Source organism: Sphingobium sp. BS19 (assembly GCF_027925545.1).
Lineage (GTDB): Bacteria > Pseudomonadota > Alphaproteobacteria > Sphingomonadales > Sphingomonadaceae > Sphingobium.
In genome coordinates this window covers 1-57,671 of record NZ_BSEF01000019.1, presented here as the reverse complement: position 1 = coordinate 57,671, position 57,671 = coordinate 1, and the positions used below count along the sequence as shown (strand labels likewise).

Sequence of the window (57,671 nt, the reverse complement as noted above, 5' to 3'; positions counted from 1 at the left end):
CGATAGCTGGACAGAATGAGCCAGCCTTTGTGATGGCTGCATCGGATGCGAACCTCTATCAAATAAAAGCAGCGCAGTTCGCCGTGACCAAGGCTCAGCGTGACGATGTGAAGGCTTTTGCCAAACGTGTTCAGACCGAAGCGCAAATCGCGCAGAAAGCACTCATGGCCGCGCTGCGCAACGATCAGCGGACAATAAAAGCGCCATCGTCATCGCTTTCCTCCGACAGAGCCGCACTCGTGAAGCTGCTCCAGAAGACGCCGCGCGGCAGCTTCGATAATCTTTATCTATCCCAGTCCGCCCAAGTACTACAGGCGGCATGGGCCATCAACAAAGGCTATGCGCAAGACGGCACCGACCCAGCCTTGAAGCAAGTCGCGGGAACCGCCGTTCCCACACTTGAGCAGGAACTCACCAATGGGAAGGCACTTCTTCCTTCAGCATTGACCGGCGGTCAATGATCATAGTGGCGCCCGTTCTTCACGGGCGCCACTCAATATGATCGTCATGCCCTGGCGGGCAGCCGCTGTTATTTCAAGCGCGGTAACAGCGAACGCCACAGCGGTCGTGTTTATGCTTTCAACCTTGTCGTCAGGATATTGGGCGGATGATGATACTTGTTTTTGCCATGGCGGCTCTTGCACAAACCCCCGAGCAACCCGCCAGAAAAGATGAGACAGTTGACCGCGGTCGGGAAATCGTCACGCAGCCGGCGAAAGATATTGGCGCGGCCAAAACCGAAATTCCAGCTATTCTGGAAAGAGCGCAAGAAAATCCATATGGTCTCGTCGGCTTGAAATCCTGTGCGCAGATCAAGGCCGCAACTACGGAGCTCGATAGCGTCCTCGGACCTGATTTTGCGGTCGGCAACAACAAAAAAGAGAACAGGGCTGGTCGGCTGGCCGAGGCTGGAGGGAAAACTATTGTTAACACAATCATACCGTTTCGGGGCTTAGTTCGGGAGATTTCGGGCGCAGCTCCGGCCGAAAGACGCCTGGCGGCAGCGATTGACGCCGGCTTCGCACGCCGCGGCTTTCTTCGTGGAACAGCGCTCGCGCGGCGCTGTCCGGGGAGCAAAAATTAGCGACGAAAGCTGACGCTATTGAATTCGACGCCTCTGTGTGAGGCTGCGCATTATCTCTTGAACTATGGCATTGCAGGGTAATGGGCCGGGGCGAGAATAACGAAAAGCTACTCGGGCCAGAAACAACCTATATTATTGCTTCCATGCAAGGTGACGGCGGCGCAACCGATCAAAGTGCCGGGTCACCTTTCGTGTGACCCTGGCTGATATCACCATAGGCCACAATTGTGGGGATTGAAACGGGACACCAATTCGAGGCTCACTTCTTAACGACCGCCCGATCGGCAAAGTAATTTTTCGCGTCGGAGTGCTCGGCATCACGCGCCATCAGTTTCTGTGTTGTGCACCAGCCTAGCAAACCGCTCCTCGGTATCTTTTGATTCTTGCTTGAAGTTTGGGGGAGCTACAGCCTGATATGCGGCTTAGGTGTAGGACCGGTCCAGCGGCGGCGGGCAAGGAGCGGGTTATCTCTGCGTAATGCTGAGGTTCCATATAATATGCAATTGCCGATCACTCCTTAATGCTGCAAGACAGAACCACACCGCGCAACATTGGGATTGTAATTTATATGGCGGACAAGTCGGCCACTGTTTCGTCGGATTCTGAGAGCCTCGGCGAATCTGCGGTGTCGCCGCTTAAATCGCCGCGCGTTCGCCTCGCGATGCTCATTGGCGCGATCCTGCTGCTCATCGGTGGCTTTGTCTGGTACTTGGATCATCAGAACCGGGGCCGATACATGCAGGTGACCGACAACGCCTATGTTGCGGCAGATTCCGTCATCACAGCGCCCAAGATCGCCGGATATGTTGAACGGGTGTTCGTTATCGAGAATCAGACGGTTCGGCAGGGGCAGTCTCTGGCTGAACTCGATCCCCGCGAATATCGGGCGCAGACCGAACAGATTGCCAGCCAGATCGAAACGGCAACGGCTGCGGGGGATACGACGCGCTCTCAGATTTCCGAACAGCAGGCAACCATAGCGCAAGCGCAAGCCCAGCTCAACGCGGCGCGCGCCGAGGCTGCTTTCGCCGCACAGCAGGTTACGCGATATCAGCCGCTTGCCGCATCAGGCGCTGAGCCAGGGGAGCGTTTCGCGCAGCTTCAGACGCAGGCACGACAAGCTCGCGAGCGAACCAATGCTGCGCAGGCGGCGCTGATCGCCGCGCAACGGCGTGTCGGTACACTGGGCGCGCAGGTGCGTCAGGCCCAGTCGCAAGCAGAGGCCGCGCGTGCCCAACTCAAGGTAGCGCGCGTCAACGTCGAATCGACAGTGCTCAAGGCTGCAATCAATGGCCGTGTGGGCGATCTGGCTGTCCGTGTCGGGCAATTCGTGCAGCCCGGCACACGCATGATGACACTGGTTCCTGTCGATCGATTGTTCATTGAGGCGAACTTCAAGGAAACTCAACTGGGGCTTATGCGCGTCGGCCAGCCTGTTGGCATCGAAATCGATGCGCTCCCTGGCGTCGAACTGACCGGGCGTATTGCCAGTGTCGCTCCTGGCACGGGCGCCCAATTCTCGGTGCTCCCCCCCCAGAATGCGACCGGAAACTTCACAAAGATCGTACAGCGCGTGCCTGTACGCATTGCAATCGATGCTCCTCTCGAAGTGCGCACGCTCCTTGTGCCGGGAATGTCGGTTGGAGTAACGGTCGATACGCGTTCAGCCAGAGGAGAGATGGATCGACTCCGTCAGGCCGTAAGCCGGAAGCGTTGACAGTGGTCACGGTCACAGCATCTCCAGACGCAGCTCGTTCCGCGCGTGCGGACTTGACCGCTTGGATCGCTGTTGCTGCCGGCTCGCTCGGCGCACTGCTGGCGACCCTCGACATCTCGATCGTCAACTCGGCACTGCCAACGATCCAAGGCGAAATCGGAGCAACCGGCACTGAGGGAACGTGGATCGCCACCGCCTTTCTCGTTGCCGAGATCGTCGTCATTCCGCTGAGCGCCTGGCTGGAACGGCTTTTGGGACTGAGAACCCTCCTTCTCATTTCCGTGACTGCCTTTACCGGGTTCTCCATCCTATGCGGCATCGCCACCGACCTTATGACGATGATCATCGGACGAACCGGGCAGGGCCTTATGGGAGGGCTGCTGATACCCACCGCCATGACGATTGTCGCAAAGCGACTCCCGCCATCCCAGCAGCCCATCGGGATGGCCCTTTTCGGAATGACCGTAATCTTGGGACCCGTTCTTGGCCCCTTGCTCGGTGGCTGGCTGACGGAAAATTTGAGCTGGCACTATGCCTTCTTCGTCAATGTTCCGGTCTGCGGGATACTCCTCTTGCTCCTGTTGCTCGGACTGCCGCACGAACGTACGAATTGGGTCTATCTTCGCGAGGCCGACTGGTTGGGTATTATAGGCCTGATCCTTGGCCTTGGAGGACTGACGATCGTGCTCGAGGAGGGGCACCGTGAAGACTGGTTCGAATCGACGCTTATCATCCGGCTGACGTTTATAACCGTAGCAGGGTTTGTGATGTTGGCGATCGGACAGATCTGGGCAGCAAAGCCCGTCCTTAAGCTGCGAATCGTCATGAGCAGACAGTTCGGCAGCGTCGTTATCATGGCGCTAGCGCTGGGCATGGTGATGTACGGATCGACCTTCGTCATCCCGCAGTTCCTGTCGCTTATCGCCGACTATAATGCCCTCGAGACCGGACAGGTCATCTTTCTCATGGGCGTTCCTGCCTTCTTTGTGATGCCGTTCGTGCCGTTTCTGATGCGGGTTGTCGACATCAGGCTGGCCGTTGGCGCTGGCCTCGCGCTTATGGCTGCTAGCTGCTTTGTGAACACCAGTCTCACGGTGGAATCCGCAGGCGAAGCCTTTACTACCGGTCAGCTGCTGCGCGGGGTGGGGATGATCTTTGTCATGCTGTTTCTGAACCAGGCCGCCATTACCTCAGTCAGCAAGGAGGATGCTGGAGATGCCTCAGGCATCTTCAATGCTGCGCGAAACCTCGGTGGCTCATTCGCTCTGGCGGCCCTGACGTCGTTCCAGGACCAGCGTATGTCACTCCACAGCCAACGGATGGAGGAAACCCTGTGGGCAAACAATCCAAGCGTGCAGGAGTATATCGCGGGGATGTCTCATACTCTGGGAAATATGGACGCGGGCCTTCAGTCGCTCGCTGGCACAATTCAGCAGCAGGCGTTCGTCATGACCTATAACGACATATTCTTGACGATGGCGGTAGCGACTTTTGTGACGCTTCCGTTCGTGTTTTTCCTTCGCCCGCTCCCCAAGGGGATGTCGCTGACGATGCATTGAGGTGGTAATGGCAAAGTTAAGTGGTCTCATCCTTCCGCTGCTCCTTGGTGGATGTGTGGTCGGCCCGGACTATTCCGGACCACCAGAGCTCGGCCAAGCCGCGCCGCGGCCGACATTCGTTCGTCAACCAGCGGATGCGTCGACCAGCGAGCCCGAACTCGCCGAATGGTGGACGACGCTGCAAGATCCGGTTCTCGATGAGCTCGAGCGGCGCACTCTTGTCGCGAATCCCTCGATTGATGTTGTGCAGGCCCGACTTCGCCAAGCCCGTGGGTCTGTACGCCAGGAGCGAGCAAACCGCCTGCCGACGGCTGGTGCTCAGGGCGCGGCCATATTTGCTGATCTTCCCGGGATCGATCTCCAGGCCAGTCAAGGAAGTACTCTACCCACACCTGTTCCGGCACCTTCATCCGCCCAGGATGCGGACACGTCTCTGCGTTTCTACAACCTTGGTCTGAACGCAAACTGGGAAATAGATCTCGCGGGCGGGCAGGTGCGAAAAATCGAAGCGGCAAACGCGCTGGCGGCCGCAGCGGCGTATAATGTTGCAGACGCAAAGGTTCAGCTCAGCGCTGAAGTCGCGCAGACCTATACCAATCTTCGTGACCGGCAGCAGCGCGCCGCTGCTTTTCGGGGAGGTCTCGACCTTCAGCGCCAGCAACTCGCCCTAGCCCGGCAGCGTTTCGGGCAAGGCACAATCCCGGCCTTCACTGTCGGCCAAGCGAACCGCGCGGTTCAGGCCACGATCAGCGATCTCGCCGCGGCCGATGCTGAGATCGAAATATATATGAATGCGCTAGCGGTTCTCGCCGGTGAAGCGCCGGGATCTCTCGATCCGCTATTGACGCCACGGCGCGATATCCCGATCCCCCCTGCGCGGGTGTCGATCGGAGACCCTTCGGCGCTCATGCGCCGTCGTCCCGACATCCGCGCTGCGGAGCGCAATCTCGCCGCCACAACCTCCCGGATAGGGGTCGCGGAAGCAGCTCGTTTTCCGAAAATCAGCTTCATGGGGATTCTCGGGATTGGCGGCACGTCCATCGGAGACCTGGTAGATCTGGGCAATATTTCCAACATCGCCGTCCCTCAGCTGCAATGGGGCTTGCTCGATTTTGGACGAACGTCAGCGGCGATAGCGCAGGCACGCTCTGGTCGCGATGAAGCCGAGGCACAATATAGGCAGGTAGTGCTCGGCGCGCTTGAGGACGCGGAGACGTCGCTTGCGCGCTTTGCACAGCAAAGGCGAAACGTCGCCGCATTTGCCGAAATCAAGCGGTCCGCAGATGAAGCGGCAACGCTGATGCGGCAGCGCTATGCGCGGCAGGTCATTTCGAGAGGCGACACTCTTGAGGCTGACCGCCAGCAGCGGCTTGCAGAGGCAAACCTGCACAGTGCGGTTGCGGCCCTCACCGCCAGCTATGTTGCCATACAGAAGTCGCTTGGACTGGGATGGACAGAAGCTGGGAGTCAAGCTTCAGCCCTTATGAGCAAATAATGATGGTATCTGTCCGGACTTGCCAATACAAGAATCGGCGGCCCTGCCCACCGCCAATGATGACTTTTGGCACAGGGCAACCCGCCTGTTCGGCATCCATCCTGCTGCCCTTGCGATTATACAGAGTTTCGCGGGGTAACGCGCCCCGGGGCGATTGCGATGTCTTTGACGGGGGTTGCCCCCGATAGGATGAAATACGGATTCACGACCGCATAGCCGGACGCAACATCGGACCGGAGACAACCACAGAGCAGTTTATCGGCCTCGACGTGTGATTGAATAGAATTTCTGTCCGACGAAGATCTATCCCGCGGGGAGTTGTCCTGACCGCGTATACGACCTTGTACCCGACAGACGGCATCACCCGCAGGCAGAAGATGGGGCCGCTTGTAAAACCAGCCAAGCTTACGACCTCACAACCATAGATCGACGAAGATCGAAATTGCCTTGACCGTGATGCGATTAAACAACCCACAAGTGCATCATTGGCGAGCATCGTGCCGAATTGGATATCCATGAGGCGAGACCAACCCCACCACATGATCAGGCTGCCGGGTGCCGAACACGCGCTTCGGCGATATCATTCGACGGGTTGGAGAACGGCGCCCGTCAAATCAGTTGATCGAGCAGCGGATCGTTCAATTCCCGCCACCATGGCGTCAGTTGCGGCGTGGAGGGGCACCGGGACCTGATCCGTCAGCACAAAGGATACCTATCGAGGCGGGGCTGCTCCTCTGTAATTCGGCCCCATCAAACATCCGCGGAGCGTACGCCTCGCGAAGGCTCGGTCATCATGGCCCCGCCATCCCTCCTTCCCAGCCGCCGCCGAGCGCAAGGAACAGCCGAACGCGATCCGAGGCGATGGACGCATCCGAGGCCGCCAGCGCCGCTTCGGTTGTGGCAAGGCTTCGCTGCGCGTCGAGCAGTTCAAGGCCTGTTCCAAGACCGCCCCCGGTTATCCGGGCCTGGAGCCCGGAAGCCCTCCGGCTCTCTTCGCGCGCGCGCCTGAGCTTTGCATTCTGGTCCAGATCACGGGCATAGGTGCTGAGGACCGTCTCGGTTTCGCGGAGAGCTGCGAGGACGCTGCCGTCAAATGCCGCCAGCGTCGCGCGCGCCGCTGCATCGCTTTCCGCGATCCGCGCCCTGGCGACGCGTCGGTTCGGGAAGGACCACGAGATGAGCGGGCCGAAGCTGAACCGCAACGCCGAATCGTCGACCAGCCCGCCCACGCTCCGCGAGGTCGTGCCGAGCGATGCGCCGAGGCTGACGCTCGGATAGAGGTCCGCCGTCGCCACTCCGATGCGCGCCGTCGCAGCCGCGAGCCGGCGTTCAGCTTCGCGGATGTCAGGCCGGCGCCGGATCAGCGCCATACCGTCGCCAATCGGCAGGGGGCGGTCGACGGAAGGGATGATCCGGCAGGTCGCGAGATTGGGCGGATAATCTTCGGGCGTCCGGCCGAGCAGCACGGCAAGACTGAATAGTGCAGCTTTGCGGCCTGCCTCGATCGGCGGCAGCGCTGCCTCGAGCTGAGCCAGGAGCGCGCGCGAGCGGGTGGCGTCGAGGTGCGTGTAGAGGCCGGCGCGCACGCCTCTTTCGGTGAGGGCGAGGCTTTGCCGCTGCAGTTCGACCGAATGGCGCGCAACGGTCATCCGCGCGCCGGCCGCGCAGGCATCTCCATAGGCGCCGACCACTCCGGCCACGACCGTCGTGCGCGCAAGGTCATAGGCGGCGGCCTGCGCTTCCGCATCGGCCTGCGCGGCTTCGATCGTGCGCCGAATCCGGCCCACGACGTCGAGTTCATAGGATATGCCGACGCCGGCGTCGAATGTCGCATGGGTCCCGTTGGGCGAGCCGAGACCGAGATTGGACGGCTCGCCCACCGATACGCCGCCCGCCGTGGAAGTCTGGACGCCCGCGCCGGCCTCGACCTCCTGGACAATCGCGCGCGCGCGTTCGAGATTGGCCGCCGCGACCCTGAGGTCGGTGTTTGCCTCGATCGCTTCCTGGACCAGCGCATCGAACTGGGGAATAGCGTAGAGGCGCCACCAGCGCTGGGGCAAGGGTTCAGCCGAATAGGCGGGCGATTTTCCTTCGGCAAAGCTTGCGGGCCGATCCGAGATGCCTGCGGGCAAGGGCGGCGCCCGATAGCTGGGGCCGACCGTGCCACAGCCAGCGAGCATCAGCGCGCCCATCAGTCCGAGCGGCCTTTTCGTTCCGACGCGCCCCATCGTCATTCGCTCCGGCCGGGGCCGAGCGCATTTTCCGCGCCATTGAGCGTCACGGTGACCGTCCGGCCCGCGATCAGATCGATGCCGGGCGGCACCTTGTCGATGGCGATCCGCACGGGGATGCGCTGGGCAAGACGGACCCAGCTGAAGGTGGGATTGACATTCGCGAGTAGCGTTCCGGACGCGGTCGTCCGTTCGCGATCGTCAATGCCCGCCGATCGGCCTTCAACATGGCCAGAAAGCGGCCTATCCTCGCCCATTACCCGGATCGTGACGCGGACGCCGGGGCGGATGTGCGAAAGCTTCGTCTCCTCGAAATAGCCGGCAACGTAGTAGCTGTCGGAATCGACCAGCGTCATCACGGGCTGCCCGGCGGTGGCATAGGCGCCGGGGCGGAGCGAGAAATTGGTGACGATGCCGTTGACCGGCGCACGCACCTCGGCGCGCGCCAGATTGATGCGGGCGAGATCGCGATCAGCGATCGCCTGGGCATAGCGTGCGCGGGCCTCCTCGGCGGTGGAGCGGCGGTCGTCACGTTGCTGCCCCGAGACGATATCAGAGAGGGCCTGATAGCGGCGGTTCTCCCGTTCGGCGGCGTTCAACGTTGCCCGTGCCGTGGCGACAGCGGCCTCGGCCTGCTCAACGGCATTGCGCAGCCGAACATGGTCGATGGTAAACAGGATGTCGCCGCGCCTGACCACCTGGTTGTCGCGAACGTGGACCTGCTCGACCCGGCCCGACACGTCTGCCGCGAGAGGGACCACATCCGCCCTGATCTTCCCGTCGCGCGTCTGTGGCGCGTAGGTGTAGTAATTATAGAGGTGCCAGAAGACGAACACGCCCGCACCCACCACCAGCAGGGTGAGCAAGGGCTTGAGCAGGCGGAGGAGGGTATCGCGATCTAGGGTCATGGCGGGCACTTCAGGATGCGGTGACAAGGCGTAGAGCCAGAAAGGCGGTGCCGGTCAGGATGAGGAGCAGGGCGGTGTCGAACAGCGGGCGCTGCCAGACGAGGCGGTAGAAGCTGATGGACTCGAGCACCCGCGACAGCAGCAGGCGCATCGCGAAGCCGAGGATCGCGCAGAGGAGCAGCGGCGAAACGAACACGCCCGCGATGTCGATTTCGCCGATCATGTCGCCGGTACCCAGGCCGGCGCGCGCTCGAACAGGGCGATGCGCAGACCCGCTAAGGCATGAATGGCGCGGTCGGGGCGAGCGCCGGGCGAACCATCTCCCGGCCAGAGCGCATCAAGTGCTTCGTCGATGAGCGCGAGCAGACGGGACGACGGCTGCGGTTTGTCGAACTCGCTGCGGAGTTGATCGAGAACCCGATCCGTCGCCTGCCGCCCATCGGCGGGAAGCGCGTTGCCCATCGAGCGCAGGTCGGCGACGTTCGCGCCGACCCGCAGCCGGATGAGCAGGCCGGCGCTCCGCTCGATCTGCCCGGCTGCGGCAAGGCGCGCCGTCACCACCGAAATGCGGTCGAGCGCCCGCTGGACATAGCTGTCCCGCAACCGTCGGCTGGGCGACCGGCTCAGCCGCGCGATCTCGCGCGCTTCGATGCGGAGGACGCGCTGAAGCTGATGCTGCACGCCCCAGGTACGGAACAGGCCGGCGCCGAGAATGGCGGTGAATATGCCCAGCATGCTGGCGACGCTCGCCTCGACGAAGGTTCCGAAATCGGGCGGCGAATAATGGCCCTGGAGATTGATGTTGCTGAGCCCGAAAGCGAGGAGCAGCGTCGCCATCGGACTGACGGCCGCCCAGACGCCCAGCGGCAGCATGAACAGGCCCATCATCATCGCAAAGGTCGCGAAATCGGCAGCGAGCGGGAGCAGGCCATAGCACAGGATCCCCGCCAGCAGGGTCGCTAGCAGGGCGAAACGCGCGAACATTCCGATCGCTCGGCCAGGCTCGTCGCCGCCGCCGAAGAAGGCCAGCGCTATAGTGCTGAACAGGACGGCGTTCGCGCCCTGATGCCAGCCCGTCGCATACCAGAGCCCGCAGAGGAGGGCGTAGGTTACGAGGATTCCCGCCGCGATCCGGGCAGCGTGATCAATGTCGGGGTTGAGCGGAAACGCCCGCGTCTCGCTGACTGTTCGCGCGAGCGCGGGCGCAAGCTTCGCCTTTCCGCTCAACGCCGCCTCGATCCGCGAGACTTCGCTCCAGAGCGTCAGCATTTCGGTCAGCATGTCGGCCAGCGCATCATGAATGAGCTGCTGCCACGCGCGCGCATCACTGGCATCGAGCGGAAGCGAGCGCACGGCATCGGCCAGATCGGGTGGCGGTTCCGTACCGGCATCGAGATGGGCCCTGGCCGTGGCGAGAGAGGGTCGGAGGGCCAAGCGCTCCGCTTCGCCAAGGCCCGCGATGCGGCTGCCGATCGCGGAAAGGAGCGGGACCATGCGCAGCAGGCGTTGCTGGATCGCGAGCGCGTGCCGCAGGTCATCGCGATGGATCACCACGCACCGTTTCGATGCGGGTCCGGCCGAGTTTCGCACGGAGCTTGTGGATGTGTACCTCCACCGCGTTGCTTTCGATTTCCTCCTGCCAGCCGTAGATGCGATCTTCCAGCTGACTGCGCGACAGGACGTGCCCTGGGCGCTCGGCCAAAGCATGCAGGATCGCAAACTCCCGGCGAGAGACGGCGATTTCCTTGCCATCCAAGGCCACTGATCTACGCGCTTCGCTGATTATCAGCGCACCCAGTTCCAGATCGCCGCTTGCCCGCCCACTGGCTCGAGGTGGGACTGAAATCCGGCGAAGTCCTGTCGGAGTGCACTCCGGGCGCCAAGGCCGATTTGGTGCGGACTTTGCCATGGCCGGTGCTGTTCATCGGCGACGGAGTCAACGATGCGCCGGCGCTTGCTGCGGCAGATTGCGGGATCGTTGTCGCGCGCGCCCATCCTGCGGCGGCTTCCAGTGCAGCCGTTTCCTTCCTTTCGGGAGGGGTGGAACAACTTGCGATCACCCTGTCGATCGCCCGGCGTTATCAGCGGATCTCAAGACAAAACATCTTGACTGCAATCGGCTACAATATGATTGCCGTACCAACCGCGCTCCTTGGAGGTTTGTCTCCTGTTACGGCGGCCGTTGCAATGTCCGCAAGCTCGATACTGGCTCTCGCAAACGCTGCCCGATGGGCGGTTTCGATTTGAAGCGCGACATCCATGGGATGCGTAGCATTTCATCCAGGGTGGGGCGAGCCCCACCCTGGATGGCAAAATCTATCGGGCCTTGAGGAGCTTGATTTGCTCTCCCAGAACGTCATGCGGGGTGCGATAGTTCAGGCATTTGCGAGGGGTGCTGTTGATGCGATCAGCAACGGCCTCGATTTCCTTATCCGATAGCAATGCCAGGTCCGTGTCAGACGGCAGGAAGCGCCGTATGCGACCGTTGCTGTTTTCCACGCTGCCCTTTTGCCAGGGTGCCGATGGCAGGCAGAAATAGCTCGTCATCGCGAGTTTCTTCTGGAGTGTCGCAAAGGCAGCAAATTCCGTTCCCCGGTCAAAGGTGATGCTCTGACGCAGGGAAGGGGGCAGCATGTGCAAGTGGTGCTGGATTCCCGACATGACGCCGGCGGAATGCCGACTGGGATTGCGGGCGAGGATAGTAAACCGGCTGCGGCGCTCGACTAACGAGGTGAGGTTGGCTTTGCCATATTCCAACCTGAAGATCATCAGGTCGCCTTCCCAATGACCAAAGCTGCTGCGATTACCGATTTCGGAAGGGCGTTTGCCAATGGTGTTGACCAAGGGAATATGCAGACCGCGGGGCTTACGCGCATAGCGTTGACGTCGAGATCGACGGGCAACAGGCAAAAGGCGCCACAGGCCTTGGCTTCGTCCGTCCGGCCCATAGACGAACTGGTAGATGGTCTCATGACAGACGGCTTCACGAATACCGCGATGGCGCCGAAGATATCCCGCAATCTGCTCGGGCGACCAAGCTGCTGACAAGCGGTCGGCGATATAGGCGGCAAGCTCGGGCTTTCGGGCAATCTTGCCACCACGCACCCGGCGCCTGTCCGCCATCGTTTGTGCGGCGGTCGGAAAATAGCCACGAAACATTGGCTCGTCATCGAGATGCCGGTTGCGTTTGAGCTCACGATAGATGGTCGAACGATGTCGCTGCAGCGCCGCTGCTATCTGCTGCACGGACCGCCCGGTTGCAGCCAATTGATAAATCTGTCGCCGCTCGTCCAAACCCAGATGCTGATAGCCGTTCATCATGTGCCTTCCTGGAAAAGGGATCAAACCCCTATAAATCCTAGGATTTCGCACTTCGATCTAGAATCCACCATGAGAAAAATTCCGGCGCGATAATAATAGGTATGTTAAATTGTTTAGGAGCGTGCCCTGTATGGTGTTGTTGCCCCCTAAAGGCCGGACAGTTCCTCACGGGTTGAACGTTCGATAAACTCTCTTGGCGATCTGTAGCCTAGAGCGCGATGCGGATGCACGCCATTATAGTGGTCGAGCCATTTTGGCAGCTGGTCGATGACGGCCTGTGCGTTGGGTAGCGGGCTGACGCGGGCGTAGTCTCGTTTGAGGGTCCGGACGAAAGCCTCGGCCATTCCGTTGCTCTGCGGACTTTCGACCGGCGTGGTGCGTGGTGCCAGGCCGATGTCGCGCGCGAAGCGCCTTGTATCTTGGGCAGTGTAGCAGCTGCCGTTATCAGTCAGCCATTCGATGGTGTGGGGCAGCTTGTTCACCTGGCCGAAGCGATGCTCGACGGTGGCAACCATGAGGTCGCGCACGTCCTCGGCGGTGATGCCGCCGGTAGTGGCCACATATCCCATCGCCTCCCGGTCGCAGCAGTCGAGGGCCAAGGCGACGCGGACCTTCTCGCCATTGTCGCAGCCGATCTCGAGGCCGTCCGAACACCAGCGTGTATTGCGAGTGACGACGGCGATCTTGCCGTCATGCCGGCGTTCCTCGCGGCGTCCGGCGTGGCGCTGGAGCAGTAAGCCATGCAGCTTCATGACTCGGTAGACGCGCTTTGGATTGGGCGCTGCGCGCCCGTTTTTTTCCGCCTCGCGGCGCAGCAGGGCATGCACGCGCCGATAGCCATAGGTTGGCAGGTCGGCGATCAGCCTGCGGATATCGGCGGCGAGTTCGGCGTCGGGCAAGGGCGGCCGCCCGCGACGCCGTCGTTCTGCTGGTCGTTGCATTGCGGAGAGATGCGGTCGTGACATGCCGACGGCATTTGCAACCCCGCTCACCGTCCACCCTCGGGCCACGAGGTCGAGCGCAACAGCTGTTTTTTTGGGCCTGCGGCCCGGGAGACAGCCTCGCGCAGCAGTTCGTTCTCCATCGTCTTCTTGCCGAGCAGGCGCTGCAGTTCGCGGACTTGCGCCTCAAGCGCGCGGTAGTCGGATGCGGCCACAACTTCCTCGCCGGCCGCAGCGGCTGTGAGTGCACCCTGAGTCATCAGCCGTCGCCAGGTGAATAGCTGGTTGCCCGCGATGCCATGGCGGCGGGCGACCAGCGACACCGAGTTCCCCGGCAAATAGGTCTCCTCAACGATGCGAATCTTCTCCTCGGGCGTCCAGCGCCGACGGCGCTGCACCGAGGTAATGACCTCTACGCGGTCATACGGTCAGGCATATGCATCACACTTCCATAAGTGTGAGGGCCTGTCAGGCGTTTTTGGGGGCTACTTCATATGGTGACGACATCACATTTCGGAACAATGTAGATGTTCGAATTCCCGGCACCTTTCGCCCAAGGGGATTTGAGTGAATGGAAATCTACCGGCGAGGCGTCACGACAATGTCTATGGGTCAATCGCTTGATAATTTCGACCGCCAAGTTTTCTTTGGCGAAAAGGGCAGATCGAAACTTATCAATCGCGTAGCCGTTACAAGCAAACACATCATGCATCGATGGGGACCGTGCGCGGGCCGCGGAACGGTCTGTGGAGTAAGTGTTCACAGTGATGTAAAACTTTGAATAATATTAAAAATATGGAACTTCGATCATATACGTGAGGATATTGGATGTCGGCTTCGGTTGTATCGCCCTCCCGCAACCAGCGCTCAATAAAACACAACATCACACACACCATCCACCCCCGTACCAATAGGTCCGGGGGATACGATGATTCTAACGTGCAAAAACCAACGTCCAACACAGCGCAGGCAGCCCCTAGCCTCGCGCGATATAGGCGCGCCAGCCGCCCAACGCGGTAATGTCTTCCGCGCCAGTCAAGGCACGGGGCTCCGCCACGAAACCCTTGACGCTGGTGCCGTCGCTCAAAGTGACTGTGCCGATCGCGAGCGGTGCGGGAACCTCGACAACGAAGCTGCCGAAGGCAGCCACGTCCATCTCATACACCTCTACCTTGATGGCGCCTCCATCGGTACTGTGCACCAGTGCAGGCTTTGGCGGGACGCTGTCGGCCATTGCATAGAGCCGATATGTAGGTGCCGTTTCGAAGGCGCCGACGAAGGTCGCATTCCGTGACGTCAATTGCCAGTGCAGCGGCATATCTTTGAGATGCGCCCCAACGACGGCCAGTTTCACGCTTTGCATTTTTCCCTCCAGATCGAGTGGCGGTGGACAAGGCAGGTCGGACGCCGCGAGATAATGTTCTGCCGCTTCAAGTAAGCTATGATCGCTGTCAGCCGGACCGATCAGCGTAATGCCAAAGCCGGTGCCATTGGAACGTGCACCTGCGGGCACCGCGACTGCGGCCATATCGAGCAGGTTCACGAAATTCGTGTAGAACCCCAGATTGCTGTTCAGGGCGATAGGCGCCGCCAGTAATTCCGCAACACGATAGGTCGTGCCGGTCGTCGGGAAGGCAAGCACGTCAACATCGGTCCACAGTTCATCTGCGATGCGTTTCAACGCCGCGAGGCGATAGATACCGTTGAACAACTCGACGGCGCTTATCGCCGTGCCTGGCGCAACCACCTGACGCACGGTTTCATCTATGGCGTCGGGATTGTTGGCGAGGAGATTGGCCATCGCGGCGGCGCGTTCCGCCACCCACGGCCCGCTATACAGGAGCCGGGCTGTCTCCTGCAAAGGTGTCAGATCGATCTCAACGATCTGGGCCATTGAAGACAGCGTTTCGATGGCACGATCGTAGAGATATTCGGACTCGCTATCGCCGAACCACATACGCTGATCGCGACGCGGCACGCCGATGCGATTGTGGGGTATCGTTCGGTCAATAAGAGGCTTCGAATACGCATCCAATGGATCGAAGCCGGCAATGATGTCGTCGATAAGACGCGCATCGTCCACTGCATCGGTAAACACTGTAATGCAATCGAGGGTTCGGCAAGCGGGGATCAATCCGCCTGTGCTCCATCTGCCCTTGCTCGGTTTGAATCCCACGAGATGGTTGAAGGCCGCAGGCACGCGGCCTGACCCTGCAGTGTCCGTACCCAATGCAAAGCCTACAAGCCCGGCAGCGACGGCCACGGAGGACCCGGAACTGGAACCGCCGCTGACATACGCAAGGTTATAGGCATTGCGCGGGATACCGTAGGGGCTGCGTGTGCCGACCAAACCGGTCGCGAATTGATCGAGGTTGGTCTTGCCGACGCATATCGCCCCTGCTGCGCTGAGCCGGTCGATGACGTCAGCGGATGCTGTGGGGCGATAGGCAAAGGCGGGGCATGCAGCGGTGGTTTCGAAACCTGCAACATCAATATTGTCCTTGGCGGCATAGGGAACGCCGGCAAGAGGCAAATGCTCTCCGGCCGCGACCCGCGCATCGACAGCGCGCGCTGCGGCAAGATAATCGTCTGGCGCTAGGCGGCTTATCCATATTTGCGGCTGTACAGCGTCATAGGCTGCGAGGCGCGCCAAGGTCTCCTGGGCTATCGAAACGGCAGTTGACGCCCGACTATTGACGGTATCGGCAATCGCTTTGATGCTCAGGCGACTCAGATCGGTCATGGGTGTCGCCTCAAAGCCAGTAAGGGCGTTCCCGGTTGCAAGGATTGCCGTTCCTGCATGTACAGCGCAGCAATCGTACCGCTCGCAGGGCTTTCCAGCGGGAATTCCATTTTCATGGCTTCGATGACGGCGATGACATCTCCGGCCTCCACCGTGTCGCCCGGTTCCACCATGAGTTTCCAGACGCTTCCGCCAAAGGGTGCTTCGATAATTTCGGTGCCTTCGGGCGCGCTTATGGCAGCCTTGGCGAGTGCGCCGACATCCGAGTCATCCGCCAGCGCAGTCACACGATCGAATTCGCCATTCCGCGCCCACTCGGCGCGCTCCTCATCGAACGCAGCGCCGCGTTGCGTTTCGAAGGTTTCAATGGACGCGGCGTTCTCTGCCAGAAAAGCGCGATAGTCGGCCAGTCGAAATTCGGAATGTTCGACGTGGATCGACCGGCGACCGCTGGGGAAATCGCGTCGCCATTCTGCCAGCTCTTCGGCGCTTACCTTGAAAAAGCGGATTTGGTCGAAGAAGCGCAGGAGCCACGGCTTGGCTTCGATGAAGGCATCCGTCTGCCGGTGTGTGTTCCATATCTGGATAGTCCGGCCGAAAAGCTGATAGCCTCCCGGTCCTTCCATTCCGTAGATGCACATATATGCGCCGCCAATGCCAACGACATTGGGCGGGGTCCAGGTGCGTGCGGGATTATATTTGGTGGTGACGAGCCGGTGACGCGGATCGATTGGGGTCGCTACCGGCGCCCCGAGATATACGTCCCCCAGCCCGAGGACGAGATAACTGGCATCGAAAATGAGGCTCTCGACGGCGTCCGCATCGGACATGCCGTTGATACGGCGAATGAATTCGATGTTGTCCGGGCACCATGGCGCATCGTCGCGGACGGCGCCCATATATCTTTCGATGGTCTCGAGGGTCGCCGGGTCGCGCCAACTCAGGGGGAGATGGACGATCCGCGAAGGAACCGAGAAGTCCTCCAGATCGCCCAAGCGTTCTTCCGCCTCCATAAGAGCCGTCAGCGCACCGCGTTGATCCAGTGTCTCGCCGTCGAAATGGAGTTGCAGCGAACGGATGCCCGGTACGATATCGATCACGCCGGGCAAAGCGCGCGTTTCCAACTCGCTCATCAAAGCATGCACGCGGATACGCAGCTCAATGTCGAGTACGATCGGGCCGTATTCGACCAGTATGTTGCGGTCGCCCTGCTGCCGATAGACTACGCGCGGACGTGTGCCACGTTCCGCGATATCGGCGAGGATCGGCGAAAGATCCGCGATGTTCCGGGGCGGGCTTTCGGATGAAGCCAAGTCTGCGGTGGCGTCTTCAAGAGTAACCGGTACGAAGCGCAGCCGGTCGCCGGGTGCAAGCTGTCCGATCTTCCAGCGATCCGCAGCGATTACGACGAACGGACAGACAAAGCCTCCGAGCGAAGGGCCGTCCGGGCCGAGAATGATCGGCATGTCGCCGGTAAAATCGACGGCACCAACGGCATAGGGATTGTCGTGGATGTTAGAGGGGTGAAGTCCAGCCTCGCCGCCGTCCTTGCGCGCCCAATGCGGCTTTGGCCCGATCAGCCGGACGCCGGTACGGTTGCTGTTGTAATGGACTTCCCAATCTGCCGAGACGATCACATCGATGTCGTCATCCGTGAAGAAATCCGGAGCGCCATGTGGGCCGTACATGACTCGCAGGGTCCAGGTGTCGGTGAAGTCGGATATTGGGAGAAGAGAGTTGGGCGCTGCGATGTCGCCCTTGCCCAGATGCAACGTATCCCCTGCCAATAACCGACGTGCCGCATGGCCGCCGAATTGCCCCAGTTCGAACGTGCTTTGGCTATCCAGATAGGGCGCGATATCCAATCCGCCCGCAAACAGGATATAGCCGCGAATACCGCCGCCCGAAGCACGACCGAACGTCAGCGTCTGCCCCGCAGCCACGTCGATCGCCGTTCCGCGTTCGATGGGAAGATCATCCAGCCGCGCACCGAAATCGGCACCTGTGATACACAGGCGAACGGGTGCGTTGAAAAGAAGGGTTGGCCCCGCAACGGTAACTTCCAGGCCCGCCGTCCCCTCGGCATTGCCGAGCAGGCGGTTGCCCGCCCGAAAGGAACGGTCATCCATGGGCCCGGACGGGGGAACGCCAATGGCCCAGAGGCCCTGACGGCCTGGCCAATCCTGCACCGTCGTTGCTGTGCCCCCGCTGATCACACGAATGCTGCGCGGATGATAGCCGATGGTATCGAGCAGACGGGTGGAAACATTTCCACTCACAAACTGCTCGGTACGAACGACGTCGCGCAGCCATCTCAGATTGGTCTCGATGCCGTCGATCCGGCTGTCATCAAGCGCGGTCTGCATTGCCGATGTCGCGGCGTCGCGGGTGGGGGCATGCACGATAAGCTTGGCGAGCATCGGGTCGTACCATGCACTGACCGTGCTTCCCGCCATGCACCATGTTTCGGCACGAATGTTCGATGGGAAGATGACGGCTGTCAGCGTGCCGGACGTCGGGCGGTAGTCGAGCGCGGGATCTTCGGCATAGACGCGCACCTGCACGGCATGGCCGCGCGGTTGTGGCGGTTCGGCATCCAGAAATGCGAAGTCTTTGGCAGCGCCTCGGATCATCCACTCGACAAGGTCGATGCCCATGACTTCTTCGGTAACGCCATGTTCGACCTGAAGTCGGGTGTTCATCTCCAGGAAGAAGAATTGCTGCCGTTCCGAATCGAAGAGGAATTCTACGGTGCCAGCGGATAGATATCTGGCCGATTCCCCCAAGCGGACAGCCGATGCGATGAGTTCATCGCGGATGGCTGTCGGCAGGTTTGGGGCGGGGGCTTCTTCGACGACCTTCTGGTTACGGCGTTGTAGCGAGCAGTCACGTTCCCCAAGGGGCATAATCTTGCCCGCTCCATCACCGAATATCTGCACTTCGATGTGGCGTGCACGACGAACATAGCATTCGAGGAATACGCCAGCGTCTCCGAAATTGCCTTCGCCCAGACGCGCGACGGTGGCGAAGCCTTCCCGCACGGCGGCTTCATCCTCACAGATGCGCATGCCGATACCGCCGCCGCCAGCCGTAGCCTTCAATATGACGGGGTAGCCAATCGACCGTGCAGCGGTTGCGGCCTCTTCTTCGTCCGTCAAAAGCCCGGTGCCGGGTGCGAGAGGTACGCCATGCTCGGCCGCGAGCGCTCGCGCGCTGTGCTTCAATCCGAATGTCCGAATATTGTCCGGTGTGGGGCCGATGAAGACAATCCCCTCGGCCGCGCAGCTTTCCGCAAATTCCGCGTTCTCAGCCAGAAACCCATAGCCCGGATGGATTGCGCCCGCGCCGGTATCGCGTGCTGCCTTCAATATCGCTGCGGTGTTGAGATAGCTTTCCGATGCGGGGGCGGGGCCGATGCACACGGCCACATCCGCTTGCGACACATGGAGGGAATCGACGTCTGCTTCCGAATAGACGGCGACGGAACGCAGGCCCATTTTACGCAAAGTGCGGATAATCCGGGTGGCGATTGCCCCCCGGTTTGCGACCAGGACGGTATCGAAGCTCATGCCGTAACGATCATCCGTACAGGTGTGGGGTTGAAGGCATTGCAGGGATTGTTGATCTGCGGGCAATTGGACACGACGACGATCAGGTCCATCTCCGCGCGCAGATCGACCGTCAATCCGGGTGCGGAAATGCCATCGACGATCCCAAGCGATCCGTCCGGTTCGACAGGGACGTTCATGAAGAAATTAATGTTGGAGACGATGTCGCGCTTGCCCCGACCTTCGGTCAGATTGGCCTCAAGGAAATTCTCGACACAGGCATGTTGCGCTTTCGTGTGATGCCCGTAACGCAGTGTGTTGGACTCGCAGGAACATGCCCCGCCGATGGTGTCATGATATTCGACGGACGTCCCAACGATGGTCATCATCGGACGCCCTTCATTCGATCGCAGAACGGACCCGGTGCGCAGGAACAGGTTCTGCTGTGCCGCAACCGTGTCCTGCGCGCTGTAGCGCTCGGCATCGTCGGCAGCGGCGTAAAGCAGGAAGTCCACCGCTTGATTGCCTTCCACATCGACAACGCGCAGCGTCTGTCCGGCGGCCACATGATGCAACCACGGCGCGCGTGCGGCTACGATCTCATCATGCACGATGGTGCCAGAAAGGCCGGCAGTATGCGGGTCGATAGTCAATGCGATCTCTTTCTTCCTAGCGCCGGAAATAGTCTTCGACATTCTGATAGGCGCGCAGACCCTCAGGCGTGGCGATGCGGACAGGATCGTCGGCAGGCGCGATCGCCCCGCGCCACGCCGAAACCCGAAGCGGCGTTACCGTCCATGCATCGCGGGGATCCAAAACATGCGGGCAATTGGCGATGACGGCGATCACGTCCATTTCCGCGCGCAAGATCATGGATCGCCCTGCATCATAAGGCCCGACAAGCGGCGTGATCGTCCCGTCCGCCTCTATCCGCGTGCCTTTGAACAGGTTGACGCAAGGGTGAACGTCCCGTCGTTGCAACCCATGCTTGGCCGCGCCCAACAGCAGGCGGTCGCGTCCATTGGGGAAGGCTCCGCTGTTGCGACCCTCTCCATATTTGGCAAGGTTGGTGGCTGCGTTCGAGGTGCCGCAAAAGGCATCATGGGTTTCCGCGCCATCCTCCAGGATGCTCATGAGCACGCGCCCCATATCGGACAACAGCAGCTTGCCTGTTCCCAGATAGGCATTCCATTGTATCTTGACCGTGTCTGCGACGTTGAGGCGTTCGGTCGGCATCTCGGCATTGAAGATAAGCATCGATGCGCAGGCATCGCCGCGCACATCGACCAAGCGAAGACGAGACCCTCGCGCCAACCTGCGCGACGTATATCCGCCTGCGGCGACGGTTTCTTCCCATAGCAGGTCGTCGCTGGCCACACCGGCAGGCAGGTCGTCCACGATAGGGGGGATCACTGGCATCGCTTCGACGACCGTTCCGGCCATCGCGCGCGCATGATCCCGCGCGGCCAGCGGATCGGCCAGTGTTGCCGTCATGCTGCGATGCCTTTGTCTGATGAGCGTTTGGTGGAAGCGGCGGTCTGGGTGCCTGCAACGTCGTCCTGTTCGTGAAGGGGTGGCAGCAAGGCGGTGGTGGTCACGAGTTGCAACTGGTGCACATTGCGAATGCTGCGCAAAGCGTCGCACAGTTCCTTCAGCCGCGTTGCCGGCCCCTGTACCAGCAACACCTCGAGCGACTGATCGTCCTCCAGAAAGACGTGCTGCGAAGAGATGACTTCCTTCAGATATTCCGATTGGGTCTGTGCAAGTTGCTGGCGCACACGACCCCGGTCGCCACGATAGACGAGGGTGATCGTGCCCGCGAGCAAGTCGTCTGGACGGGTCATTGCTTCGTGCTCGACCAGGGCGTGGCGAATCAGTTCTGCGATGAGTTGCGAGCGCGATGGCAGGCCGCGTTCCTCAACCATGACGTCCAACTGGCGAAATAGTTCTGCAGGGAGGCTCATGCTAAGCCGGGCGAGACTGGTCGGTTCGGTGCTCATAAGATGGTCTTCTCAATTATTACTTTAAGCGTCAAGTGTAATACTGTCAGCCACCGCCTCCGATGCGGGCGTGCGCTTGGCGAGCGGTAAATCATAGACCGCCGTTGCGCCAAAGCGATGCGGCGCATGCGGATCGCGACGGCGTTTATCCAATGTCAGCACGCGTGTGCCAAGAGAAAATGCTTCGCGAAGATCGTGCGTGACCATGATGACCGTCAGCGAATAATCGCGCCACAACCGCGTTATAAGAGCATGCATATCCGCCCTGATGCCCGGATCCAGCGCACCGAAGGGTTCATCGAGAAGCAGGATACGTGGACGCTTGATAAGCGCCTGCGCGATGGCAAGTCGCTGCTGCATTCCGCCGGACATTTGTGCGGGGTAGAGATGTAAGCTGTCGCTTAGCCCCACTGCATCCAGCATGTCTTCCGCCTCCGCCAAAGCTGCGCGGCGGCGCGATCCGAACAGGCGCGCAATCAATGGTGCCTGTGCGCATTCCAGCCCAAAAACGGTGTTATGGAGTACGGAGAGGTGCGGAAACACCGAATAACGCTGAAATACCACGCCGCGATCTGGCCCGCATTCGGGCTTCAGCGGGACACCGTCCAGCAGCATCTGCCCACGCGTCGGTATTTCCTGTCCGAGTATGACACGCAGCAGGCTGCTCTTACCCGCACCCGACGGGCCAATGATCGATACGAACGAGCCTGCCTCGATATCGAGGTTCACCCGTTCCAATACGACCTTATCGCCATATTCGACCCAGATATTCTGGAGGCTTAGCAATGCGCTCAATGCTCCGCTCCATGCGCCCAGGGAAACAGGCGACGGCTGGACCAGGTCAGGAGTACGTCCATCATGATCGCCAGCAATGCAATCCACGCGACATAGGGAAGAATGATATCCATCGACAGATAGCGGCGGACGAGGAATATCCGATACCCTAGGCCAACATCGGACGCGATAGCCTCTGCGGAGATCAGGAAAACCCATGCCGGGCCAAGCGAAAGGCGCACGGCCTGAATCAGCCGAGGCATAGCCTGTGGTAAGGCTACGCGCACCATCACTTGCCAGCTACTGGCGCCCAGGGTTTGTGCTTTGATGATCTGTTCGCGCGGTAATGCGGCAATGTGGGCGGCGACGTCGCGGATCATGAATGGCGCTATGCCGATGACTATCAACGCCACCTTGGCCATCTCTCCAAGACCGAAAGCGATGAATAATATAGGTAATAAAGCGATGGGCGGGATGACCGCAATGCCTGTTACCAGCGGGCCGAAGGTCGCGCGGATCGGCGGCAATGCGCCAAGTAACAATCCGACGAGCAATGCCGAAAGCGTGGATATGCCGAGCCCGAAGCCGAGCCGTTGCAGACTGGCGAAAGTATCTGCCCAGAAAATGAGTTGCCCGGAAAGCGGGTCGGGCTGGAACAGCAAGGCTGACATTGCGATGGCCATGTCACCAGGCAGCGGCAGGATCTTGTCATTGGAATTGGTGGCATGACGGCTGGCTGCCATGACAAGATATAGCAGCACCAGTAGCGCTATGGGAGCCGCACCCAGAAGGATGCTGTTGCCCCGCCGGATGCGACGATTGACCCAACGCACTATGCCATATCCTCGATGCAGCGCATGGGATCAGAGCTTACCATCGGCAGCCATCTGCATGTAGCTGGCATCGAACCTCAGGGTCACATGATTGGCGTCGCCCAGCGTCTTGTTGCCCGGGAAAGACATGCCGACCGCATCGGCAGACTTAGCGCCTTGGCCGAAGAGGCCCTTTGAATAGCTGAAGTCGCGCACGCGCGTCATCGTGGTGATAAGCGCGGGAGCCGAAGTGGCTGCAACCGCTGCCTTTGGATCGGTGTAAAGGTAAGTGGTGGAAAGTTGACTGTCGAACATTTCCGGCTTTGCTCCGGCCAATTTGGCCATAGCCGCACGCGCAGCCTTTCCTTCGGCATCCTGTCGCTGCATCAGCGCGGTGGTCTCATACCATATCCCCGCAAGCGCCTTACCCAGGTTCGGATTGGCCTTGAGCGTCGCGGTATCGACCACCAGCAAATCGAGTATTTCACCGGGAATGTCGGCAGAGCTAAACACCATCTTGGCGCTCTTCGTGGCCTTCATCACGGATAGCTGGGGGTTCCAGGCGACTGCCGCCGTCGCCTCCGGCGTGGCAAAAGCCCCGACTATGTCGGCATCCGATGTGTTGACCGTTTTGACGTCCTTCAACGCCATCCCAACGGAGCTCAAACCGCGCGCCAGCAGATAGTGCGACACGGAAAGTTCGGCGAGGTAGACTTGCCGACCCTTGATGGCGGCGAGCGTATCGGCGCCTTTCAGCATTACCCCATCATTGCCGTTCGAATAATCGCCGACGATGATCGCGCTCGTATCTTTGCCGCCTGCGGCGGGAATCGTGAGGGCGTCCATATTGGCAACCGTCACTCCATCCAGCTTTCCCGCGGTATACTGGTTCACGGACTCAACATAATCGTTCACCTGAACGATATTGATCTTGAGGCCGTATTTGTCGGCCCATTTCTTTACGATACCCGCTTGCTGAGCATAGGGCCAGGGCATCCAGCCAGCATAGATCGACCATCCAATGCTGAATTCCGTGCGCGGTTCTGTCGAAGTGTTTGTGGAGGGTGAGCACGAAGCCGCCAATAAGGCGCAGGCCATCAGTGCCATTCTTCCAGCGTAACGAATCCCGGTAAGCATGATTCGGCCCCTTTCGCAGTGCAGCATTGCCGCAAAGCGATGCTTTGTCCATGCAGGAATATTACTATTGCGAAGATTGGTAATATGGGTACCATCACTGCGAACGACATAGGTCGGCGGGGAAGGATGCGCATCGAGAAGCACGAAAAATGGGGGTTTGTCTCCGTTTTTGGGAGAATTCTATGGCGCAGAACTCTACCTACAATCCGGCGTTGTCGGGCAATCCGCAGTCCGCCACAGCACGTGCATATCCCAACGGCAACCCCGATTTAGGGTATAATCCGGTCGGTGTTCGCAATACCGACAGCGCTGTTGCGCTGCATCGCGATAAGCCTGTCCTGCACGATTACACGAGCGATGGACCTGCTCCGGGCAATCTGGCTTTTCGCTGGATATATGGGTCCAACGTGGCCGCTAAAAATCGCGATCCGCGTGTGCAAGTCGTGCAATATAACGAAGATAGCTTCGTCCTGCGGCAGAATGTCTGCGTGCATTGGGAAGCACCGTTCACCTATCTGTTATTCGGTAACACAGGCGCGCTGCTGATCGACAGCGGTGCGACGGCAGAGGCGCGCCATTATCCACTGCGGGAAACCGTCGACGCAATCATCGCGCGCTGGGGGCAGGCGCGGGGCCGTAGCAAAGTTCCGCTCACCATCGCGCTGACGTCGGGTGAGGATGTTGCGCAAAATCAGGGGCTCGTGCAATTTGCCGGACGAGCGGACACGACGATTGTTCCCAAACCGCTGGAAGTGATGAAGCGCTTTTACGGTTTGGGGAAAAGTTGGCAGGCGGGCGTTGGCAAGATCGATCTGGGCGATCGCAGTATCGAGGTGATCCCGACGCCAGGGACGCACAAGGATGGGGTCAGCTTCTATGATCCCTATTGCGATTTTCTCTTCACTGGCGATTTCCTGTTTCCAGGCAAGATCAATATCGGCAACGACCGCGACTATCTCGCTTCACTGGAGCGGCTCAAGGCTTTCACGGCAAGTCGTCCGGTGAAATGGATTCTTGGCGGTCACATCGAGATGATGTTCGTGCCGGGCAAATATTATCCGCGCTTCATGTCGTACAAACCTTACGAACGGGTGCTGGAGATGACGCCCTCCCTGATCGACGAAGCCATTCAATATGCTCGCGAGATACAGGGGAAGGACATGATGCTCATTCGCCCGGATTTCGCACTGTTCAATGGAGTCAGCCCGGACCAACGGACTCAGGTCTGGCCCGAGGGCGTCCCCAACATCAATCCGCCTCGCCCCTTCTGACGACAAGGAACGCATCCATGGATCGTCGCACTTTTCTTACCTATAATGCTGCAGCCGTCGCGGTGCCGTTGTCCGGAATGGGGCTGTCTGCTTTGACCGATGCGGCGTCGGCGGCAGTCCGACCCGCGCCCATCGATTTCAAAAGCAATCTGCCTGCGCAGGGTAGTTTCCCGAAAAAATGGATCTGTGGTTCTCCTTCGAGCATGGATAATACCGATCCACCGGTTCAGGTGCACTGGTACAATCCGCACACGGCTATCCTCCGACAGAACAAGGCGTATAGCTACGAAGCGCCGTTCGCTCCGCTCTATTTCGGTAACGATCGTGTGCTGTTGCTGGACGAAGGATTCGTACAGTTGCGCAATGACTGGGACCTGCGCGGGATCGTGGACCAGTGCATTGACGAGTGGTGTCGTCGCAACGGTCGCGATCCGGCCAGTCTGGAGCTGCTGGTCGCGTTCAGTCATTTGCATGCCGATCATTATGCGGCCGTCAATCAGTTCGCCGACCGTCCCAACACGCGCTACATGGGCCTGACCCACGAAGAGATGGTCGGGTTTTGGGGCATGACCAACTTCCCGGAAGAGCGGGTGACGCTAGACTTGGGTGGTCGCGAGATATTGATATGGGGCTCGCCCGGCCATGTCGTTTCCGAATTTGCTTATTATGACAGCTATACCCAGATCCTTTATACGGGCGATATGTTCTATCGGGGCCGTTGCTACATCAGCTTCTGGCAACCCTGGTTCGATAGCATGAAGCGGCTGATAGATTTTTGCGACACGCATCCGGTCACCCATGTGATGGGGTGTCATGTGGAAATCAGCGTCGATGGTGAGGACTATCCTTACGGCCTGACCTATCAGCCTGACGAGGCACCGGTAGAGATGACGGTTCAACAACTGCGCGAGGCGTTTGCCTATGCGCAGAAAATTACCGAGCCCGGCATTTATTTCACAAGCACCGTTTTCCTCTGCAATCAGACCCGGAGCCTGACGACCATCGACAAGAACCCGTATCGGTACGACTGAACACCGGGTGCCATCGCAAGGGAGATCGCATATGAAAAAGCCCATAGGACTGATGCTGTTATTAGGTGCGCTTTGTGCCGCGGATGCGCCTGACCCCGCGGCGCTGAACGAAAAAGTAATTAGCGTTCCGGGCTTTGCCGATTTCCTTGCCGTTGACGGAAGCACCGTGTGGGCGACGAATGCAGGCCGCGTCGAACAGTGGTCGGCTGAAGGAAAGCAGGCATCCGTTACGGTTCCAAAGCCGTGTGGGGCCATGACAATCGCTTTCGGTGCACTGTGGGTTGCCAACTGCAAGGATGGCAATCTTTACAGGATCGACCCGAAGACATCGACGGTGCAGGCGATCATAGCGACTGGCATCGCCAACCCCGCCGGAGAGTTGAACGTTGTTTCGGGCGCCGGCTCGATATGGGTTCCGAGCGATAAATCGGGGAAGATCGCCAGAATAGACCCCGCAACGAATACCGTGACCGCAACGGTGAGCGTCGATCCTGGCACTTTCTACCTTGCCTTTGGATTTGACGGGCTTTGGGCAGTCAGCAGCGATCAGCAATCGCTCCAGCATGTCGATCCGCAAACCAATGCCGTGGTGAAAAAGGTCAAGCTGGGCAAGCAGCCTGGTTTCCTTGCCGCAGGCGAGGGGGCGGTGTGGGTGCAGGAACAAGGCGACGGCACCGTTGCACGGGTCGATCCCGCCACGGTCACGGTAAGCGGTCGAGTGCAGGTCGGCAAAACCCTGATCTATGGCGACATCGATGTGGGCGGCGGAAAAGTGTGGCTCCGCACGACGGAAGACCAGACCTTCGTAGCCATCGATCCGACAAGCCTGAAGATACTGGCGCGCGCTGGAAAACCTTCAGGGAGCGGTGCTTTGAGATATATGCCAGACGGCATTTGGACGACTGCCCACGACCTGCACAGCCTGTCCTGGTGGAGCGCCGCATCGAAAACGACGCATTGAGTTTTGCGACTCCATTTTCACGCCCCGAAATCGATTCGGCGACCAGCACAACAATTTCGGCAGCAACAGTGGGATCAGCGCCATATCGTGACGAGTGAACTGAACGGAGATTTGGGATAAAAAGCGAAAGAATGCCTATTTTCCATCGCTTAACGCGCGCTCATTCCCGGCGATCAAGGTCGTAAATTAATACTCTTGACGCATTCCGTAATATCAATACCTTGTAATTACCGCCTGGTAGAGCGCAGTCACATACAGAGAGAGGATCGAAGCGTTAGCCCGGATTTCCGGGCTGATATGGGGAGACTTTCGATGGATCATCGGCCAGCCTATGATGCTGCTCTATCAAGCGATGCGCGATTAATCGCGGATGATGGCCGTTTCCATTCCGTTGCCAGTACTTCGAGTTCCTTCAATGGCGAAGGCGTAGCTGCGCGGACGGAGCACCCACTCACAACGCGGGCATTTAACCTTCTGCCGCCCGCTACCATTGCTCTCATCGTTTCATTTTGGGCATTCGGGCCGCAATCCTGGACCGATAATCCATGGTCGATCGTAGCGGTAGGTCTCCTCACCACGGCGTTCGTGCAGGCGATGGAGTTCATTCGCGAGCGGCATGAAGGTTGGCGCATCACCATGCGCGAGTTTGCGACCGATATCTTCTATGTGGCGTTGGGTTATACGGCGATCGGCTGGGCTTCAAACCTGCTGGCCGAAGAGCCCTTACGGGCGGCAAAGCAGTCATTGGGCATCACTACGGACTGGGCCATGCATCTGCCGTTCCTCGTGCAGGTCGCTCTTGTGGTTTTCCTGGTCGAATTCGGTCAATATTGGATGCATCGACTGATGCACAATAATGCGTGGTTCTGGTCAACGCATGCGCCGCATCATCACATTACCCAACTGAACGCGATGAAAGGATATGTCGGCAATCCCGTCGAATTGTTCCTTATCAGCCTGAGCGTCGTTGCGTTGTTCGATCTGCCGCAAGCTGCACAGTTCTGCGCTTTCAATATCCTGGGTGCAGTTTCCACTTATGCCCATGCCAATGTGCGGTCCGACCCGCCTAAATGGTATGCGTTCTTCTTTACGACGATCCAGAACCACAGCCTGCATCATTCGACTGGCTATGAGGAAACACGTTGTAACTATGGCAACTCACTCATCCTGCTCGATCGCATCTTCGGCACGTATCGGGAAGGCGAAGGGGTGATCGTGGGTCAGGATGACCGCAACAGACTGTCGATCTGGGAGCAGACAATATTCCCGGTTCGTCCACTGATCGAAAAAATAAAATACAAAAATAACAATGCTACCGCCGGGGAACTGACCTCGGGTGGATAGTGGGAGGCTCAGGATCGAGCGTCTCAAATACTCGGAAATGTTTAGCACGTGGGCACCAACCAAAACCCGCAAAGGGCGGCTGGCGCATGGTGCGAAATCATAAAAACCTAAGCCGTTCGGGTTCTGGCAGGGCAGCACCACGCATGGCGGCAACCGAAAAAGGGAAACACATGTCTCATCGTGCGCAATTGAAACTGGGGCTTTTGTCCGCAACGATATTGACGACTGTAGCGCTTGCAATGCCTGCGCGCGCGCAGGAGGCGCTGGATCCGTCTGCCGCGTCTGGTGACGCCATCATCGTGACCGGCACACGCCGCAGCACGACGATTATGGATACGCCGATCAACATTGCGGCGGTCGGTGCCGAGGAGCTCGCACTTCAGCGGATACAGGATGTGCGCGACCTTGCAGACTTTACGCCGGGCATGACGATCTCCGACACCGGACCCGGCACGACAGGCTCGATCGTGCTGCGCGGCCTTAGCGCATCGGACGTCGACGCCGGCGGTGTGAACTATGACGACTCGCTCGGCGTCTATCTTGGCGAAGTGCCGCTATATTATGACTTCAAACTGCTCGACATCGCACGGGTGGAAACGCTGCTGGGTCCGCAGGGTACGCTGTATGGCCTTGGTACGCTGGCGGGTGCGATCCGCTACATTCCCAACCGCCCAAACGTGACCGATTTCGAGGGTGAAGTGCATGGTAGTTTCTATGGCAAGAGCCATGGTAGCAAACCTGGCTATCAGGGGGACGCCGTCATCAATATCCCGATCGTGAAGGACCATATCGCCTTCCGGTCGGCCACTGGCTATTATTATGACCCCGGCTTTATCGACTATCCCCTCCTGATCCAGACACCGGGCGTTTCGCTGCCGCAGGCGATCGGCTCGCCTCCCATCACGGATGCCTTCCGTGCGGCGAACCTTACAAGCCGCAAGGATTTGAACTTCGAAAAGACAATTACATCGCGCAATCAGTTGCTGTTTCAAAGCGATGAGGACTTCTCAGCCACCTTTACCTACGCATTTCAGCGGACCAAGACCGATGGCGCGCAATCCAACGGCGCAGGCGTTTTGGGAACGGGCAAGTACGAGAATGCCAGCCGCTATATCGAACCGGTGAACCGGCGCGCGCACTTGGTCAGCCTGGAAATCAACGCGAACGTATTCGATATCGCGGATCTGGTGGCGACGACGGCCTATACCGATGTGAAGGCGGATTCGCAGGGGGACAATACCGACCTGCTGCTCGATTTAGACTATGATTACGAAACGTTCCCGGCCTTTTCGAGCTGGAATGAAAGCCATACGCGGCGTAAGCAATATAATCAGGAAATTCGCCTCGTCTCCCGCCATGGCGGGCCTTTCAGTTGGGTTCTTGGCGGCTTCCACAACGAGAATAAATACGCCAGCGACTATGCGGAGCATATCCCAAATCATCCTTGGGCCGATCCTGCAACCAACCCCGAATATCTCGAATATGTGAGCTATACCCGGTCGAAGGTAACCGAACAGGCCGCCTTTGGCGAAGGATCGTTCAAGATTACTCCGGCCTGGCAGGTGACGGCCGGCGCACGCTACTTCAAATATACCTCGACCATCGCTGGCGCTCAGACGCTGCCGATCCTTGGTGACCCCCTCGATCCGCGCGATCTGACGCCGCGCGGGGGCGATGCCGGTAAGAGCGGCTGGGTGTGGAAGTTCAACAGCTCGTACAGGTTCTCCGATGCCCTGATGGCTTATGCAACGTACAGCAAAGGCTATCGCATCGGCGGACCGAACAGCGTTGCGCCCTGTCCTACGCCCCTGCCGAACGATCCCGACGGCGACGGTAAAAACAATACGCAGATCATCTGTGCTTTGCCGAACGAAGTTCAGTACGGCCCGGATAGCACCAAGAATATCGAGGTCGGGATCCGCTCGCAGCTCTTCGACCGCAAGCTGACGTTCAACTTCAACGTCTTCCAGATCAAATGGCAGGGCATTCAGGTGGACTCCGCTACGCTGAACGGAATTGCCGGTATCACGGTAAACGGCGGCGGAGCCGAGTCCAAGGGTTTCGAATCCTCGTTCCAGGTTAGGCCGTTCACCGGGTTGTCCATTCAGGGCACCTATTCCTACACCGACGCCAAGCTGACCGACGATGTGCCTGGTATTATTCCGATTAACGATCCGGCCGGCACCTATCCCAGCGATGCCATCACCATTCCTGCACTTTCGGGCGATCGCTTGCCAGGCTCGGCGAAGAACAGCGGCAGCCTGGGCGCGACCTACACCACGCCTTTCATGGCCGGTTCGCTAACAGCCAACTGGACGGCGACGTATCGCGGCAATATCGTGACACGGCTTGGCTGGGATCGCGCGTTCGGCGACAAGCTGCCGAGCTATGTGATGCATCGGGCGTCGCTGACATATGATGCCGACCGTTACAGCGTCAGCCTTTTCGCGAGCAACATCTTCGATAAATATGCGGTTGTGTCCGTCTCCAACGACCGGTCGCGTGTTGGCCTGAATGACGGCGTGGCCTTGCGTTATTATCAGCGGGCGGTGGCAAACCCGCGCACATTCGGCATCGAGTCACGGTTCAAATTCTGAGGGTGGCTGACGGGCGGGACATTCTCCTGAGAAGGGTGTCCCGCCGTCACTCGCGAACCTATTTTGCGCCAATCGAACCATCCCGTTTCGCGGCGAAGACTTATCTTCTAAGCTGCACCAGATGGATATGGCATGACTTTGAAGGCTGAAGCGCTCTCTGCATTGCGACGGGGGGACGTGTCTGCCGCGGCTGTGGCGGCCAGGGCATTGGTCGAAGCCAATCCTGATTCCGCCGACGGTTATTTCCTGCTGGGCATGGCCGCTGCGGAGGTTGGGCAGATTGCCAAAGCTGTGCCGATGCTGGAGGCCGCAGTGGCGCGCGGGCCGGAGGCAGAGCATCTGGCGCAACTGGCTCGTCTCCTCATCCTCCTGCGGCGCGATGGTGAAGCAGGCGATGTGGCAAGGGAGGCTATCGCCCTTGAGCCCGTCGACCCGTTGACCCTCGATACCATCGGATGCGTATTTTCGCGGCTGGGGGACCATGAAGGTTCAATGGCACCGTTTCGCGCGGCAGTGGCCGGTGCGCCTTCGAACCTTGATTTCCGGTATAATCTGGCGGCGGCATGCGGCTTTACTGGCCGAATAGCCGATGCCACCGCCCACTATGAGACGATCCTTGCCGCCGATCCCGGCAATGCACGCGCACATTATGCGCTGGCAATTTTGGCGCGCCAAACGGTTGAGGCCAATCATGTCGCGCGGCTGGAAGGCGCGCTCTCGATAGCCAAACGTCCGGAAGACAGGCTGCGCATTCAATATGCATTGGCGAAGGAACAAGAGGATTTGGGTGAGGCCAAGGCCGCGTTCCGCAATCTGTCGGCAGCCAACGCCGCACATAAGCAGACGATTGCCTACGACTTTTCCAGGGACGAAGAGATTTTCGACGCTATCGAAAGCCTGTTCGCGCACGGAATTCCACCCGCATGGAAGGGAAGGGGGCTGGTCGATCCTGCGCCGATATTCGTTGTGGGCATGCCGCGAACAGGCACCACTTTGGTCGATCGCATTCTCTCGTCGCATCCTGATGTGGGATCGGCGGGCGAGCTTCAGGCGATGCCCTTGGCCGTCAAGCAAACCGCTGGCACAGCGTCACGGCTGGTGATCGACGCCGCAACGATCAGGGCCAGCGTCGATGCTGATCCGACGGCCATTGCGCAGGCGTATCTCGCGCGCGCTGAGCATCATCGACCGCAGGACAAAGAGCGCTTCAGCGACAAGTTGCCCGCCAATTTCCTATATGTAGGGCATATTGCACAAGCTTTTCCAAATGCGCGCATAGTCTGCCTGCGCCGCAATCCGATGGATACGGTGTGGAGCAACTTCAAGAATTTGTTTGCGAGCCAGTCGGCTTATTACGCCTATTCCTACGACCTGATGGATACTGCGCGTTATTATGCCCGCTTTGATCGGCTGATGGCATTGTGGGAGCAATTGCTGCCGGGTCGGGTCCTCCATTTATCATATGAAGCAATGGTGTTCGACCAGGAGAGAGAGACGCGATGCTTGCTCGCGCATTGCGGTCTCAAATGGGACACAGCCTGTCTGACCTTCCATGAGAACCGGTCTGCCGTGGCTACGCCCAGCGCGGCACAGGTTCGGCGGCCGATGAACGCGGATGCGGTTGCCCGGTGGCGCGCGCACGAGGCTGGATTGGCAGATGTAAAGCAATGGTTCGACGCGCAGGGGATCGCTACGAACTGACGTGGTTTCCTTGATTGAACGGCGGGAGCCGGACCGGCCATTTTAAAGATGTCGCAACAACCTATGCTTTCTTACAGAGGAAATGGATCGCACTGCCGCCCATAGTCGCCATGACACCAGCGGGAGGAGCGAGTCATTTCGAACCGGATTGCCATTGCAGAAGGACTGTTCACGGACGGCGATGCGCCTTGCCTGATCGGTGGACGTGATCGGGAAACGGGACGTATCCTGTTCCCCTGTCCTTCGGACGCAACGCGGTTTGAAGCGGTCACTTTGCCGCGCAACGGTACGCTCTGGTCGTGGACTGTTCAGCGCTATCGCCCGAAGTCGCCTCCCTATGCAGGACCGGAGGCGTTCGAGCCTTTTGCGATCGGCTATGTCGAATTGCCTGATGCAGTGATCGTCGAAGCGCCGCTTACAGGCGTCGCGTTCGATGCGATTACGATCGGAATGCCGATGCAGACGGTTCTTCAACCGCTCAATTCCGACGCGCATGGCAACACCATCATGACCTTCGCTTTTGCTCCTCGCGATGCGGAGGCAGTACATGAGTGATGTCTATATCGTCGGCATCGGCATTCATCCCTTTGGACGCACCGACGGTCTGTCCGGCATTCAGCAAGGGGCGCATGCTGCGCGCGTTGCGCTTGCTGACGCAGGTCTGGAATGGCGCGACATGCAGTTCGGCTTTGGCGGGTCGGATGCGTCGGGCAATGCAGATACTATCGTCAACGAGTTAGGGCTCACGGGCCTGCCCTTCATCAATGTTAAAAATGGCTGCGCGACCGGCGGATCGGCATTGATCGGTTCCTGGCAAGCCATCGCTTCCGGCCAGAATGACGTTGGCATCGCTTTGGGCTTCGACAAGCACCCGCGCGGCGCGTTCAATGCCATGCCCGCCGAATACAGTCTGCCCGACTGGTATGGTGAAGTCGGCATGATGGTAACGACGCAGTTCTTCGCCATGAAACTGCAACGGTACATGGCTGCATATGGGATCACGCCCGCATCATTGGGTCGGGTTGCGGAAAAGGCGTTCGACAATGCTGTCCATGCCGATCACGCATGGCGTCGCGCGCCGGTCGATCTGGACACGATCCTCAACAGTCAGATGATCAGCGATCCGCTGACCAAATATATGTTCTGCTCGCCGGCTGAAGGGGGCGTGGCCCTTATTCTCGCCAGCGAAAAGAAGGCGCGTGAACTGGGCCGTGCGCATGTCCGGATAAAAGCCGCGGTTATCCGTACCCGGCCGCCCGGCTCCTTCGAGGTGTTCGCGCCCAGCATCGATGTAAAACGTGGTGGCGCTCCGACGCTGCTGGCGTCTGCGGCAGCCTATGAGATGGCAGGCATCGGGCCGCAGGACATCGACGTGGCGCAGTTGCAGGACACCGAGTCAGGGGCGGAAATCATGCATATGGCTGAAAACGGTTTCTGCGCGGATGGCGATCAGGAGCAATGGCTGGCCGAGGGTTGGAGCCGGATTGACGGCAAGTTGCCGATCAACACCGATGGCGGATGCCTCGCTTGTGGTGAACCGATCGGCGCCTCGGGTCTGCGACAGGTGTACGAAAATGCCACGCAGTTGCTGGGGCGTGGCGGCGGCCGGCAAGTGCCTGGCGCCCCCAAGACGGCATATTCGCACGTATACGGTGCCCCGGGTATTTCCGGCGTGGCCATTTTGGAACGATAGAAATGGACCTCAATTTCTCTTCAGAAGACGAAGCCTTTCGCAGCGAAGTGCGTGCGTTTCTGGACGATAATCTGCCCGAGTATCTGCGCGCCGGTATGCGTGCGACGCCGTCCGTATTTGTGGAACCGGATATCGGGCGCGAATGGCAGCGCATCCTGTATGAAAAAGGATGGCTGGCTTACAATTGGCCGCTGGACTGCGGCGGCACCGGATGGACGACGGTCCAGCGCTACATCTTCGAAAAGGAATGCGCGCTTGCCGATGCGCCCGGCTTGCCGGTGCTGGGCCTCAAGTTGCTCGGCCCAGTTATCTGTCGCTTTGGCACGGCGGAGCAGAAGGCAGAGATTTTACCCCGCATTCTCAATGGTACGGACTATTGGTGTCAGGGCTTTTCGGAACCTGGTGCAGGGTCGGATCTGGCCAGCCTCAAGACCCGAGCAGAAAAAAAGGACGGCCATTACGTCATCAATGGGCGCAAGCTCTGGACGACCCATGCGCATCACGCTTCGCATATATTCTGCCTGGTTCGTACCAATCCGGATTGCAAGCCGCAGGCTGGCATCAGTTTCATTCTGGTCGACATGGCGCAGCCCGGTATCGAGGTCCGCCCCATCAAAGGGCTGGCTGGCGATCATGAAGTCAATGAAGTCTATATCGACGATGCAATCGCGCCTTTCGAGAACCTTGTCGGGGAGGAAGGGCAGGGGTGGACTATCGCGAAATTCCTGCTGGAGAACGAACGCGGCGGCGCATGCCATGCTCCCAAATTGCTCGCCGATATTCGTAAGCTACGTCAGGCTGCCGCGCGTGAGCCGGATGGCCTTGGGGGCTCAATGGCGGAAGACAGCGCGTTTATGGCCGCACTTGCATTCGCTGAGCTAGAGAGCCAGGCGCTGGAAATGACGGAGCTGCGTGTGCTTGCCGAAATGGCGAAAGGGCTTCCTCCCGGCCCCCAGACATCGCTGTCGAAGATGATTGCATCGACGCTTCGTCAAAAGGTCGATGGACTTGCGGTGCGCTTGTTCGGCTATGCAGGGCTGGCGCTGGAGGAGGTCCGTCCCCTCTATGGCAATGACAGTCCAGAGCCGCTCTACGGTAAAGAGGCGCAACTGGCCGCGCCGCGCTATCTTAACAGTCGCGCATGGACGATCTTCGGCGGAACCAACGAAGTTCAGCGGACCATCATAGCTAAAACTGTGCTGGGGCTGTAACTTTGCCCAACTCATATAATCGGACGGAAGAGGACCATCATGCAACATAGCCGCGAAGCGCTGCTGCAAGCCTATCGCCAGATGAAGACCATCCGGGCGTTTGAAAATCGCTTGCATGACGAAATCGCATTGGGCGAGATCGCTGGGTTCACCCATCTGTACGCCGGACAGGAAGCCTGCGCCGTGGGGGTGTGCGAGCATCTGGGGCCGACCGACTACATCATCTCAACGCATCGCGGCCATGGGCATTGCATCGCCAAGGGTTGCGATGTCCTCGACATGATGAAGGAAATCTACGGCAGCCGCGAAGGCCTTTGTAAAGGTCGGGGCGGCTCCATGCACATTGCCGATGTCAATGTCGGGATGTTGGGGGCCAATGGCATCGTGGGTGCTGGTGCGCCTATCGCCGTCGGTGCGGGTATATCAGCCAAGGCGAAGGGCACGGTCTCCATCGCATTTTCCGGCGATGGCGCTTGCAATCAGGGCACGACCTTCGAAGCGATGAACATGGCCGTGGTGCTCAAAGTCCCGGTGATCTTCATCTACGAAAACAACCATTATTCCGAGCATACCGGCGTGGCTTATGCTGTCGGTGCGGATAGCATTCTCGACCGCGCTGGCGCATTCGGCATGAAGACGTTCAAGGCGGATGGGATCGACTTTTTCGCTGTCTATGACGTGATGCGCGAAGTCATCGAATATTGCAAAGCGACCAATCTGCCTGCCGCCGTTGAACTGGATACCGAACGCTATTTCGGCCATTTCGAAGGCGATCCGCAGCGCTATCGCGGTCCGGGCGAGCTGGATCGCATTCGCGAAGAGCGCGATTGCCTTAAGATATTCCGCCAGAAAGTGACCGAAGCCAAGCTGTTGGAGGGCGCGGACATCGACGCTGTTGACGCCGAAGTCATGGCCTTGATCGAGCGCGCCGTTACCGAAGCCAAGGTCGCCGAAAAACCACAGCCCGAGCATGTCCTTGAAGACGTGTACATCAGCTACTGACGCATAGGGATCACGACACATGGCTATCAAGATGATCCGCGAGGCGATCCTCGAAACGATCGACGCAGAAATGGCGCGCGATGAGAATGTCATCATGCTGGGCGAAGATATCGTCGGGGGCAACGGCGCGCCCGGAGGCCCGGAAGCGATAGGCGGTATCTGGAGCACGTCCACTGGCCTTTGGGCGAAATATGGTCCGGACCGGGTGATCGACACGCCGATTTCCGAAAGCGCCATCATTGGTGCGGCAGCGGGCGCTTCGCTTACCGGTAAACGGGCAATTGCGGAGATCATGTTCGCCGACTTTATCGGCGTGTGCATGGATCAGATCTGGAACCAAGTCGCCAAGTTCCGTTATATGTTCGGCGGGAAATCAACCTGTCCTATCGTAATCCGGATGGTTTACGGCGCAGGCTTCAATGCCGCCGCCCAGCATAGCCAGTCGATACATGCGATGGTAACGGCGATGCCGGGCCTGAAGGTCGTGATGCCCAGCACCGCTGCCGATGCCAAAGGATTGCTGACACAGGCAATCCGTGACGACGACCCGGTCATCTTCCTGGAGCACAAGGCGCTGTATGCGGTGAAGGGTGAGGTTCCCGATGGCGAATATCTCATTCCTTTCGGACATGCGCGACACGTGATGCAGGGCGACGACATCACCATTCTCGCCACGGGCATGATGGTGGGCTTCGCGGAAGCGGCGGCCAGGCAACTGGCCGAAGACGGCATCGGCTGCGACATTATCGATCTACGGACCACCAGTCCGCTGGACGAGGAAGCGATCCTCGATAGCGTGGAGCGCACTGGTCGCCTGCTGATTGTCGACGAAAGCCCGCCCCGGTGCAGCCTTGCCACCGATCTATCCGCGTTGGTTGCGAACAAGGCGTTCGCTTCTTTGCGTGCACCCATAGAGATGGTGACGGGGCCGCATACGCCGATCCCGTTCGCGCGCGAACTGGAGCAGGCATATTTGCCTTCTCCGGACAAGATCACCGCCGCCGCCATCAAGCTCATGTCCTACAAGCGGGGATGACAGTCATGGCCAATCTACGCGCATTCACGATGCCCAAATGGGGCATAGAAATGACGGAGGGCGTCGTTGCCGAATGGATGGTCAAGGAAGGCCAGCCTTTTGCCAAAGGCGATACCCTTGCGCTTATCGAGACCGACAAGATCACCAACGAAGTCGAGGCAGAAGCGGATGGGATGTTCCCGCGCCTGCTGGCAGAACCGGGTAGCACATGGCAGGTTGGCGAGCTTATCGCGGTACTGGCGGATGCCGGTGACACGCCTGCTGCGGAAGAAGTGGATGCATTTGTATTAGGCTTCAAGCCGGCCGATAATCGTGTAGCGTCCAAGGCAGGCGAAGCGGCTAAGACGGCATCGGCCGCAGCGCCTCCTCCGCCGCCAAAGAAAGCGGCCAGCATCGGTTCCGACGTCAATATATCGCCAGCCGCGCGGGCACTCGCCGAGGAAAAGAGTGTCGATATCTCTGGCATCAAAGGGTCGGGAGATAAGGGGCGCATTACTCTGCAGGACGTGTTGCAGGCCAGCCTGGCCGATGCACCTGCGTCTTTGCCCGTCAGCGGGGGTAGTCCGGTAGACCTGACGCCTATCGGCAATGCACTGGACGACATGTTCGCCAGCCCGCTCGCAAAGCGACTGGCGGTGCAGCACAATATCGATCTATCGGGCATCAGCGGCACAGGCCCACGCGGTCGTATTTGCAAGGCGGATGTACTGGCGCTGGTAAAGGTTGAAGCCCCGGCAGAAGCGGCTCCCGTACCTACCTTTGCGCGGCCTGCGGCAGGAACAGCCGAAATCGTCAAGATGTCGCCGATGCGCAAGGCCATCGCCAAGGCGCTCAGTCACAGCAAATCCACGATCCCGCATTTCTATCTGCGTTCAGAAGTGCGGATCGATGCTATCCTTGGTCTGCGTGCACAAGCGAAGGCCGCAACCGGTGAAGCGCCCAGCATCAACGACTACATCATTCGGGCGGTCGCAGTTGCCCTCACGCGACATCCTGACGTGAATGTGCAAGTGCATGGCGACGAAATCCATCGCTTCGGGAGCGCCGATATTTCTGTCGCTGTGGCGACGGATAAGGGATTGATCACGCCCATCGTTCGTGGTGCGGATCGCCTATCTGTCGCTGCCATATCGCGTGAGGTGAAGGCGCTGGCGGAGAAGGCGCGGACCGGAAAACTTTCAGCGGAAGAGTTTCAGGGGGGCAGCTTCTCGATCAGCAACCTGGGCATGTTTGGTATCGATCAGTTCGACGCGATCATCAATCCGCCACAGGGTGCCATTCTCGCCATCGGTGCGGGCAAGCGCCAACCGATTGAAGTGGGACATGCGCTGGCTTTTGCAACGGTCGTAAAGCTCTCTTTGTCTTGCGATCACCGCGCCATCGATGGGGCTGTCGGCGCCGATTTTATGCGAACGCTAAAGGGATTGATTGAAGAACCGACAGTGGTGTCAGGTTCATAACGCTGGACATAAGATAGAGTTATTGATCTAGATTAAGATAAATACGGTGATTATTCATACACTTGATCAGCCGCATTAAGATATTTTTTTTGTCTTGATCCTATGCCTGTGCCGATGGTGCAGGCGTTAGATCGGGTCTTGACGACAACGGGGGTAAGGCAGCCCTGGCATCTGCGCATTTGCGCGCTGGCCGCGATCGCGGCTGTGGCGGCTTTCGCGACCGCCGCAGCCTATCTGGATCTGCTCGTAAACGTCCCACTGCTTTACGCATGGGCGCTTAGCGGAATTTCTATTATAGGACTTTTATGGGCGAGTGTCCGCCTGATGCGGATAAAAGTGGCCTTGGCGACATTATCCGATCGCGCGCAATTAGCCTCCTTCAATCAAAGAGCATCTTCGAGCGTCGACACTCTCCTTAGTTGTCTCGGCGCCTATATCGAAGCCAACATCGTTCGCACTGCCGAATTAGATCACCGCAATGCCCAGCGTCACGGCGTTACCGGCCTGCCCACGCGCGAACCTCTGATAGAAGTTATTGGCGAACAAACGGAAGGGGGCACCCTGGGGATCGTGGAATTGTGCGATTTCGATCGGCTCAGCGCCTTCGATATTGCCTTGGCCGATCAGGTTCTGAACGACGTCGCAGGTCGATTGCGCCGGATGGTGGGCGATAACCGCTTTCTGGCGCATGTCGACCGCGCGCGCTTTGCAATCTGGTATGGCGGTCCGGCAGCCGAAATAGCGCGCAATGAGTTTGATGCTGTTTGTTACGCGCTACGCGACCGGATCAAATTCGACGACATCGACATGCTGCCGCAGATCAAGTCTGCATGTGCCTTTCAGGGCGGCCAGCCTTTTGTCCCCGCCGCACTGTTGGCCCGCACGATTGCGGCATTGTCGGACCCCCAGTCGGCTGACACGCATGTGCCTGAGACCTATGCCGTAGAAAAAGCACGTAGTTCATTTTTGCTGGAGCAGGATTTGCGACAGGCGGTCGCGCGAAATGAACTCGAATTATGGTTTCAGCCCTTCATCGATGCATCGGCACGCCGGGTGTGCGGGGCGGAGGCATTGCTGCGCTGGCGTCATCCCAAGCATGGCCTGATTGCGCCAAACGCTTTCATCCCGATGATGGAGCTAACCGGTCTTGCCGATGAAGTTGGCCTGTGGACACTCAACGCCGGATGCAAGGAAGCGCGAGAATGGTCTCGACAAGGATTGGGTGTTGTAAAAATTGCTATCAATCTTTCCGCTCATCAGCTTGCCGACAATACGCTTGATCGTGCGGTTGAGCGGACGTTGCAGCGGCACGATCTGCCAGCGGGGCTGCTCGAACTGGAACTTACCGAAACCGTTGCCGCGGTCGATTCCGATGATGCCAAGCAACTGTTCAAGAAATTGCGTGCTCTTGGGGTTTCTATTTCAATCGACGATTTTGGCGCCGGCTATTCCAGCCTGTCTTATCTGAAAAAGCTGGAGTTCGATAAGCTGAAGATCGACCGTGAATTCGTAACCAACGTCGATCTCCAGCGCGACAGTCAGGCAATTTGCCAGAGCATCATAGCGCTTGGCCGAGGTCTGGGCATCGCTGTCTTGGCGGAAGGCATAGAGCGACCGGAGGAATATAGCTGGCTCCGGCGACATGGCTGCGAACTGTTTCAAGGCTATTACTTCTCGCATCCTATTCAAGCGCCGCAATTTTCCGATTTCGCGCGAAACCGCGACCATATCGTTTCCCTCACCGATCTTTCCCCCGCCGCTTTGCAAAAGCGTCTGACTACGAGTGTCCTATGAATCATCCATTCCCAATGCGCGCGCGCTCAAAGAACCTGGCAGCTTGCGTGCTGATCGCTGCCGCCTTGTCAGCCTGTTCTCAAAAGCCGGGTAAAACGTCATCGGCTCCGGTCATGATCCAGCCCGTGTCCAATTCCCAACAGATTGGCGATGTCATTGCGCTACTGGATAGCGGTGATCGGACAGCGGCGGAAAAGGCGCTGAAATCGATGCTCAAACGGGAACCCGGCGACATAGAAGCAGCGGTTCTGCTTGAAAGCATCGCGGTCGATCCCGCTGAGGCACTGGGTACGCGGAGTTTTGAGTATAGGGTTCAGCCGGGCGAAACGTTCCTCGATCTCGCCAAGCGCTTCCTTGGCAATCGCCTCAAATTTTATACGCTCGCCCGCTATAATGGCGTCACGGTCCCGGCATCTCTCAAGAGCGGGACGACCATCCGGATTCCGGGCGAAGCGCCGCGTCCCGCAGCCGTACCTCCCGTAATGAACAAGCCTGCGCCGGTGCGCGCTGTGCCCAAAGTTGCGCCAAAGGCGCCCGTTGCCGATCCTGCGCGTGCCGCCAAGCTGCGCGGGCAGGGGTTGATGCTGCTCAATCAGGGGCAGGTATCGCGCGCCGTCGTCATCCTCCATCAGGCCACGGTGCTCGATCCTGGGAACATGCTAATCAAACGCGATCTTGCCCGTGCGCAACGAATCCGCAAGACGGTCAAGGGCAAGAAATGACCGAGCCAAACTGGATCGGCCGGTATCGTCTTGAAGGAGCGATCGGCGAAGGCGCGATGGCGCATGTTTATCTTGGGCATGATCCAAGCATAGACCGCCCCGTCGCCATCAAGGTTCTGAAAGCCGGGTATCGCGAAGACCCCGAGGTCGTGAATCGCTTTCTGGCGGAATCCAACGCCGCCGGAATGTTATCGCATAGCCATATTGTCACGATCTACGACGTCGGCGAGGCGGGCGGTGTCCCCTATATCGCGATGGAGCATCTTTCCGGTCGCCCTCTGGATGTTATCATTGAGGAGGCGGGGCGGATCGGTGTCGAGCGGACACTGGGGCTTGCGATACAGATAGCGGATGCGCTGGATTATGCGCATAGTCGCGGGGTCGTGCATCGCGACATAAAGCCGTCGAATATCATGATCTGTAATAACGGTCAGACGGCCAAGTTGCTCGATTTTGGCATAGCGCGGGTCGATGCGCGGGATGACGCGCGCAATACCCGCGACGCCCAGCGTACGATGGCCGGACAGGTGATGGGCACCCCCCGCTATATGAGTCCGGAACAGGCGATGGGCATCCCTGTCGATGCACGTAGCGATCTGTTTTCCTTGGGTGCGCTTCTTTATGAAATGGTGGTCGGGAAGCCGGCTTTTCCTGGCACCGGCCTCGCTACGCTGGCCATTCAGATCGCTCAGTCGGATCCCTTGCCTATCGATAAGCTGGTGCGCGATTGTCCACGCGGGCTGCGCTATATCATCGGTAAGTTGCTGGCGAAAAAGCCTGCCGACCGATTTGCTACGGCTGCCATACTGCGTCAGGCGCTGGAACGGGAGCAGGCTGCAATGGCTCAGGAGGCCGATGTATCGCGACGCGGTTTGGCATTGCGTTTCAAGCTGCCGTTGATCCTGGCCTGCACCTCGGCAATCGCTCTCGCGCTGAGTGTACGTCTTGTGCTGGACCGTCAGAGAGAAACGATGACCGATGTCGTGCTGGCCTCCGGTGCGTCTATGACCGATTTCGTTGTGCGCAACGTCGCGGTCAGCATGGCAGACAATGCCGGCTTGGCGCCAGCGGAGCAGGACTGGCTACCGCTTCAGACCTTTGTAGAGGGTGCGGTGAAGGATCGTAACGTCAAGAACATGATTGTCGTCGACGACCGGGGAATCGTTCGTGCAGCCGGGCAACGGGCTCAGGTGGGCACCCGATATCGCGCATCGCTCAGCAGACAGTCTGCAGATGGGGCCGTTGGCAGCGATGGCATTCGCTTTGTCCGCAACGTCCGTTACGCAGGCGTGGATTTCGGCAAGGTCGATGTGCTGATCGACCGGTCGGCGCTGGATGCTGCCATGGCGCGCGCGCGTTTCTTGCTGGTCGCGTTGTCACTGTTCGTCGTTGGGGTGATTGGCGGGATTGGCTATTTCAGTGCTCGCCATCTGTCGAAACCGCTGCGCCGATTGCGTGAGGCGATGGACGACGCGGCCGCAGGGAACACTGCCTTCCGCTTGTCTCACCGCCGCAGCGATGAAGTGGGCAAGCTATTTGATTCGTTTAATATTCTTGTCGGCACGCTGGCCGATCATATGCCCGAAGGTAATCCGGTTGCCGATGCGCAGGCGATGTTGCGTACCCGCCTGGGTGGATCGCAGCACAACGACAAGACAGGCCAGAAGGCAGCGTAGGAAACCGCAATGTACATCTTCAAGCTGTTCGAGAAGGACCAGATGCATCAACCGGTCGATGCACGTTTCCTTCAGGAAGGAACGATGACGATCGGTCGCGATCCTCAGGCAGACTGGGTCATGAACGATCCGATCTGTGAGATTTCGCGCGCCCATTGCGCGTTTTCGGTGGAGGCAGATGCTCTCATTCTGCGCTGTTTCGGTGCGAATGGCGTTTTTGACGGAGTGTCCGATCAACGTTTGCCCGACAATAGCGATATCAAGATGGCGCTGCCTAAAACCATCGGATTTGGTCCTTATACGTTGGTGGCGGATTATGCCGTTCAGGCGCGTTCGACCATCGAGGATGGCAAGACGCTTATCCTGTCGCCGCCGCTGGGGACATCCATTGCCGTACCGACCGACTGGGTAGACGATGCGGGGGAGCATTATGCGGGCGGTCAGGGGTCTCTGCTCGAAGCGTTTTGCGAAGGGGCAGGAATACACTCCTCCGCGTTTTCAGGGGAAGATCCAGAAGAAATCATGGCGCGGGCGGGGGCCGTATACCGCCAGATGGTGCTTGGCATTGGCGATCTGATGGCCGAGCGAGAGCGTGTGCGCGGGCGATACCAACTGGCTCGAACGACGATTGGCGGAGCGGACAATAATCCCTTCAAATGGGCCCCTACGCAAAGACTGGCCATCGATCTGCTGCTTATGGGAGACCGAGGCTTCCTGAGCGGCCCTTCCGCGCTGAAAGCCTCTTTTCGCGATATCAAGAAGCATTTGATTGCCACCTTCGAAGGGTTGCGCGCTGCCTTGCGATTATCCGTCGAAACATTCGAACCCGCCAATGTCGAGGAAGCCGCAGCGCAGCGCCAGACGCTGATAAAGGGCAAAGCGGCGGCAAGCTGGGAAATCGCTTGCGAACGGCAGGCGGAATTGATGGCGCAAATTGCGGATGGCCAAGATGGCCGACTGAACCGTGCTTTCGTTCAAGCCTATGATGCCGCAGCATCCGCGCTTGAAGAGGACGAGAAGTGAAAATGTTCGCTTTGCGCAAGACGGCGCGGGACGAGGCGCTTGCGATCCGCTCCGTTGCGCGCAGCCACATCGGCAAAGTGCGTAGCGTGAACGAGGATCGACTGCTCGATTGCTCGGATCACAGGCTATGGGCGATTGCCGATGGCATGGGGGGCCATCATCTTGGTGATAAAGCCGCTACTATGGTGGTGCGTGCGCTCGCACAGCTTACTGAAACACCTGAAATCACGCGTTCGCAATCAATCATAAAAGCGCTTGAAAGCGCCAATGCCGACATTCTGGCAATGGCAAAAGCGGCTGGTCATATTTGCGGATCCACGGTTGCTGCGCTTCATGTTCAAGGACGGGAAGGCACCATCTTCTGGGCAGGGGACAGCCGGATATATCGGCTGCGTAGTGGAAAGCTGGAAAGACTGACACGCGATCATAGCGTCGTGCAGGACATGGCGGACAGGGGCATAATAACGGAAGCGCAGGGTCGCAGGCATCCGCAGTCCAATGTGATCACCCGGGCTATCGGTATCGAAGATCGCTCCGATCTTGAACATGCTGTGTGCAGCGTAATGGCAGGCGATGTATTTGTATTATGTTCCGATGGACTGTCAGGGGCGATCGATGACGCATGGTTGATGGGGCTGCTCACCACCAGTATAGATAATTGCGCCAACCAATTGCTCAATGCCGCTCTTGAGGCAGGAGGGCACGATAATATATCGTTTATATTGCTGCAGGTTACGTGACATCCGCCGCCATTCAGGCGAGTAACGCAGGTCAGCACATGATAATCAAGGTTCGCCTATTATGAAACTATCCGACGATTGACGGCTCCGGCTCTTTAATCGCTATGGCCTCGTTGCAATCCAGCACCGGTTTCAGAAGGAGGCTGACAAATTTAAGGCCGTTGCGCTTCCCAACGACAGCACTGAAATCCCAACAACGAACCACATGGCCGGCTTTCCGCCAGTCGCTGACCATGCAATAGGCTTCGACCTTCAAATCGCGATTGTCCTCCGCTCGCTCGATGTACACGTTGTTTAGATAGTGGCGCCATGCGCCCCCTCCCAACTCGTGGACCATCTCGGGAATTTTGATAATTTCCTCGCGACCCTTAAAGCATCCTAATCTGGGTGCGTCGATGTAGCCGTCCGTGGTGAAGAGCTTGGCCCAGCGGTCCACCGCATTATGGTCGAGAGCGTGGCAGAATCGGCTTAGCAAATCTTGCACCTCAAGCCGGGTTTGAAGATCGATTGCAGAGAAAGCGCTCAACGACTGGAGCTCCTTTGTGAAGATGCTATTTCGCTTGCTAAGCCTCTAGACGTCCTAGATTGTCATATCAGTGGGCATTCCGGCAAGTGTTTAATCCTGAATAAGCCGTTTGAATGAAAGGTTGACCAGTGGGGCACCGTAGCAGCCCATTGGCCTCCGGCATCTCCAAGGTGCAGCAACCCCTTTAGTATACAGTCCTCACAGGCTCGCCTTGACAAATTCAGCAATAAAACCACACTAGAACAAATCATGAACATTCTTGCCGCCGATTCGTCTTCAACTCTTGCATTCCTGCGTGGCCACATTGCGACGTTGGAACGAGGGCGTACGGCGGACATGCCGGCTATGCTTGCCAGTGGCCATGCTGCGCTGGATGCAGCGCTTGGAGGGGGGCTTGTGAAAGGTCGGCTGCACGAATTGTTCGGCGCAAATGTCGAAGACTCCGGCAGCTCCGCAGGTTTCGCTTTGTTGCTCGGTTTGCTGGCAGGACAAGGGGGGCTGCCTATGCTCTGGCTACGCACGAACAGGGCAGAGAAAATTGGTGGGCATCTATATGGTCCGGGTTTGGCGGCGCTGGGTTTTGATCCTGCAATGCTGTTGCTGGGCGTAATGCAGGATGAAACAATGCTCTTGCGTGCCGCGTCGGATGCGTTGCGCTGTGCGGGGCTTGCTGCGGTGGTGATCGAATGTTGGGGCAATCCCTCCGTCCTCGATCTCACTGCGAGTCGTCGACTGGCCCTCGCGGCTGAAGGATCGGGTGTTATTGCGCTGCTTCTGAGACTGGATGCGCAACCTGCCCCCAGTGCTGCAGAAACACGTTGGCGGATCGCCTCCGCGCCTTCGATCGATCCCTTAGGAGAAAGATTGATGGGGCCAAGCGCCTTCGACCTTGAATTGCTGCGCCGCCGAGCTGGTCCCGATGGATTGCGGTGGCGGCTGGAGTGGAACCGTGACCGAAGATGTTTTGAAGACCCCGGACAGGCGGCGCTTTCTGGCGCTTTGGCTTCCCTTCCTGTCGCTGGACCGGCTACGGATCGCGCGACCGGATATGTGGAGGCCGCTGCCTGACCAGCAAGTGCCCCCCACTGCCTTTGTCGAGAAGGTACGTGGCGCCATGCGACTATGCACGCTGGATAGCGATGCGATGGCATTGGGTCTTACTCCCGGGATGGCGCTGGCCGATGCGCGCGCGCAAGTCCCCGAGCTGCGAGTATTCGATGTCGATGCGCATGCCGATCAGGATTGGCTGGAACGACTGTGCGATGGCGCCGCGCGCTACACACCGATGGCGGCAGTCGACCCACCGGATGGATTGATGCTCGACATCAGCGGTTGCGCGCACCTTTTCGGAGGTGAAATCGCGCTGATGGAGGATGCTGTTGCCCGGTTGCAACGCCGAGATATTCGCGTCCGCGCTGCACTGGGGAATACGGCCGAGGCCGCCCATGCGCTCGCGCGTTTCCCCGGGCGCCCCGCGCCTGACGAAGACGCTGCGATTCGCCGCTTGCCCGTAGCGGCGCTTCGCCTTCCCCCTGACAGCGAAGCTTCGTTACGGCGCGCGGGCCTGAAAACCGTAGGCGAGGTAGCCGCACGTCCTGTCTCTACCCTTGCCGCACGCTTTGGCGCTGAGGCGGTCGATGCGCTACACCTGCTGCTAGGTCAGGCCGCGCATCCTCTCAATTCGCGCCGCGTAGCACCCGCTATTCAGATCGATCATCCCTTTGCGGAACCCGTCGCGCGCACCGAATATGCAGTGGCTGCGCTGGAGCAGTTGGTGGCCCAGGCCTGCGTCCAATTGCGCGAGCGGGCGCAAGGGGGGCGCCGCTTTCACGCCACTTTCTTTCGCAGCGACGGTCTGGCCTTTCCGCTACGCGTGGAAACCAGCCTGCCGGTGCGCGATCCGCCAGCAATAATGCGTCTCTTTGCAGAGCGGATAGAGAGCCTATCTGATCCGCTCGATCCGGGTTTCGGTTTTGACATGGTGCGTCTGGCAGTGCCGCGGGCTGAGCCACTTGCGGCCAGTCAGTTGGCGCTGGAAGGCGGTAAAGCCAAGGAAAGTGCAGATGTCGCCGCGCTGCTCGATGCTCTTGCCACTCGTGCCGGGCGCAATCGCGTCTTGCGCCTTGCCCCTGTCGATACCCACATTCCCGAGCAAGGGCAGCTTGCTCTTCCCGCAATCGAAAGCCGCGGCCCTGCCCAGTGGCAAGAGCCCCCCTCCGAATATCCGCACGCCCCGCCGACCCGTCCGATCCATCTGTTCGATCCGCCCCAGCGTATTGATGTCATGGCGCAGGTGCCGGACGGCCCGCCGCACCGTTTCCGCTGGCGGCGCGCGCTGCACGAGGTCACGCGCTTCGAAGGGCCGGAACGGATCGCTCCGCAATGGTGGAAGATAGCGGACGGTCAGCTTGAAAAGCCTGAACAGGACCGCTTTCTTACCCGTGACTATTATCGCGTGGAGGATGCACGGGGCCGGCGCTTCTGGATATTTCGTCACGGCCTGTACGGCACTGAACGGTCCAATCCCGCATGGTACGTGCATGGGCTATTTGCATGAAGCGCGGCCGCGATCCGGCGCACGTAAAGGCCGCCGACCCGCGGGGGCAGCAGGCAAGTAAGTCTACCCGTCTGTATCTGCGTCAGAAACAGACCGAAGGCCCTGACTTTGCTGAACTTGTCGCCGCCACAAACTTTTCCTTCCTGCGCGGCGCCAGCCACCCCTCGGACATGGTGGGGCGGGCAAATGAGCTTGGTCTGAAAGCCATCGGCATTGCCGACCGCAACAGTGTGGCAGGCGTGGTCCGTGCGTGGAAAGCACTAAAAGATGCGCCGAACAGAGCCCGTAATGAGTGGATCGAAGAAAAGAAGAAACGCGGAGAGAAGCCAGACCTCACTCCCGAGGAAAGCGCCGCATGCGAAACCGATCTGCGGCTGGTAACGGGCGCACGGTTGGTTTTCGTTGACGGTACGCCGGACATCGTGGCCTATCCGGTCAATCGCGATGGCTGGGGTAATCTGACCAAGTTGCTGACAGTCGGCAACATGAAGGCAGTCAAAGGCGACTGCATCCTGACTTTCGACGACTTGCTCCTTTATGCGCGCGACCTGTTGCTGATCGTGATGCCGGGCGATACCGCCGAGGTGCAGGAAGCGCACAGAAAGCCAGTGCCCTTCGAGCCTGCACAGCAGCCCATGCCGGTGTCGCATCTCCGCCTGCTCCCACCCAGCGGGCTTGAAGCCACTCTGCGCCGCTTATCCCGCCATGCCCCCAAACGGATATGGCTTGCCGCTACACTGCTACGAAACGGGTCGGACGAACGAAGACTTGCCGAACTCATAGCCGTATCGAAGGCAACGGGCGTGCCTCTGCTGGCAACCAATGATGCTCTCTATGCCGAACCGGACCACCGACCGCTGCACGACGCGCTGACATGCATTCGTCATGGCGTCACTCTGGCTGACGCGGGACGCAGGCTGGAAGTAAATGCAGAGCGTCATCTGAAACCCGCTGCCGAAATGGCACGCCTGTTCCGCAGCTGCCCGGAAGCGGTTGCCCAAACGATCGAATTTCTGTCGCGCATCCATTTCACATTGGACCATCTTCGCTACCAATATCCACGCGAGCCAGTACCGGAAGGAAGAGATCCGGTGGATTGGTTGGAGGAAATTACCTTCACCGCTGCCTATGCGCGTTACGGGTACAAGCTACCGTACAAGTTGAGGGCATTATTGAAGGAGGAATTCGATCTCATCCGTTCCCGCAAATATGCCTATTACTTCCTGACCGTATACGACATCGTCGCGTTTGCGCGCAGTCAGGAACCGCCGATATTATGTCAGGGCCGGGGATCGGCTGCCAACAGCATGGTGTGCTTCTTGCTGGGCATTACCTCTGTCGATCCCATGCAGCACGATCTGCTCTTTTCGCGCTTCGTATCCGACGATCGCGATGAACCGCCAGACATCGACGTCGACTTCGAGCACGAGCGTCGGGAAGAGGTCATGCAATATGTCTATGAACGCTACGGGCGGGAACGGGCAGGCATTGTGTCCACCGTCATCCATTATCGCTCCCGCAGCGCCGTGCGGGAGATGGCCAAGGTGCTTGGTCTCAGCGAAGATGTTTCAGCGCGCCTCGCCAGCACCATCTGGGGCAGTTGGTCTGGCGATATGGGCGACGCGCGCATAGTGGACGCTGGGTTTGCGCTCGACAATCCTCAGATCGTGCGCTTGCGCGCGTTGGTCGATCAGTTGATCGAAGCGCCTTTTCCGCGTCACCTGTCTCAGCATGTCGGGGGCTTTGTGCTGACGCAGGATCGGCTGGACGAGACCGTGCCGATCCTGAACGGCGCAATGGCCAACCGCAGTTTCATCGAGTGGGACAAGGACGACATCGATGCCCTCGGCTTAATGAAGGTCGATGTGTTGGCGCTGGGGATGCTTACCTGCATCCGCAAGGCGTTCGACCTGATGGAGCAGAATGGCTTCGGCAGGATGCACTTGACGGTCGATCTCACCTCCGAAGACAAAGATGTTTATGCGATGCTGGAGGAAGGCGATAGCATCGGCGTGTTTCAGGTCGAAAGCCGGGCGCAGATCAATATGCTGCCGCGCCTGAAGCCGAAATGTCTCTACGATCTGACGGTTCAGGTGGCGATCGTTCGGCCAGGGCCGATCGAAGGCGACATGGTACATCCTTATCTGCGACGCAGGGAAGGAGCGGAGAAAGTAACATTTCCCTCTCCGGCATCGCCGCATCCCAGGGATGAATTGGTACATTTGCTGGGCAAGACTTTCGGTGTGCCGCTGTTTCAGGAACAGGCAATGAAACTCGCCATCACAGCAGGGGGCTTCACAGCGGGCGAAGCCAATCAATTGCGCCGTGCGATGGCGACATTCCGGAATGTCGGGGGCATGGACAAATTCAAGGAGAAGCTTGTCGGAGGCATGGTAGGGCGCGGCTATGAAGCGGATTTTGCCGAACGCTGCTTCAAACAGATCGAAGGGTTCGGCAGCTATGGTTTCCCGGAAAGCCACGCACTTTCCTTTGCCCGACTTGTGTATGTTTCCGCCTGGATAAAATGCCATCATCCGGCCATCTTCGCCTGTGCATTGCTCAATTCGCAGCCGATGGGCTTTTACGCTCCGGCGCAGATCGTCCGTGATGCGCATGAGCATGGTGTGCCGGTGCATCCTGTGGACGTAAATTTCAGTTGCTGGGACAATGCCGTTGAGCGCGCGCCTATCGCTCGGCGCGACACTCAGGACTGGCGCACGGTGCAGAGATTGACCCACGCTCTCCGGCTGGGTTTTCGGCAGATCGACAGTTTCCGCGAGGATTGGGCGCAGCAACTGGTCGCAGCGCGCCGCACAAATCCCTTCACCAGCATCGAAGACCTGGCGCGCCGCGCGCATCTTCCGGACCGTGCATTGCGCCTGCTGGCCGATGGCGATGCATGTCGTTCGCTGGGGCAGGACCGGCGCGAAGCGCTATGGGAAGTGCGCCGCACTCCGTCCGATGAGCTTCCGCTTTTTGCGGCAGCCCGCACTCGCGATCTGTCCGCGCGAGAGTTGGGGGAAGAGCCGGACGCATTTCTGCCTGCGATGCCGCTAAGTGAGCAAGTTGCCATTGACTATCAAACAGCGCGGTTGAGCCTTAAAGGCCATCCGATGCAGTTTCTCCGCAACGATTTCGCAGCGGAAGGCGTCTTGAGTTGCGCGCAGATCAGCGCCGCCAAAAGCGGCACGCCCGTTCGCGCCGCCGGGATCGTGCTGGTCCGCCAGCGTCCTGGTAAGGGCAACGCCATTTTCATTACGCTGGAGGACGAGACTGGCGTTACCAACATATTGCTATGGGCGCGCCTGTTCGAAATGCAGCGCCGCCCGGTGATGGCCAGCCGATTGATGATAGTGGAGGGCGAGGTTCAACGCAGCAAGGAGGGCGTGGTGCATGTGATGGCTACACGCATTCATGATCGGACGGCGATGCTTGACCGCTTGTCAGATGCCGGTCCGACACCCATCGACATTGGCGCATCGGACGGTTCTCTCCCTTCCCCAGGCGCTGGCTTTAATCCTCAAAAGCATCCGCGGGATGTGCGGATACTGCCAAAATCGCGGGACTTTCACTAGCGTAAGTCTCGTCATGCGTACGCAATGTACCTTTTCGACGGTTGAACCGGGGGCGGAAGCCTCCCTTATCCCTTCCTGCCACGGTCAGCGGCAACCGGGCGCGAGAAAGCGACTGCGGTAATCCAGCCCATCACCGCGCAGCCGCCCAGCCAGATCAGAAAGGCAGAAGGATCGCCGCGCACGATGCAGATGAACCCTGGCAATAGTACGCAAAAGGTCAGCAGGCGGCGCTGGGCGGGGCGATGCCCCTCACCGGACTGCTGCGCAGCGCGACGCCTTTTGGGGTCGCCCAGCGCGATGGCCAGAATGAACGCAGCAGAAAGCGCAAATGCTATGACGGCGAGCGTGCTCATTTATTCGGCCGCCTGCAACGTCATGGGGCGGTGAACCACAGGGCGCGGCTTCCACAGCTCCGCCAATGTCCATGCGCCTGCCACGATAAAGGCGATGTCGAGGGTAACGATAATAGGCTGATGCGCGGCAATGGCGGTGGACCAGCCGGGACCGCCGCTTAGCAGCCTGAGCAGCGGGAGAAGGAGCATCATAACACCCGTGCCGATCCGCAACGCGCGGCTGAGCCATGCTGTATTGGGAGCCAGGCATCCTGCAAGGATGGTCGTGGCCGTCCCGATCAGAAATCCTGTCGGCGTCCACCAGATCGCAGTTCCCAAAGGCATGGCGACAAGGAAGGCGGCAGCGGACGAGGCAAGCGCAAAAGGAAGGCCCAGTCCGACGATCATATTCGTCCGCTCCAGCCATGCAAGCGAACGCGAAGCACTTTCCCGTCGAGACAGCCATAGGCACAGGCCGGTATAGGTGACGTAGCACATCGCAAAACCCAGCCCGAACCAGATCGCCTTCGACACCATACCCGCAAAATTACCGAAATGCAGAGGGTACATGATTGCGGCCAGCGTACCGCCCGCGGATGGCTTGGGGCCGATCAGGGGCTTCACTTGCTCAAAGCGAGCGGTGGCACCGTTGTAGAGCAACGTCATCGGCGCAATGGCGCCGCTCTTGGGTGAATGGTACGTCGTCACCTTCGAGTCCGCTCGGCCGAAATTCTCGATCGCGACGAAGGTCGGGACCGTCCCTGCGCGTGCGATGGCATCGCTGCTGATGCGATCGAAATTGCCGATCCCAGTAGGGCGGGGGTCTGGCTTTCCAGGGTTGCCGAACACGGTTTCCTGAAGCACTTGCTGGTTGCCTCCAAACGCAGCCATGGCGACGATCGGCACGCCGACCGTTCCAAAGAAGGAGAAGAAGCTGCCCGTAAAGGCGAGGATGAACGCGAAGGGCAAGCTCCATGTACCGGCCACGCTGTGCTTGTCGCGATTGACGAGCACCGGATTGGCATTGCGCCGAAGCGTGAAAATATCCTTGAACAAATGGCGATGGATGAGAAGGCCGGAGACTGCCGCGATCAGCATCGACAGGCCGACAATGCCCGTCAACAGCAGCCCCCAGGGATTGGGAAGGTGCAAGCGGACATGCGTCTCGACAAGGAACGCACTAAGCGCATTGTCGTTGCGCGTGCCATAGACTTCCTCATCGGTTGCAGGACGGCGATCCGTCACGCGGCCATCCTTGCCCAGCGTATAATATATACCCCGGGCTATAATTTCGCCCTTATCCATCTCATGCCGATGGAAGAAAATGCCCAGATCATGATCGCCGATTTCATAAAGGTCGACGCCTTCATGATATTTTGCGGGAGTTTCGGCACCCAGTTTTCGCAAGGTATCGCCCAGCGGGCGTTCGAAAGAGGATTGGGTCGACACATGGCCCGCGGACCAGATACCGATTTCATCGGCAAAGACCGCCGCCGTGCCGGTCAGGACGACCGCATAGAGGAGCAGGCCCAGCAGGATACCCGACCAGCCATGCACGGCGACCATCGTCTTGGTTTCATCCTTGGGCAGACGGATCATGAATGGACCTCCGCAGACGGTAGCTGTGTGTCGAAGAATTTATGCGCGATCAATCCGGCATGGACAAGAAACAGGCCAAGGGAAATGAGTGCAACGCGCCCCAGCCGTCTATCAAGGCATGCGTGGAAGAAAAGCGCCGTCCATATCAACGGAACAAGGATAAGCGGCAGTACGATGTTATCGATGCCAGCAGCGCCGCCCGGCAACCACAGCGCCATGCCAGCCATCACGACGAGCGCAACGAGGACTGCGCCCGGTCCGGCCAGCGCTATACGGATCCATCGACGCGACCGTGGCGACATCCTCTCCTTCCTCCCTTAATATTTCAGGCTGATGGTGCCGAGCACCGTACGTGGCGCACCATAATAGCCCTGATCGAAATTGAGCGCAGTGAGATACTTGGTGTTGGTCACATTTTTCAGATTTGCGCTGATCGACAGATTATCGGTGATGCGATAGCTGGCGAGCAGATCCAGCAGCGCATATTTGGGCTGGGTAATCCTGATCGGCGCTTTTGTCGTCACCGATACGGTGCCTGGCTCCAGATAGATCTTGCTCTGATATTGTAGTGACGCGCCGACCTTCAGCGCAGAAAGGGCGGGCGGCGAGTAAGTGACGTTCAGGCGGCCCAGATTGCGGGGAACGAAAGTACGAACGGGTTCGTCATTTTCGCCCCGCACGCGCATCAGCGTGTAGCCGCCGGTTGCTTGCAACCCCGGCAGGACTTGTCCTGCAAATTCGAACTCGATCCCCTGCGATGTGGCATCCACTCCGCGATAGACCGTCTGACCGATGGTCGCGTCAAACCCGGCCGATTCCGCTGTATTCTTCTGACGCGCCTGGAAGATCGCCAGGCTTGCGTTGAGGCGACCGCCGAGCCATTCGCCCTTGAAGCCGCCTTCGATATTGTCGCCCTTGATCGGGTCGATCAACTTTCGTGTAACGGTGGTTTGCGTCTGCGGGTTAAAGATCGTTGCGAAGCTTGCATAGGCGCTGATGTTATCGTTCAGATCCAGCGTCGCACCGACGAACGGCAGGAAGCGCGTCAGATCATATCGCAGGTTCGTGCCGTAAGAGAAGCCATCGCTGGTCGCATGGGTCACGTTGCCGCCGACCATGACCTTCAACGGCTCGGTCAGGTTGAAACGGACCAGGCCATAGGCCGTTTCGCGCTTGGTCGTGCGGTCACCGCTGAGGGCGAAATTGGTATTGTAGGTCGTAGGAAAAACGGGTTCGGGGAAGCTGCCATTGAAGATGTCTTTAAGGGGCAGGACGACACCGACTGTGCTGAAGTCGTAACTGGATGTCTGGACATAGCGCTGCGCACTGCGGTTGACGCCGAACATCACGTCATGCTCACGGCCGAACGCCGAGACTTTGCCCGCAACATACGCATCGATCGCAAGGTTGCGTGTCTGTGCTCGGAATGCGCCCGGATAGCTGCGCACGTTCCCGCCGATTGTAGGATCGTTGAGAGATGGGTCGATACCGTCCGGGAAGGCTGCACTTGGGTTGTTGTAAACGTAGAACAGCTTGTCGTCTTCGCTGATGGCCCGTCGGATCACGGTCAGTTTCGCATGCCAGTCGTCGTTGAAATGATGGACGATGTCTCCGAAGATCTGCCTGTCCGTTACATGCCAGCCCGCCCAGTCAGGACCGGTATTGGCGGAGCGAGGCAGATCGATGCGCGTGCCATCCGTGTAATAGATCGGCAGTGCGCCCCACATGGCACCCCGGCTCCGGTGATCCTGATGACCGTAGCCAACCGTCAAGTTGGTCTGTGGGCCCAGGTCGGCCTCGACAATGCCATAGCCCGTCCACCGACGCAGCGTATAGCGGTCGAGATAGCTGTCCTCATCGAGATAGGCGCCTACTGCGCGGGCGCGGATGCTGCCGTCGCTGGTTAGCGGTACACTGACGTCGCCGTCCAGCCGAAGATGATCGAACGAACCATATTGGACACTGCCGCTCGCCTGCATCGTTTTAGTGGGTCGCTTGCGGATGAAATTGACCACCGCAGAGGGGTTGCCGGTTGAGGACAATAATCCCGGTGCGCCACGCACAACGTCGATATGGTCGTAAATGGCGGTGTCGATCGATCCTGTCTGTACCTCGAAAGCAAAGGGCAGGCCTATCCCGTCCACCTGAAACGTCTGGATGTCGAAGCCGCGCGCCGAATAATATATGCGATCCGTCTCTTGCGCCTGAACCTGCACGCCGGGCACGGTTTTCAGCAGGTCGTTAATGTCGTTGAGTTTGAAATCTTCGATCTGAGCGCGCGTAACCACGCTGACCGATTGCGGCGTTTCCCGTTGCGACAGAGGAAAGCGCATCGTGGTGGTCTGCTTCTTGACAGCATAGTCATCCTGTCCCTCGGTGCGTTGCCCGGTCACGATGATCTGGTCTTCAGCAGTCTCTGCGATTGGCGCGGCAGCAGGCTGGGTGGATACAGCGGCAGCGGCAAGAAGCGAAAGCAAGGCAGGCATATGAAAAGTTCCCTGACGTTTCAAAAGCCCATAATAATCTGGCCAAAGAATGCAAGTCATTATCATTAGCAGACATTATCTATGCGTTCGCTCCGGGTTTGGGGGCGCCCTGCGACGTCATACAGGATTTTTATCGCAGGTCGCACCATAGCGCTGTCCGATAGAACCCTTTAGAGGGGCAACCAGATTCGCTGCTTTCGGCAGATCACCAAGCGTCATGACAGAATCCGGATTGAAAGCTATCTTCCTAGCCCATCGGGCGCAGTTGCTGCGGTTTCTGACCGCACATGGCGCTGGCGATGCTGCGGAGGATCTTCTGCAGGAACTGTGGCTCAAGATCGAAGCCGCACCGGATGGACCCATCGGCCAGCCTTTGTCCTATCTGTATCGCGCAGCCAATAATTTGATGCTTGATCGCCATAGGTCGCGACAGCAAGCGGCGAAACGCGATACGGCATGGACGGAAACCATAACGACCCTCCCCGGCGAATCGGATGCTCCGTCGGGTGAGCGCGTGCTGATCGCGCGCGAGCAGCTCGCGCAGGCACTCAAGGCGCTCGACGGGCTGGGCCCAAGAGCGGCGAGGGTATTCCGACGCTACCGGATCGACGGCGTTGCCCAACGCGATATCGCCCAAGAAATGGGGATTAGCCTGAGTACCGTGGAAAGCGACCTTCGGCTGGCCTATCGCGCGATGATAGACTTGCGGAGACGTTTCGATGAGGTTTGACCGCGACGGCTCCGTCAAAGGATCGGGGAGGCGTACATGCAGCAGGATGACGCAATGATCGAAGAGGCAGCATTGGGCTGGATCGTGCGCCTGCAGGATCCCGACTTTGACGATTGGGACGGTTTCGAGGCGTGGCTGTCGGCAAGCCCCCTTCATGCCGGAACATATCATGCCATGGCCACAGCAGAGGCGGATGTCGCGGCGTGTCCGGCGTCAGCGCCAATGGCACAGATTTGAGGTTGTGAATTAAGGAGGATTTGGGCTTCGTCGTAGTGACGAAGGAACGAAGATGAAGCCCAAATCCTCCTTGAAAAAATCGGTGAAGGCTCCTGCG

At 59.1% G+C, this 57,671-nt stretch carries 48 protein-coding genes (1 of these 48 running past the window's edge); 28 read left to right on the top strand and 20 right to left on the bottom strand.

Annotated elements, in window-relative coordinates; all coding sequences use genetic code 11:
* From QMG56_RS18760 to QMG56_RS18740, 5 genes are all read left to right on the top strand, one after another.
* Window positions 1–461: the 3' portion of a DUF4142 domain-containing protein gene (locus QMG56_RS18760; protein ID WP_235955309.1), read on the top strand. The gene continues 118 nt to the left of window position 1, outside the view; 461 of the gene's 579 nt are visible here — the last part of the coding sequence; its start codon lies off the left edge, out of view; its stop codon occupies window positions 459–461.
* Between the two features lie 149 nt (window positions 462–610).
* The gene (locus QMG56_RS18755) at window positions 611–1,084 is read left to right on the top strand and encodes a hypothetical protein (RefSeq protein WP_370569476.1); all 474 of its coding nucleotides are present in this window, start codon (window positions 611–613) and stop codon (window positions 1,082–1,084) included.
* A 568-nt stretch (window positions 1,085–1,652) separates the two neighbouring features.
* Window positions 1,653–2,801, top strand: a complete 1,149-nt coding sequence (locus tag QMG56_RS18750) for an HlyD family secretion protein (protein ID WP_119750438.1) — start codon at window positions 1,653–1,655, stop codon at window positions 2,799–2,801.
* Window positions 2,802–2,854: 53 nt separating this feature from the next.
* Complete coding sequence (locus QMG56_RS18745) at window positions 2,855–4,360, top strand: MDR family MFS transporter (RefSeq protein WP_174827323.1); 1,506 nt, start codon at window positions 2,855–2,857, stop codon at window positions 4,358–4,360.
* 7 nt (window positions 4,361–4,367) lie between these two features.
* On the top strand, window positions 4,368–5,855 hold the full coding sequence (locus QMG56_RS18740) for an efflux transporter outer membrane subunit (protein ID WP_088189891.1): 1,488 nt from the start codon (window positions 4,368–4,370) through the stop codon (window positions 5,853–5,855).
* Between the two features lie 791 nt (window positions 5,856–6,646).
* Here the strand turns inward: QMG56_RS18740 and QMG56_RS18735 are convergent.
* Genes QMG56_RS18735 through QMG56_RS18715 form a run of 5 tightly spaced genes read right to left on the bottom strand, consistent with a single transcriptional unit; the run spans window position 6,647 to window position 10,750 of the window.
* Window positions 6,647–8,089: an efflux transporter outer membrane subunit gene (locus tag QMG56_RS18735; RefSeq protein WP_239019096.1), complete on the bottom strand. Its 1,443-nt coding sequence runs from the start codon at window positions 8,087–8,089 to the stop codon at window positions 6,647–6,649.
* Window positions 8,086–8,994: an HlyD family secretion protein gene (locus QMG56_RS18730; protein WP_086486394.1), complete on the bottom strand. Its 909-nt coding sequence runs from the start codon at window positions 8,992–8,994 to the stop codon at window positions 8,086–8,088. The genes QMG56_RS18735 and QMG56_RS18730 overlap by 4 nt, the downstream gene beginning before the upstream one ends.
* Window positions 8,995–9,004: 10 nt before the next feature.
* On the bottom strand, window positions 9,005–9,217 hold the full coding sequence (locus tag QMG56_RS18725) for a DUF1656 domain-containing protein (protein ID WP_086486327.1): 213 nt from the start codon (window positions 9,215–9,217) through the stop codon (window positions 9,005–9,007).
* A complete protein-coding gene (locus QMG56_RS18720; RefSeq protein ID WP_185705174.1) occupies window positions 9,214–10,548 on the bottom strand; it encodes an FUSC family protein in 1,335 nt (444 codons plus the stop codon). The genes QMG56_RS18725 and QMG56_RS18720 overlap by 4 nt, the downstream gene beginning before the upstream one ends.
* Entirely contained in the window at window positions 10,529–10,750 is a 222-nt protein-coding gene (locus tag QMG56_RS18715) for a winged helix-turn-helix domain-containing protein (RefSeq protein ID WP_254908173.1), read from the bottom strand. Before QMG56_RS18715 ends, QMG56_RS18720 begins: the two co-directional genes overlap by 20 nt.
* Window positions 10,751–10,806: 56 nt before the next feature.
* Between QMG56_RS18715 and QMG56_RS18710 the strand changes: the two genes are divergently transcribed.
* Complete coding sequence (locus QMG56_RS18710) at window positions 10,807–11,241, top strand: cation-translocating P-type ATPase (RefSeq protein WP_165418760.1); 435 nt, start codon at window positions 10,807–10,809, stop codon at window positions 11,239–11,241.
* A 69-nt stretch (window positions 11,242–11,310) separates the two neighbouring features.
* Here the strand turns inward: QMG56_RS18710 and QMG56_RS18705 are convergent, their stop codons facing one another.
* From QMG56_RS18705 to QMG56_RS18660, 10 genes are all read right to left on the bottom strand, one after another.
* Complete coding sequence (locus tag QMG56_RS18705; protein WP_086486392.1) at window positions 11,311–12,315, bottom strand: IS30 family transposase; 1,005 nt, start codon at window positions 12,313–12,315, stop codon at window positions 11,311–11,313.
* 146 nt (window positions 12,316–12,461) lie between these two features.
* Window positions 12,462–13,663 (bottom strand): IS3 family transposase gene (locus QMG56_RS18700; protein ID WP_119744648.1). Its coding sequence is split into 2 segments (ribosomal slippage): window positions 12,462–13,358 and window positions 13,361–13,663, totalling 1,200 coding nucleotides; the frame shifts between segments, so codons are not numbered across the junction.
* A gap of 569 nt (window positions 13,664–14,232) precedes the next feature.
* Complete coding sequence (atzF, locus tag QMG56_RS18695) at window positions 14,233–15,999, bottom strand: allophanate hydrolase (protein WP_281824017.1); 1,767 nt, start codon at window positions 15,997–15,999, stop codon at window positions 14,233–14,235.
* On the bottom strand, window positions 15,996–19,568 hold the full coding sequence (uca, locus tag QMG56_RS18690; RefSeq protein WP_281824016.1) for an urea carboxylase: 3,573 nt from the start codon (window positions 19,566–19,568) through the stop codon (window positions 15,996–15,998). The genes atzF and uca overlap by 4 nt, the downstream gene beginning before the upstream one ends.
* Complete coding sequence (locus tag QMG56_RS18685) at window positions 19,565–20,200, bottom strand: urea amidolyase associated protein UAAP2 (RefSeq protein WP_281824015.1); 636 nt, start codon at window positions 20,198–20,200, stop codon at window positions 19,565–19,567. Before QMG56_RS18685 ends, uca begins: the two co-directional genes overlap by 4 nt.
* 16 nt (window positions 20,201–20,216) lie before the next feature.
* A complete protein-coding gene (locus QMG56_RS18680) occupies window positions 20,217–21,041 on the bottom strand; it encodes an urea amidolyase associated protein UAAP1 (protein ID WP_281824014.1) in 825 nt (274 codons plus the stop codon).
* Window positions 21,038–21,547, bottom strand: a complete 510-nt coding sequence (locus tag QMG56_RS18675; RefSeq protein ID WP_281824012.1) for a CopG family ribbon-helix-helix protein — start codon at window positions 21,545–21,547, stop codon at window positions 21,038–21,040. Before QMG56_RS18675 ends, QMG56_RS18680 begins: the two co-directional genes overlap by 4 nt.
* A gap of 24 nt (window positions 21,548–21,571) precedes the next feature.
* Window positions 21,572–22,342, bottom strand: a complete 771-nt coding sequence (locus tag QMG56_RS18670) for an ABC transporter ATP-binding protein (RefSeq protein ID WP_281824010.1) — start codon at window positions 22,340–22,342, stop codon at window positions 21,572–21,574.
* Window positions 22,339–23,154 carry an ABC transporter permease gene (locus QMG56_RS18665; RefSeq protein WP_281824008.1) on the bottom strand — a complete coding sequence of 272 codons (816 nt, stop codon included), beginning with the start codon at window positions 23,152–23,154 and terminating at the stop codon, window positions 22,339–22,341. The genes QMG56_RS18670 and QMG56_RS18665 overlap by 4 nt, the downstream gene beginning before the upstream one ends.
* A 30-nt stretch (window positions 23,155–23,184) precedes the next feature.
* The gene (locus QMG56_RS18660; protein WP_281824006.1) at window positions 23,185–24,129 is read right to left on the bottom strand and encodes a putative urea ABC transporter substrate-binding protein; all 945 of its coding nucleotides are present in this window, start codon (window positions 24,127–24,129) and stop codon (window positions 23,185–23,187) included.
* A gap of 323 nt (window positions 24,130–24,452) precedes the next feature.
* On the opposite strand from QMG56_RS18660, the gene QMG56_RS18655 reads away from it, so the two are divergent.
* The 17 genes from QMG56_RS18655 (at window position 24,453) to QMG56_RS18575 (ending at window position 45,532) form a co-directional block, all read left to right on the top strand.
* Complete coding sequence (locus QMG56_RS18655) at window positions 24,453–25,541, top strand: MBL fold metallo-hydrolase (RefSeq protein ID WP_281824004.1); 1,089 nt, start codon at window positions 24,453–24,455, stop codon at window positions 25,539–25,541.
* A gap of 17 nt (window positions 25,542–25,558) precedes the next feature.
* Window positions 25,559–26,572, top strand: coding sequence for an MBL fold metallo-hydrolase (locus QMG56_RS18650; protein WP_281824002.1), 1,014 nt, complete (start codon window positions 25,559–25,561; stop codon window positions 26,570–26,572).
* A gap of 31 nt (window positions 26,573–26,603) precedes the next feature.
* Window positions 26,604–27,533 carry a YncE family protein gene (locus QMG56_RS18645; protein WP_281824000.1) on the top strand — a complete coding sequence of 310 codons (930 nt, stop codon included), beginning with the start codon at window positions 26,604–26,606 and terminating at the stop codon, window positions 27,531–27,533.
* Between the two features lie 312 nt (window positions 27,534–27,845).
* Complete coding sequence (locus QMG56_RS18640; protein ID WP_281823998.1) at window positions 27,846–28,877, top strand: sterol desaturase family protein; 1,032 nt, start codon at window positions 27,846–27,848, stop codon at window positions 28,875–28,877.
* Window positions 28,878–29,047: 170 nt separating this feature from the next.
* Window positions 29,048–31,474, top strand: a complete 2,427-nt coding sequence (locus QMG56_RS18635) for a TonB-dependent receptor (protein ID WP_281823996.1) — start codon at window positions 29,048–29,050, stop codon at window positions 31,472–31,474.
* A gap of 132 nt (window positions 31,475–31,606) precedes the next feature.
* Window positions 31,607–33,175, top strand: coding sequence for a tetratricopeptide repeat-containing sulfotransferase family protein (locus QMG56_RS18630; RefSeq protein WP_281823994.1), 1,569 nt, complete (start codon window positions 31,607–31,609; stop codon window positions 33,173–33,175).
* A 273-nt stretch (window positions 33,176–33,448) separates the two neighbouring features.
* Window positions 33,449–33,730, top strand: coding sequence for a Zn-ribbon domain-containing OB-fold protein (locus tag QMG56_RS18625; RefSeq protein ID WP_375713727.1), 282 nt, complete (start codon window positions 33,449–33,451; stop codon window positions 33,728–33,730).
* Window positions 33,723–34,868: a thiolase family protein gene (locus QMG56_RS18620; RefSeq protein WP_281823992.1), complete on the top strand. Its 1,146-nt coding sequence runs from the start codon at window positions 33,723–33,725 to the stop codon at window positions 34,866–34,868. Before QMG56_RS18625 ends, QMG56_RS18620 begins: the two co-directional genes overlap by 8 nt.
* 2 nt (window positions 34,869–34,870) lie before the next feature.
* Window positions 34,871–36,079 (top strand): acyl-CoA dehydrogenase family protein, encoded by a 1,209-nt coding sequence (locus QMG56_RS18615; RefSeq protein WP_281823990.1) that lies wholly within the window; start codon window positions 34,871–34,873, stop codon window positions 36,077–36,079.
* 39 nt (window positions 36,080–36,118) lie between these two features.
* Window positions 36,119–37,081 (top strand): thiamine pyrophosphate-dependent dehydrogenase E1 component subunit alpha, encoded by a 963-nt coding sequence (locus QMG56_RS18610; RefSeq protein ID WP_281823989.1) that lies wholly within the window; start codon window positions 36,119–36,121, stop codon window positions 37,079–37,081.
* A gap of 19 nt (window positions 37,082–37,100) precedes the next feature.
* Window positions 37,101–38,117 (top strand): alpha-ketoacid dehydrogenase subunit beta, encoded by a 1,017-nt coding sequence (locus QMG56_RS18605; RefSeq protein ID WP_230189137.1) that lies wholly within the window; start codon window positions 37,101–37,103, stop codon window positions 38,115–38,117.
* A gap of 5 nt (window positions 38,118–38,122) precedes the next feature.
* A complete protein-coding gene (locus QMG56_RS18600; protein ID WP_281823986.1) occupies window positions 38,123–39,577 on the top strand; it encodes a dihydrolipoamide acetyltransferase family protein in 1,455 nt (484 codons plus the stop codon).
* Between the two features lie 102 nt (window positions 39,578–39,679).
* Complete coding sequence (locus QMG56_RS18595; RefSeq protein WP_281823984.1) at window positions 39,680–41,371, top strand: EAL domain-containing protein; 1,692 nt, start codon at window positions 39,680–39,682, stop codon at window positions 41,369–41,371.
* The gene (locus QMG56_RS18590) at window positions 41,368–42,093 is read left to right on the top strand and encodes a LysM domain-containing protein (RefSeq protein ID WP_281823982.1); all 726 of its coding nucleotides are present in this window, start codon (window positions 41,368–41,370) and stop codon (window positions 42,091–42,093) included. The genes QMG56_RS18595 and QMG56_RS18590 overlap by 4 nt, the downstream gene beginning before the upstream one ends.
* Window positions 42,090–43,769, top strand: a complete 1,680-nt coding sequence (locus QMG56_RS18585; RefSeq protein WP_281823980.1) for a protein kinase — start codon at window positions 42,090–42,092, stop codon at window positions 43,767–43,769. Before QMG56_RS18590 ends, QMG56_RS18585 begins: the two co-directional genes overlap by 4 nt.
* Before the next feature lie 9 nt (window positions 43,770–43,778).
* On the top strand, window positions 43,779–44,792 hold the full coding sequence (locus tag QMG56_RS18580) for a type VI secretion system-associated FHA domain protein (RefSeq protein ID WP_281823978.1): 1,014 nt from the start codon (window positions 43,779–43,781) through the stop codon (window positions 44,790–44,792).
* Window positions 44,793–44,794: 2 nt separating this feature from the next.
* The gene (locus QMG56_RS18575) at window positions 44,795–45,532 is read left to right on the top strand and encodes a PP2C family serine/threonine-protein phosphatase (protein ID WP_281824046.1); all 738 of its coding nucleotides are present in this window, start codon (window positions 44,795–44,797) and stop codon (window positions 45,530–45,532) included.
* Between the two features lie 67 nt (window positions 45,533–45,599).
* Here the strand turns inward: QMG56_RS18575 and QMG56_RS18570 are convergent, their stop codons facing one another.
* On the bottom strand, window positions 45,600–46,058 hold the full coding sequence (locus QMG56_RS18570; RefSeq protein ID WP_230189130.1) for a nuclear transport factor 2 family protein: 459 nt from the start codon (window positions 46,056–46,058) through the stop codon (window positions 45,600–45,602).
* Window positions 46,059–46,307: 249 nt separating this feature from the next.
* On the opposite strand from QMG56_RS18570, the gene QMG56_RS18565 reads away from it, so the two are divergent.
* From QMG56_RS18565 to QMG56_RS18555, 3 genes are read left to right on the top strand one after another with little or no spacing between them, the layout of a single operon-like run.
* Window positions 46,308–47,126 (top strand): ImuA family protein, encoded by an 819-nt coding sequence (locus QMG56_RS18565; RefSeq protein ID WP_281823976.1) that lies wholly within the window; start codon window positions 46,308–46,310, stop codon window positions 47,124–47,126.
* Entirely contained in the window at window positions 47,107–48,615 is a 1,509-nt protein-coding gene (locus tag QMG56_RS18560; protein ID WP_281824044.1) for a DNA polymerase Y family protein, read from the top strand. The genes QMG56_RS18565 and QMG56_RS18560 overlap by 20 nt, the downstream gene beginning before the upstream one ends.
* Window positions 48,612–52,190 carry an error-prone DNA polymerase gene (locus QMG56_RS18555; protein WP_281823975.1) on the top strand — a complete coding sequence of 1,193 codons (3,579 nt, stop codon included), beginning with the start codon at window positions 48,612–48,614 and terminating at the stop codon, window positions 52,188–52,190. Before QMG56_RS18560 ends, QMG56_RS18555 begins: the two co-directional genes overlap by 4 nt.
* A 65-nt stretch (window positions 52,191–52,255) precedes the next feature.
* Here the strand turns inward: QMG56_RS18555 and QMG56_RS18550 are convergent, their stop codons facing one another.
* From QMG56_RS18550 to QMG56_RS18535, 4 genes are read right to left on the bottom strand one after another with little or no spacing between them, the layout of a single operon-like run.
* Window positions 52,256–52,543, bottom strand: a complete 288-nt coding sequence (locus QMG56_RS18550) for a hypothetical protein (RefSeq protein ID WP_281823974.1) — start codon at window positions 52,541–52,543, stop codon at window positions 52,256–52,258.
* Window positions 52,544–54,121, bottom strand: a complete 1,578-nt coding sequence (locus tag QMG56_RS18545) for a PepSY domain-containing protein (RefSeq protein WP_281823973.1) — start codon at window positions 54,119–54,121, stop codon at window positions 52,544–52,546.
* Window positions 54,118–54,423: a hypothetical protein gene (locus QMG56_RS18540; protein WP_230189125.1), complete on the bottom strand. Its 306-nt coding sequence runs from the start codon at window positions 54,421–54,423 to the stop codon at window positions 54,118–54,120. The genes QMG56_RS18545 and QMG56_RS18540 overlap by 4 nt, the downstream gene beginning before the upstream one ends.
* Window positions 54,424–54,438: 15 nt before the next feature.
* Complete coding sequence (locus QMG56_RS18535) at window positions 54,439–56,607, bottom strand: TonB-dependent siderophore receptor (protein ID WP_281823972.1); 2,169 nt, start codon at window positions 56,605–56,607, stop codon at window positions 54,439–54,441.
* A gap of 217 nt (window positions 56,608–56,824) precedes the next feature.
* On the opposite strand from QMG56_RS18535, the gene QMG56_RS18530 reads away from it, so the two are divergent.
* Together QMG56_RS18530 and QMG56_RS18525 are read left to right on the top strand one after the other, a co-directional pair.
* Complete coding sequence (locus QMG56_RS18530) at window positions 56,825–57,337, top strand: RNA polymerase sigma factor (protein ID WP_230189123.1); 513 nt, start codon at window positions 56,825–56,827, stop codon at window positions 57,335–57,337.
* A 36-nt stretch (window positions 57,338–57,373) separates the two neighbouring features.
* Complete coding sequence (locus QMG56_RS18525; RefSeq protein ID WP_281823969.1) at window positions 57,374–57,574, top strand: DUF4880 domain-containing protein; 201 nt, start codon at window positions 57,374–57,376, stop codon at window positions 57,572–57,574.
* The last annotated feature ends 97 nt before the right edge of the window (window positions 57,575–57,671 follow it).

Bases quoted from the DNA above. Each gene is read 5' to 3' on its own strand.
- QMG56_RS18605 (WP_230189137.1), top strand. From the start codon at position 37,101: ATGGCTATCAAGATGATCCGCGAGGCGATCCTCGAAACGATCGACGCA.
- QMG56_RS18585 (WP_281823980.1), top strand. From the start codon at position 42,090: ATGACCGAGCCAAACTGGATCGGCCGGTATCGTCTTGAAGGAGCGATC.
- QMG56_RS18750 (WP_119750438.1), top strand. From the start codon at position 1,653: ATGGCGGACAAGTCGGCCACTGTTTCGTCGGATTCTGAGAGCCTCGGC.
- QMG56_RS18705 (WP_086486392.1), bottom strand. From the start codon at position 12,315: ATGATGAACGGCTATCAGCATCTGGGTTTGGACGAGCGGCGACAGATT.
- QMG56_RS18680 (WP_281824014.1), bottom strand. From the start codon at position 21,041: ATGACGGCAACACTGGCCGATCCGCTGGCCGCGCGGGATCATGCGCGC.
- QMG56_RS18545 (WP_281823973.1), bottom strand. From the start codon at position 54,121: ATGATCCGTCTGCCCAAGGATGAAACCAAGACGATGGTCGCCGTGCAT.
- QMG56_RS18635 (WP_281823996.1), top strand. From the start codon at position 29,048: ATGTCTCATCGTGCGCAATTGAAACTGGGGCTTTTGTCCGCAACGATA.
- QMG56_RS18595 (WP_281823984.1), top strand. From the start codon at position 39,680: ATGCCTGTGCCGATGGTGCAGGCGTTAGATCGGGTCTTGACGACAACG.
- QMG56_RS18755 (WP_370569476.1), top strand. From the start codon at position 611: ATGATACTTGTTTTTGCCATGGCGGCTCTTGCACAAACCCCCGAGCAA.
- QMG56_RS18575 (WP_281824046.1), top strand. From the start codon at position 44,795: ATGTTCGCTTTGCGCAAGACGGCGCGGGACGAGGCGCTTGCGATCCGC.
- QMG56_RS18630 (WP_281823994.1), top strand. From the start codon at position 31,607: ATGACTTTGAAGGCTGAAGCGCTCTCTGCATTGCGACGGGGGGACGTG.
- QMG56_RS18730 (WP_086486394.1), bottom strand. From the start codon at position 8,994: ATGACCCTAGATCGCGATACCCTCCTCCGCCTGCTCAAGCCCTTGCTC.
- QMG56_RS18620 (WP_281823992.1), top strand. From the start codon at position 33,723: ATGAGTGATGTCTATATCGTCGGCATCGGCATTCATCCCTTTGGACGC.
- QMG56_RS18610 (WP_281823989.1), top strand. From the start codon at position 36,119: ATGCAACATAGCCGCGAAGCGCTGCTGCAAGCCTATCGCCAGATGAAG.
- uca (WP_281824016.1), bottom strand. From the start codon at position 19,568: ATGAGCTTCGATACCGTCCTGGTCGCAAACCGGGGGGCAATCGCCACC.
- QMG56_RS18565 (WP_281823976.1), top strand. From the start codon at position 46,308: ATGAACATTCTTGCCGCCGATTCGTCTTCAACTCTTGCATTCCTGCGT.
- QMG56_RS18540 (WP_230189125.1), bottom strand. From the start codon at position 54,423: ATGTCGCCACGGTCGCGTCGATGGATCCGTATAGCGCTGGCCGGACCG.
- QMG56_RS18590 (WP_281823982.1), top strand. From the start codon at position 41,368: ATGAATCATCCATTCCCAATGCGCGCGCGCTCAAAGAACCTGGCAGCT.
- QMG56_RS18655 (WP_281824004.1), top strand. From the start codon at position 24,453: ATGGCGCAGAACTCTACCTACAATCCGGCGTTGTCGGGCAATCCGCAG.
- QMG56_RS18645 (WP_281824000.1), top strand. From the start codon at position 26,604: ATGAAAAAGCCCATAGGACTGATGCTGTTATTAGGTGCGCTTTGTGCC.
- QMG56_RS18615 (WP_281823990.1), top strand. From the start codon at position 34,871: ATGGACCTCAATTTCTCTTCAGAAGACGAAGCCTTTCGCAGCGAAGTG.
- QMG56_RS18600 (WP_281823986.1), top strand. From the start codon at position 38,123: ATGGCCAATCTACGCGCATTCACGATGCCCAAATGGGGCATAGAAATG.
- QMG56_RS18640 (WP_281823998.1), top strand. From the start codon at position 27,846: ATGGATCATCGGCCAGCCTATGATGCTGCTCTATCAAGCGATGCGCGA.
- QMG56_RS18555 (WP_281823975.1), top strand. From the start codon at position 48,612: ATGAAGCGCGGCCGCGATCCGGCGCACGTAAAGGCCGCCGACCCGCGG.
- QMG56_RS18525 (WP_281823969.1), top strand. From the start codon at position 57,374: ATGCAGCAGGATGACGCAATGATCGAAGAGGCAGCATTGGGCTGGATC.
- QMG56_RS18725 (WP_086486327.1), bottom strand. From the start codon at position 9,217: ATGATCGGCGAAATCGACATCGCGGGCGTGTTCGTTTCGCCGCTGCTC.
- QMG56_RS18675 (WP_281824012.1), bottom strand. From the start codon at position 21,547: ATGAGCACCGAACCGACCAGTCTCGCCCGGCTTAGCATGAGCCTCCCT.
- QMG56_RS18660 (WP_281824006.1), bottom strand. From the start codon at position 24,129: ATGCCCTGGCCCTATGCTCAGCAAGCGGGTATCGTAAAGAAATGGGCC.
- QMG56_RS18650 (WP_281824002.1), top strand. From the start codon at position 25,559: ATGGATCGTCGCACTTTTCTTACCTATAATGCTGCAGCCGTCGCGGTG.
- QMG56_RS18740 (WP_088189891.1), top strand. From the start codon at position 4,368: ATGGCAAAGTTAAGTGGTCTCATCCTTCCGCTGCTCCTTGGTGGATGT.
- QMG56_RS18735 (WP_239019096.1), bottom strand. From the start codon at position 8,089: ATGACGATGGGGCGCGTCGGAACGAAAAGGCCGCTCGGACTGATGGGC.
- QMG56_RS18530 (WP_230189123.1), top strand. From the start codon at position 56,825: ATGACAGAATCCGGATTGAAAGCTATCTTCCTAGCCCATCGGGCGCAG.
- QMG56_RS18550 (WP_281823974.1), bottom strand. From the start codon at position 52,543: ATGAGCACGCTCGCCGTCATAGCATTTGCGCTTTCTGCTGCGTTCATT.
- atzF (WP_281824017.1), bottom strand. From the start codon at position 15,999: ATGACCGATCTGAGTCGCCTGAGCATCAAAGCGATTGCCGATACCGTC.
- QMG56_RS18560 (WP_281824044.1), top strand. From the start codon at position 47,107: ATGTGGAGGCCGCTGCCTGACCAGCAAGTGCCCCCCACTGCCTTTGTC.
- QMG56_RS18535 (WP_281823972.1), bottom strand. From the start codon at position 56,607: ATGCCTGCCTTGCTTTCGCTTCTTGCCGCTGCCGCTGTATCCACCCAG.
- QMG56_RS18580 (WP_281823978.1), top strand. From the start codon at position 43,779: ATGTACATCTTCAAGCTGTTCGAGAAGGACCAGATGCATCAACCGGTC.